53 protein-coding genes (2 of these 53 running past the window's edge) are annotated in these 55660 nt (G+C 64.6%); 27 read left to right on the forward strand and 26 right to left on the reverse strand.

What is annotated here, in order from left to right; translation table 11 throughout:
- From hflK (CAG11_RS00840) to cfaB, 8 genes are all read left to right on the forward strand, one after another.
- Positions 1-323 carry the end of a protease modulator HflK gene (gene hflK / locus CAG11_RS00840; RefSeq protein WP_085594028.1) on the forward strand. The gene continues 1618 nt to the left of window position 1, outside the view, so only the last 323 of its 1941 coding nucleotides appear in the window; its start codon lies off the left edge, out of view; the stop codon is at positions 321-323.
- Positions 320-1390, forward strand: coding sequence for a protease modulator HflC (hflC, locus tag CAG11_RS00845; protein ID WP_085594030.1), 1071 nt, complete (start codon positions 320-322; stop codon positions 1388-1390). Before hflK (CAG11_RS00840) ends, hflC begins: the two co-directional genes overlap by 4 nt.
- Positions 1387-2445 carry a protease modulator HflK gene (hflK, locus tag CAG11_RS00850; RefSeq protein WP_085594032.1) on the forward strand — a complete coding sequence of 353 codons (1059 nt, stop codon included), beginning with the start codon at positions 1387-1389 and terminating at the stop codon, positions 2443-2445. The genes hflC and hflK (CAG11_RS00850) overlap by 4 nt, the downstream gene beginning before the upstream one ends.
- Positions 2442-4343: a heavy metal translocating P-type ATPase gene (locus CAG11_RS00855; protein ID WP_085594034.1), complete on the forward strand. Its 1902-nt coding sequence runs from the start codon at positions 2442-2444 to the stop codon at positions 4341-4343. Before hflK (CAG11_RS00850) ends, CAG11_RS00855 begins: the two co-directional genes overlap by 4 nt.
- A 124-nt stretch (positions 4344-4467) precedes the next feature.
- Entirely contained in the window at positions 4468-4719 is a 252-nt protein-coding gene (locus tag CAG11_RS00860) for a hypothetical protein (protein WP_085594036.1), read from the forward strand.
- 62 nt (positions 4720-4781) lie between these two features.
- Complete coding sequence (locus tag CAG11_RS00865) at positions 4782-5627, forward strand: DUF692 domain-containing protein (RefSeq protein WP_085594039.1); 846 nt, start codon at positions 4782-4784, stop codon at positions 5625-5627.
- Positions 5618-6400: a putative DNA-binding domain-containing protein gene (locus tag CAG11_RS00870; protein ID WP_085594041.1), complete on the forward strand. Its 783-nt coding sequence runs from the start codon at positions 5618-5620 to the stop codon at positions 6398-6400. Before CAG11_RS00865 ends, CAG11_RS00870 begins: the two co-directional genes overlap by 10 nt.
- A 90-nt stretch (positions 6401-6490) precedes the next feature.
- On the forward strand, positions 6491-7678 hold the full coding sequence (gene cfaB, locus CAG11_RS00875) for a C17 cyclopropane fatty acid synthase CfaB (RefSeq protein WP_085594043.1): 1188 nt from the start codon (positions 6491-6493) through the stop codon (positions 7676-7678).
- Between the two features lie 9 nt (positions 7679-7687).
- Here cfaB and cls read toward each other — a convergent pair whose 3' ends face one another.
- The gene (gene cls, locus CAG11_RS00880) at positions 7688-9127 is read right to left on the reverse strand and encodes a cardiolipin synthase (RefSeq protein WP_085594045.1); all 1440 of its coding nucleotides are present in this window, start codon (positions 9125-9127) and stop codon (positions 7688-7690) included.
- A 142-nt stretch (positions 9128-9269) separates the two neighbouring features.
- On the opposite strand from cls, the gene CAG11_RS00885 reads away from it, so the two are divergent.
- Positions 9270-9794: a DUF3617 domain-containing protein gene (locus CAG11_RS00885; RefSeq protein ID WP_022641960.1), complete on the forward strand. Its 525-nt coding sequence runs from the start codon at positions 9270-9272 to the stop codon at positions 9792-9794.
- Positions 9795-9810: 16 nt separating this feature from the next.
- Here CAG11_RS00885 and CAG11_RS00890 read toward each other — a convergent pair whose 3' ends face one another.
- From CAG11_RS00890 to folE2, 7 genes are read right to left on the reverse strand one after another with little or no spacing between them, the layout of a single operon-like run.
- Positions 9811-11145, reverse strand: a complete 1335-nt coding sequence (locus CAG11_RS00890) for a dihydroorotase (RefSeq protein WP_085594047.1) — start codon at positions 11143-11145, stop codon at positions 9811-9813.
- A gap of 2 nt (positions 11146-11147) precedes the next feature.
- On the reverse strand, positions 11148-11708 hold the full coding sequence (locus CAG11_RS00895; protein WP_022641958.1) for a carbonate dehydratase: 561 nt from the start codon (positions 11706-11708) through the stop codon (positions 11148-11150).
- The gene (hisI, locus tag CAG11_RS00900; RefSeq protein ID WP_085594049.1) at positions 11698-12141 is read right to left on the reverse strand and encodes a phosphoribosyl-AMP cyclohydrolase; all 444 of its coding nucleotides are present in this window, start codon (positions 12139-12141) and stop codon (positions 11698-11700) included. Before hisI ends, CAG11_RS00895 begins: the two co-directional genes overlap by 11 nt.
- Entirely contained in the window at positions 12138-13022 is an 885-nt protein-coding gene (locus tag CAG11_RS00905; protein ID WP_085594051.1) for a metal ABC transporter substrate-binding protein, read from the reverse strand. Before CAG11_RS00905 ends, hisI begins: the two co-directional genes overlap by 4 nt.
- Before the next feature lie 11 nt (positions 13023-13033).
- On the reverse strand, positions 13034-13900 hold the full coding sequence (locus CAG11_RS00910) for a metal ABC transporter permease (protein WP_085594053.1): 867 nt from the start codon (positions 13898-13900) through the stop codon (positions 13034-13036).
- The gene (locus CAG11_RS00915; RefSeq protein ID WP_085594055.1) at positions 13900-14568 is read right to left on the reverse strand and encodes a metal ABC transporter ATP-binding protein; all 669 of its coding nucleotides are present in this window, start codon (positions 14566-14568) and stop codon (positions 13900-13902) included. The genes CAG11_RS00910 and CAG11_RS00915 overlap by 1 nt, the downstream gene beginning before the upstream one ends.
- Positions 14568-15461, reverse strand: coding sequence for a GTP cyclohydrolase FolE2 (gene folE2, locus CAG11_RS00920; protein WP_085594057.1), 894 nt, complete (start codon positions 15459-15461; stop codon positions 14568-14570). Before folE2 ends, CAG11_RS00915 begins: the two co-directional genes overlap by 1 nt.
- Positions 15462-15590: 129 nt before the next feature.
- Here folE2 and CAG11_RS00925 point away from each other — a divergent pair, with 129 nt between their 5' ends.
- Positions 15591-16811 carry an N-acetylmuramoyl-L-alanine amidase gene (locus tag CAG11_RS00925; RefSeq protein ID WP_085594059.1) on the forward strand — a complete coding sequence of 407 codons (1221 nt, stop codon included), beginning with the start codon at positions 15591-15593 and terminating at the stop codon, positions 16809-16811.
- 7 nt (positions 16812-16818) lie between these two features.
- Here CAG11_RS00925 and CAG11_RS00930 read toward each other — a convergent pair whose 3' ends face one another.
- On the reverse strand, positions 16819-17193 hold the full coding sequence (locus CAG11_RS00930; protein WP_053133470.1) for a hypothetical protein: 375 nt from the start codon (positions 17191-17193) through the stop codon (positions 16819-16821).
- Positions 17194-17313: 120 nt separating this feature from the next.
- Here CAG11_RS00930 and dksA point away from each other — a divergent pair, with 120 nt between their 5' ends.
- The 4 genes from dksA (at position 17314) to CAG11_RS00950 (ending at position 20773) form a co-directional block, all read left to right on the forward strand.
- Entirely contained in the window at positions 17314-17718 is a 405-nt protein-coding gene (gene dksA / locus CAG11_RS00935; RefSeq protein ID WP_085594061.1) for an RNA polymerase-binding protein DksA, read from the forward strand.
- Positions 17719-17748: 30 nt separating this feature from the next.
- On the forward strand, positions 17749-18957 hold the full coding sequence (gene zigA / locus CAG11_RS00940) for a zinc metallochaperone GTPase ZigA (protein WP_085594063.1): 1209 nt from the start codon (positions 17749-17751) through the stop codon (positions 18955-18957).
- Entirely contained in the window at positions 18957-19658 is a 702-nt protein-coding gene (locus CAG11_RS00945) for a DUF1826 domain-containing protein (protein WP_085594065.1), read from the forward strand. Before zigA ends, CAG11_RS00945 begins: the two co-directional genes overlap by 1 nt.
- A 152-nt stretch (positions 19659-19810) precedes the next feature.
- Positions 19811-20773: a GTP-binding protein gene (locus CAG11_RS00950; RefSeq protein WP_085594067.1), complete on the forward strand. Its 963-nt coding sequence runs from the start codon at positions 19811-19813 to the stop codon at positions 20771-20773.
- Positions 20774-20803: 30 nt separating this feature from the next.
- Here CAG11_RS00950 and CAG11_RS00955 read toward each other — a convergent pair whose 3' ends face one another.
- Complete coding sequence (locus tag CAG11_RS00955) at positions 20804-21193, reverse strand: DUF3301 domain-containing protein (RefSeq protein ID WP_022641948.1); 390 nt, start codon at positions 21191-21193, stop codon at positions 20804-20806.
- A 117-nt stretch (positions 21194-21310) separates the two neighbouring features.
- Between CAG11_RS00955 and pdxY the strand changes: the two genes are divergently transcribed.
- Complete coding sequence (gene pdxY, locus CAG11_RS00960) at positions 21311-22183, forward strand: pyridoxal kinase PdxY (RefSeq protein WP_022641947.1); 873 nt, start codon at positions 21311-21313, stop codon at positions 22181-22183.
- 12 nt (positions 22184-22195) lie between these two features.
- On the opposite strand, the gene CAG11_RS00965 is transcribed toward pdxY, so the two are convergent.
- Both CAG11_RS00965 and CAG11_RS00970 read right to left on the reverse strand, forming a co-directional pair.
- Positions 22196-23602 carry an APC family permease gene (locus CAG11_RS00965; protein ID WP_085594069.1) on the reverse strand — a complete coding sequence of 469 codons (1407 nt, stop codon included), beginning with the start codon at positions 23600-23602 and terminating at the stop codon, positions 22196-22198.
- Positions 23603-23855: 253 nt separating this feature from the next.
- Positions 23856-24341: an acyl-CoA thioesterase gene (locus CAG11_RS00970; RefSeq protein WP_031320745.1), complete on the reverse strand. Its 486-nt coding sequence runs from the start codon at positions 24339-24341 to the stop codon at positions 23856-23858.
- A gap of 351 nt (positions 24342-24692) precedes the next feature.
- On the opposite strand from CAG11_RS00970, the gene CAG11_RS00975 reads away from it, so the two are divergent.
- Entirely contained in the window at positions 24693-26456 is a 1764-nt protein-coding gene (locus CAG11_RS00975; protein ID WP_085594071.1) for a cation:proton antiporter, read from the forward strand.
- Between the two features lie 72 nt (positions 26457-26528).
- On the opposite strand, the gene CAG11_RS00980 is transcribed toward CAG11_RS00975, so the two are convergent.
- From CAG11_RS00980 to uvrD, 4 genes are all read right to left on the reverse strand, one after another.
- Entirely contained in the window at positions 26529-26936 is a 408-nt protein-coding gene (locus CAG11_RS00980) for an SMI1/KNR4 family protein (RefSeq protein ID WP_053133490.1), read from the reverse strand.
- A 136-nt stretch (positions 26937-27072) separates the two neighbouring features.
- Positions 27073-27948 carry a Tim44 domain-containing protein gene (locus CAG11_RS00985; RefSeq protein WP_053133493.1) on the reverse strand — a complete coding sequence of 292 codons (876 nt, stop codon included), beginning with the start codon at positions 27946-27948 and terminating at the stop codon, positions 27073-27075.
- A gap of 179 nt (positions 27949-28127) precedes the next feature.
- Positions 28128-28568 (reverse strand): EamA family transporter, encoded by a 441-nt coding sequence (locus CAG11_RS00990; protein ID WP_053133496.1) that lies wholly within the window; start codon positions 28566-28568, stop codon positions 28128-28130.
- A 90-nt stretch (positions 28569-28658) separates the two neighbouring features.
- Positions 28659-30842: a DNA helicase II gene (gene uvrD / locus CAG11_RS00995; RefSeq protein WP_085594073.1), complete on the reverse strand. Its 2184-nt coding sequence runs from the start codon at positions 30840-30842 to the stop codon at positions 28659-28661.
- 246 nt (positions 30843-31088) lie between these two features.
- Between uvrD and CAG11_RS01000 the strand changes: the two genes are divergently transcribed.
- Positions 31089-33953 carry a bifunctional diguanylate cyclase/phosphodiesterase gene (locus tag CAG11_RS01000; protein WP_085594075.1) on the forward strand — a complete coding sequence of 955 codons (2865 nt, stop codon included), beginning with the start codon at positions 31089-31091 and terminating at the stop codon, positions 33951-33953.
- Positions 33954-34121: 168 nt separating this feature from the next.
- Positions 34122-34988: a transcriptional regulator HexR gene (hexR, locus tag CAG11_RS01005; RefSeq protein WP_022641942.1), complete on the forward strand. Its 867-nt coding sequence runs from the start codon at positions 34122-34124 to the stop codon at positions 34986-34988.
- Between the two features lie 16 nt (positions 34989-35004).
- On the opposite strand, the gene CAG11_RS01010 is transcribed toward hexR, so the two are convergent.
- Positions 35005-35466, reverse strand: a complete 462-nt coding sequence (locus CAG11_RS01010) for a hypothetical protein (protein ID WP_085594077.1) — start codon at positions 35464-35466, stop codon at positions 35005-35007.
- Positions 35467-35600: 134 nt separating this feature from the next.
- On the opposite strand from CAG11_RS01010, the gene CAG11_RS01015 reads away from it, so the two are divergent.
- Together CAG11_RS01015 and CAG11_RS01020 are read left to right on the forward strand one after the other, a co-directional pair.
- Positions 35601-37337 carry a hypothetical protein gene (locus tag CAG11_RS01015; protein WP_085594079.1) on the forward strand — a complete coding sequence of 579 codons (1737 nt, stop codon included), beginning with the start codon at positions 35601-35603 and terminating at the stop codon, positions 37335-37337.
- Between the two features lie 120 nt (positions 37338-37457).
- Positions 37458-37670 (forward strand): PA3496 family putative envelope integrity protein, encoded by a 213-nt coding sequence (locus CAG11_RS01020; RefSeq protein WP_085594081.1) that lies wholly within the window; start codon positions 37458-37460, stop codon positions 37668-37670.
- Here CAG11_RS01020 and CAG11_RS01025 read toward each other — a convergent pair.
- The gene (locus CAG11_RS01025) at positions 37612-38574 is read right to left on the reverse strand and encodes a LysR family transcriptional regulator (protein ID WP_053133507.1); all 963 of its coding nucleotides are present in this window, start codon (positions 38572-38574) and stop codon (positions 37612-37614) included. The genes CAG11_RS01020 and CAG11_RS01025 overlap by 59 nt on opposite strands.
- A 189-nt stretch (positions 38575-38763) precedes the next feature.
- On the opposite strand from CAG11_RS01025, the gene CAG11_RS01030 reads away from it, so the two are divergent.
- The 4 genes from CAG11_RS01030 to CAG11_RS01045 all read left to right on the forward strand — a co-directional run bounded on the left by CAG11_RS01030 (position 38764) and on the right by CAG11_RS01045 (position 43935).
- Entirely contained in the window at positions 38764-40179 is a 1416-nt protein-coding gene (locus CAG11_RS01030; RefSeq protein WP_022641940.1) for an acetyl-CoA carboxylase biotin carboxylase subunit, read from the forward strand.
- Positions 40180-40278: 99 nt separating this feature from the next.
- Positions 40279-42087 (forward strand): sodium-extruding oxaloacetate decarboxylase subunit alpha, encoded by a 1809-nt coding sequence (gene oadA, locus CAG11_RS01035; RefSeq protein ID WP_085594083.1) that lies wholly within the window; start codon positions 40279-40281, stop codon positions 42085-42087.
- Positions 42088-42376: 289 nt separating this feature from the next.
- Positions 42377-43639, forward strand: coding sequence for a HipA domain-containing protein (locus CAG11_RS01040; RefSeq protein WP_085594610.1), 1263 nt, complete (start codon positions 42377-42379; stop codon positions 43637-43639).
- Positions 43636-43935: a helix-turn-helix domain-containing protein gene (locus tag CAG11_RS01045; RefSeq protein ID WP_022641937.1), complete on the forward strand. Its 300-nt coding sequence runs from the start codon at positions 43636-43638 to the stop codon at positions 43933-43935. Before CAG11_RS01040 ends, CAG11_RS01045 begins: the two co-directional genes overlap by 4 nt.
- Positions 43936-43971: 36 nt before the next feature.
- Here the strand turns inward: CAG11_RS01045 and CAG11_RS01050 are convergent, their stop codons facing one another.
- From CAG11_RS01050 to CAG11_RS01060, 3 genes are read right to left on the reverse strand one after another with little or no spacing between them, the layout of a single operon-like run.
- Entirely contained in the window at positions 43972-44658 is a 687-nt protein-coding gene (locus tag CAG11_RS01050; RefSeq protein ID WP_085594085.1) for a GNAT family N-acetyltransferase, read from the reverse strand.
- 20 nt (positions 44659-44678) lie between these two features.
- Positions 44679-45125, reverse strand: coding sequence for a GNAT family N-acetyltransferase (locus CAG11_RS01055; protein ID WP_022641935.1), 447 nt, complete (start codon positions 45123-45125; stop codon positions 44679-44681).
- Between the two features lie 24 nt (positions 45126-45149).
- The gene (locus CAG11_RS01060) at positions 45150-45773 is read right to left on the reverse strand and encodes an FMN-binding negative transcriptional regulator (protein ID WP_085594087.1); all 624 of its coding nucleotides are present in this window, start codon (positions 45771-45773) and stop codon (positions 45150-45152) included.
- Positions 45774-45877: 104 nt separating this feature from the next.
- Here CAG11_RS01060 and CAG11_RS01065 point away from each other — a divergent pair, with 104 nt between their 5' ends.
- Together CAG11_RS01065 and CAG11_RS01070 are read left to right on the forward strand one after the other, a co-directional pair.
- Entirely contained in the window at positions 45878-47428 is a 1551-nt protein-coding gene (locus CAG11_RS01065; protein WP_085594089.1) for a PLP-dependent aminotransferase family protein, read from the forward strand.
- Positions 47429-47466: 38 nt separating this feature from the next.
- Complete coding sequence (locus tag CAG11_RS01070; protein WP_085594091.1) at positions 47467-48678, forward strand: YeeE/YedE family protein; 1212 nt, start codon at positions 47467-47469, stop codon at positions 48676-48678.
- 142 nt (positions 48679-48820) lie between these two features.
- Here the strand turns inward: CAG11_RS01070 and CAG11_RS01075 are convergent, their stop codons facing one another.
- The 4 genes from CAG11_RS01075 to CAG11_RS01090 all read right to left on the reverse strand — a co-directional run bounded on the left by CAG11_RS01075 (position 48821) and on the right by CAG11_RS01090 (position 54106).
- Positions 48821-49921, reverse strand: coding sequence for a polyamine ABC transporter substrate-binding protein (locus CAG11_RS01075; protein WP_085594093.1), 1101 nt, complete (start codon positions 49919-49921; stop codon positions 48821-48823).
- 12 nt (positions 49922-49933) lie between these two features.
- Positions 49934-50965: a histone deacetylase family protein gene (locus CAG11_RS01080; protein ID WP_085594095.1), complete on the reverse strand. Its 1032-nt coding sequence runs from the start codon at positions 50963-50965 to the stop codon at positions 49934-49936.
- Between the two features lie 163 nt (positions 50966-51128).
- On the reverse strand, positions 51129-53042 hold the full coding sequence (locus CAG11_RS01085; protein ID WP_085594097.1) for an ankyrin repeat domain-containing protein: 1914 nt from the start codon (positions 53040-53042) through the stop codon (positions 51129-51131).
- 71 nt (positions 53043-53113) lie between these two features.
- Positions 53114-54106 carry an AraC family transcriptional regulator gene (locus tag CAG11_RS01090; RefSeq protein ID WP_085594100.1) on the reverse strand — a complete coding sequence of 331 codons (993 nt, stop codon included), beginning with the start codon at positions 54104-54106 and terminating at the stop codon, positions 53114-53116.
- Between the two features lie 198 nt (positions 54107-54304).
- Between CAG11_RS01090 and CAG11_RS01095 the strand changes: the two genes are divergently transcribed.
- On the forward strand, positions 54305-54850 hold the full coding sequence (locus tag CAG11_RS01095) for a hypothetical protein (RefSeq protein WP_246195893.1): 546 nt from the start codon (positions 54305-54307) through the stop codon (positions 54848-54850).
- A 72-nt stretch (positions 54851-54922) separates the two neighbouring features.
- Here the strand turns inward: CAG11_RS01095 and CAG11_RS01100 are convergent, their stop codons facing one another.
- A protein-coding gene (locus CAG11_RS01100; protein WP_085594105.1) for an asparaginase crosses the window boundary here: on the reverse strand, positions 54923-55660 show its 3' portion. It continues 267 nt past the right edge of the window; 738 of the gene's 1005 nt are visible here — the last part of the coding sequence; its start codon lies beyond the right edge, outside the window; it ends in the stop codon at positions 54923-54925.

A 55660-nucleotide genomic window follows, 5' to 3' on the forward strand; every position in this document is an offset into this window, starting at 1 on the left:
CTGAACAAACCAACCAGGCGCAATTGCAGGCCAGCGAAGTGAACGATAAGGCGCGGGCCACGGCGCGTGAGATCCAGGCCGAGGCCCAGACGGCCGACCTGCGGTTCGCCGCCGAGCAGAAAGCCTACGCCGGTGCGGGCCAGGCATTCGTCCTGGAACAGTACTTCGGCCAACTGATCCAGGGCCTGGGCAAGGCCCAGTTGTTGATCCTCGATCACCGTCTGGGCGGCGACAGTGCGCCAACCCTCGACTTGCGTACCTTCACCTTGCCCGCCGACCCGCTGGCGCCGCGTAAAGCCGCCCAGCCAGGAGCCGCCCATTGAGCCAGTCTTCCCATACCCATTCCCATGATGCGCATGCCGGTCACGATCACGATCACGATCACGGGCACGGGCACGGTCATCATCATCACCATCATGGTCATCACCACCATCACCATGGTGCACCAGCAGAGGCGGGACCGTTTCCCTGGCGGCGCATGGGCTGGGCGGCGTTGCTGGTGGCATTCGCCCTGGCGGCGGCGAGCCTGGTGCAGGTGCGTTCCGGCGAAGCCACGGTGATCACCCGATTCGGCAACCCGGCCCGGGTCCTGCTGGAGCCGGGGCTGAACTGGCGCTGGCCGGCGCCCTTCGAAGCGGCGATCCCGGTGGACCTGCGCCTGCGTACCACGTCCAGTGGCTTGCAGGATGTAGGGACCCGCGATGGCCTGCGGATCATCGTCCAGGCCTATGTGGCCTGGCGGGTGCAGGGCGACCCGGACAATGTGCAGCGCTTCATGCGGGCGGTGCAGAACCAGCCGGACGAAGCGGCGCGGCAGATTCGCACCTTCGTTGGTTCGGCCCTGGAAACCACCGCCAGCAGCTTCGATCTGGCCGACCTGGTGAACACCGATGCCGGCAAGGTCCGCCTTGGCGATTTCGAAAGTCGGCTGCGCCAGCAGATCGACCAGCAATTGCTGTCCACCTACGGTGTGCGAGTGGTGCAGGTGGGTATCGAGCGCTTGACCCTGCCGTCGGTGACCCTCGCCGCCACGGTGGATCGCATGCGCGCCGAGCGCGAAACCATCGCCACCGAACGCACTGCCGTGGGCAAGCGTGAAGCGGCGCAGATCCGTTCCGCTGCCGAGCGCGATGCACGCATAGTGCAAGCCGACGCCACGGTGAAGGCGGCTGATATAGAAGCGCAATCCAGGGTCGAAGCGGCGCAGATCTACGGCCGTGCCTACGCCAGTTCGCCACAGCTGTATAACCTGCTGCGCTCCCTGGATACCTTGGGCACGGTGGTCAATCCGAGCACTCGCCTGATCCTGCGTACCGATGCCGCGCCGTTCCGGGTGTTGGTGGATGGGCCGCCGAGTTTGCCGAACAAAGCGTCTGGAACGCAGCCATGAACAGCGTTCCACGTGGAACAAATCAATTGGATAGCCCATGGATCCAGGCAGGGCGCCTGGCATTCATCGGCCTGTATGTGGTGACCATCCTCGCTGCATTGGCTTGGGCCTTGTCCAACGTTCGTCAGATCGATCCGCAAGACCGCGCCCTGGTCATGCATTTCGGTGCCCTGGCCCGGGTGCAGAATGCCGGGCTGCTGCTGGCCTGGCCCCGGCCTTTCGAGCAGGTGGTGTTGTTGCCGGCCGCCGACCGGGTACTGGAGCGGCGCATCGAGGGACTGTTGCGCTCCCAAGCCGCAGTGCAAGGAGACCGGGTAGCGACCCTGGCCACGCCGTTGAACGATACCCTGGCCGGCTCGGGCTACCTGCTAACCGGCGACGCCGGCGTGGTGCAGTTGGACGTCCGGGTGTTCTACAAGGTCAGCGATCCTTATGCCTATGTCTTGCAAGGCGAGCATGTGCTGCCGGCCCTGGACCGCCTGGCGACCCGCAGCGCCGTTAGCCTGGCTGCGGCCCGCGACCTGGACACCATCCTGGTGGCACGTCCGGAGTTGCTCGGCAGCGATCACCAGGCCGCCGAACGCCGTGAGCGGCTACGTGGCGATCTGCTCCAGGGGATCAACCAGCGCTTGGCCGAGCTGGCCGCCACTGGCCAGGGCATAGGTATCGAAGCGACCCGGGTCGACGTGCAGTCGAGCCTGCCCGAGCCTGCGGTCAACGCTTTCAATGCCGTGCTGACGGCCAGCCAGCAGGCCGACAAGGCCGTGGCCAACGCGCGTACCGAAGCGGAAAAACTCACCCAGGGCGCTAACCAGCAAGCCGACCGCAGCCTGCAAGTGGCCCACGCCCAGGCCAGCGAGCGCCTGGCCCTGGCCCGGGCGCAGACCTCCACGGTCCAAAGCCTGGCCCAGGAGCAACGCAATGGCAGCGACCCGCAGATGCTGCTGCGCATCTATCGTGAGCGCCTGCCGCAGATTCTGCGCCAGTCGGGCTCGGTGACGACGGTCGATCCCAAAGACGATTCCCGCTTGATCATCCAGGGAGCTGAACGATGACCGCTTCTACCCATGCGGCGCCTGCCAGCATGTTGACCAGCGCTGAACAGCGCAGCGCCGCCCGCCAACTAACCCTGGCCATGCTCGCCCTCGGCTTGCTGGGCCTGGGCCTGGCATGGCGCTGGCTGGCGCCCGAGCAAGTCGGTGTCAGCCAGTTGTTGCTGGGCGTTGCTTCCTTGCTGGTGGCCGTACCTGTGTTGCGTTCGGCCTGGTTCAGCCTGCGCTATCCGAGCCTGCACGGCATCACCGACCAACTGATCGCCCTGGCCATGCTCGGCGCCTGGGCCACGGGAGACCTGCTGACCGCAGCCTTGCTGCCGATCATCATGATCTTCGGCCATGTGCTGGAAGAGCGCAGCGTGATCGGTTCCCAGGAAGCCATCGATGCCCTGGGCCGCCTGACCCGCAGCCAGGCGCGGCAGGTACAGGCCGATGGCAGCGTGCAGGAAGTGGATAACGCCAGCCTCAGGACCGGCGACCTGGTGGAAGTGCGCGCCGGGGACCGGGTGCCTGCCGACGGCGTGGTGGTATCGGGCCAGGCGAGCCTGGACACCGCGCCGATCACCGGCGAATCGGTGCCACTGGAAGCGAGCGTGGGCATGCAGGTATTCGGGGGCGCGATCAATCTCGATGGCCTGCTGCGCCTGGAAGTGACTCGCACCGGCGAGGAGTCGACCCTGGGCAAGGTGATCGCCCTGATGCAGAACGCCGAACGCGCTAAGCCGCCGATTACCCGCCTGCTGGAACGCTATGCCGGCAGCTACCTGGTGCTGGTGCTGCTGCTGGCGGCGGTGACCTGGTTCATTACCAACGATGCCCAGGCCATGCTCGCCGTACTGGTGGCGGCTTGCCCTTGTGCGTTGGTGCTTTCGGCACCGGCCACCGCCATTGCCGGGATCGCCGTGGCGGCGCGGCACGGCATCCTGATTCGCAGCTCGGCGTTTCTCGAAGAGCTGGCGGACCTGACGTCCCTGGTGGTGGACAAGACCGGCACCCTGACCTTCGGCACCCTGCGCTTGCAAGCGCTGGACACCCCCCTGGAGGACCGTCGGACACTGCTCAGCCTTGCCGCCAGCCTCGGCGCGGCCAGCAGTCACCCGGTCAGCCGGGCGCTGGCAGCACTGGTGCCGCCAGAGCAGCAGTGGACCCTTGGGGATATTCATGAGCGCCAGGGCCTGGGGGTGGTCGCGCGCACCGACGAAGGCCAGGCGGCCCTGGGCCGGCCCGAACTGTTCATCCAGTTGGGGATCGACACCAGTCCGGTGCCGACCCATGACGGGCCGATCGCCGGGTTGGCGCTCAATGGTGAGTTCCTCGGTTGGCTGTTGTTGGCCGACAGCGTCAAGCCCGAAGCGGCCCAGGCCCTGCAAGAACTGCGGGAGTTGGGGTTGGGCCGCCAGTTGTTGCTCACCGGCGACCGGCAAAGCGTGGCGGACAGCCTGGCGCGGGAGGTGGGCATCAGCGATGTCGAGGCCCAGGCTCTGCCCCAGGGCAAGCTCGAGCGTGTGCTGGGAGAGATCGACAAGGGCTTCCGACCCATGGTGGTCGGCGACGGTATCAACGATTCCCTGGCTCTCAAGGCTGGGGTCGTGGGGGTGGCCATGGGAGCAGGCGGTGCCGATATCGCCCTGGCCTCGGCCGACGTGGTGCTGATCGGCAGTGACTTGCGACGCCTGGGCACCTGCGTGCGCTTGAGCCGTGAATGCCGGCGTACCTTGCAGGCCAATGTGGTCATCGGCCTGGGCTGGACCCTGGCCATCGTCGCCTTCGCCGCATTCGGCTGGCTGGGAGCCGCGGGGGCGATGATCGCCGCCGTGCTGCACAACCTCAGCACCTTGCTGGTGCTGGGCAATGCCGGGCGCTTGCTGCGTTTCCAGGAGCCCCTGGCCAAGTCCTGACCAGGCGGCATTTGTTTTTATCCCGGCTGTAACGCCGGGAGCCTTCCTTTCTCTAGTGACATGACGGGGCTGCCCAGGCCGCCCCGGCACCACCCTTGCGATCGACTACTAGAGGAAACCCAAGATGAACATGAAGAAAACCGCTGCCGGCGCCGCCCTGGCTTTCGCTGCTGCTGGCTTGTTCGCCGGCGTCGCCACCCAGGCGATGGCTGCCGATGCCCAGGTGCACTGCTACGGCGTCAACGGTTGCAAAGGCCAGAACGACTGCAAGACCAAGGACCATGCCTGCAAGGGCATGGGCGCCTGCAAGGGCCAGGGCTTCAAGGTCATGACCCAGGCGGCCTGTGACAAGGCTGGCGGCAAGGTCGGCGAGTAAACGGCGATCGAGTGCTGCCGCGGTGGGGACGCCCGCTGCGGCCACTCGGCGAGGAGTTGGCGATGTCCGATGTTCCTTCTTGCCTGGGTTATGGCCTGGGCCTGCGCAGTGCCTATTACCAGCAGATCCTCGATGAGCACCCAGCGGTGGACTGGTTCGAGGTGGTGTCCGAGAACTTCATGGTCCAGGGCGGCAAGGCCCTGTATTACCTGGATGCCATCGCCGAGCGCTACCCCATCGTGATGCACGGGGTGTCGTTGTCCATCGGCGGCCCCCACTCCCTGGACCACGATTACCTGGCGCAGCTCAAGACGCTGGCCGGGCGAGTACGTCCTGCCTGGATTTCCGACCATCTGTGCTGGAGCCGGGGCAATGCCCATCACCTGCACGACCTGTTGCCGTTGCCCTATACCGAGGAAAGCCTGCACTACGTGGCCGGCCGGGTGCGTGAGGTGCAGGAGGTGCTGGAGCGGCCGTTGGTGCTGGAGAACGTCTCCAGTTATGTGCGGGCCGCGAACGACGAATTCAGCGAGTGGCAATTCCTCTCGGCCTTGAGCCAGCTCAGTGGCTGCGAGCTGCTGCTGGACGTGAACAATGTCTATGTCAGCTCGCGCAACCATGGTTTCGATCCCTGGCAGTTCATCAGGGGGCTGCCGCCCAAGCGAATACGCCAACTGCACCTGGCCGGCCACCAGGACCATGGCGACTACGTGATCGATACCCACGACCAACCAGTGTGCGATCCGGTCTGGGCGCTGTACCAGCGCACCCTCGAACACCTGGGGCCGGTGGCGACATTGCTGGAGCGTGACGATCAGTTGCCGCCGCTTGAGCAGTTGCTCGCCGAACTGGGTAAGGCCCGGGAGTTGGGGCAGCAGGCCCTGGCCGGGAGGCAGCGATGCGCCTGAACGATTGGCAGCGGGCTTTCGAGCGCTATCTGCTGGGCGGGCAGCCAGTGGCCGAACAAGGGTTGCAGCGCAGCCTGGTGGGTGGGCCGAGCCTGGATGTCGCCAGCGGCCTGGCGATCTACCACCACGCCTATCGGGCCCGACTGCAGGAGGTAATGGATAGCGACTTCCCCAGCATCCGCCACGGGCTCGGCGACCAGCAATTCAGCGTTCTGGTCGCTGCCTACCTGGAGCGTTCGCCGTCCCGGCATTTCAGCCTGCGCTGGCTGGGGCAGGGGTTCGCCGACTTTCTCCAGGAGCATCTGCCGGCCGAGCAGGGCCTGCCCCTGGCCGAGCTGGCGCGCCTGGAATGGGCCTTCACCCTGGCGTTCGATGCCCCTGAAGCGGCGGTGCTGGATGTAGCGGCCATGGCGGCCCTGGTGCCGGAACAATGGCCCGGTTTGCAATTGCGCCTGGCGCCATGCGTGCAGTGGCTGGCGCTGCGCTACAACAGCCTGGCGCAGTGGCGGGCGGTCAAGGACCGGGCGGATTTCCCCCTGCCTGCTTTACTTGAACAAGAGCAGGTTTGCCTGGTGTGGCGTGCGCAGCGGATCTGCCGGTATCGCAGCCTGGCAACTGACGAGGCCTGGGCATTGCGGGGCATGAGCGCAGGGCAGTGGAGTTTCGCGGAACTCTGTGCCGAGCTGGCCGTCACTTATGAAGAGGGAGCCCCATTGCAGGCGGTGTGCTGGCTGAAACAGTGGGTCGAGGATGGCTTGGTGCAGCACAGCTGATCATAGAAAACCGCTATCAGATCGATAGCCTGCTAATTTTCAGGGATGGTCTACCCTCATTCCAGACGTCTGAACAAGGGGGGATTTTCCATGCTCGCGCAACTTCCACCGGCCTTACAGAATCTGCAATTGCCCTTGCGGCTGCGACTTTGGGACGGCCATGAGTTCAATCTCGGGCCCGAGCCCAACGTCACCATCGTGGTCAAGGACCCACAGCTGGTCGCACAGCTCACCCACCCAAGCCTGGACGCGCTGGGGGGCGCGTTCGTCGAGGGCAAGCTGGAGCTCGAAGGCTCCATCAGCGAGGTCATCCGGGTCTGCGACGAACTGAGCCAGGCCCTGCTGGATGACGACGAAGGCGACCAGCCCGTGCGTTCGCTGCACGACAAGGCCACCGATGCCGCCGCCATTTCCTACCATTACGACCTGTCCAATGCCTTCTACCAGCTCTGGCTGGATAGCGACATGGCGTATTCCTGTGCCTACTTCGAGACCGGCAGCGAGACCCTGGAGCAAGCCCAGCAGGCCAAGTTCCGCCACCTGTGCCGCAAGCTGCGGCTGCAACCGGGCGACTACCTGCTGGACGTCGGCTGTGGCTGGGGCGGGCTGGCCCGCTATGCTGCCCGCGAGTTCGGCGCCAAGGTCTTCGGCATCACCCTGAGCAAGGAACAACTGGCCCTGGGCCGTGAGCGGGTCAAGGCCGAGGGCCTGGAAGAGCTGGTGGAACTGCAATTGCTGGACTACCGCGACCTGCCCCAGGATGGCCGCTTCGACAAGGTGGTCAGTGTCGGCATGTTCGAACACGTAGGCCACGCCAACCTGCCGGAGTACTGCCGGACCCTGTTCGGCGCCGTGCGTGAAGGCGGCCTGGTGATGAACCACGGGATCACCGCCAAGCACACCGACGGCCGCCCCGTTGGCCGGGGAGCAGGGGACTTCATCGAGCGTTATGTCTTCCCCAACGGCGAGCTGCCGCACCTGTCGATGATCTCCGCACAGATCAGCGAGGCCGGGTTGGAAATCGTCGATGTGGAAAGCCTGCGCATGCATTACGCGCGCACCCTGGATCACTGGAGCGAGCGCCTGGAGGACAACCTGGAGGCCGCGGCCAAGCAAGTGCCGGAGCAGGCGCTGCGGATCTGGCGGGTGTACCTGGCAGGTTGCGCCTACGCCTTCGCCAAGGGCTGGATCAACCTGCACCAGATCCTTGCGGTCAAAGCCCACGCCGATGGCAGCCATGAACTGCCATGGACCCGCGACGACCTCTACAACCCATAAGGGCCGTCTTCACAGGATCGGGGAAATCAGCCGCGCGACCCGCATGCCCAGTTGTTGCAGGCGGTGGGTCTGGCGGCTTTCTTCCTTGGCCACTTCCCGCGCCCTGGCGAAGTCGGCTTCCAGCATGTCCTGCACCTGAGTGGCGAAGCCTTCGTCCACGGTCAGCAGCATCACTTCAAAATTCAGCCGGAACGAACGGTTATCCAGGTTGGCGCTGCCGATGGCGCTGATCTCGTTGTCGATCAACACCACTTTCTGGTGCAGGAAGCCGGGCTGGTAGCGGAACACCCGCACTCCGGCGCGCACCGCCTCGAAGGCGTACAGGCTGGAAGCGGCATAGACGATGCGATGATCCGGGCGTGCCGGCAGCAGGATGCGCACATCCACATCGCGCAATACCGCCAGGCGCAGGGCGGCGAACACCGCTTCATCGGGTATGAAATACGGACTGGTGATCCACACCCGCTCGGTGGCGGCGTGGATCGCCTCGACGAAGAACAGCGAGCAGGCTTCGTAGGCGTCGGCCGGGCCGCTGGCCAGCACCTGGCAGAGCACGCCGCCGTCGGGATAGGTGTCCGGCAGGATCAGCGGTGGCAGCTCGCGGGTGGCCCAGAACCAGTCTTCGGCGAATGACTCCTGCAGGCAGGCCACCACCGGGCCGCCGACCTGCACATGGGTATCGCGCCAGGGCGCCAGGGGCGGCTTCAGGCCCAGGTACTCGTCGCCCACGTTATGCCCGCCGACGAAACCCAGCATGCCGTCCACCACCACGATCTTGCGATGGTTGCGGAAGTTGACCTGGAAGCGGTTGAGCCAGCCGCTGCGGGTGGCGAAGGCGTGTACCTGGACTCCAGCGTCGCGCAGGGCCTGCACATAGCTGGCCGGTAGCGAGTGACTGCCGATGCGGTCGAACAGCAGGTGGATCGTCACGCCTTCCCGGGCCTTCTCCAGCAACAGGCGCTGCAGGCGCCGGCCCAGTTCGTCGTCATGGATGATGAAGAACTGGATCAGCACCGCCTTGTGGGCGCGGCGGATGGCATTGAAGATCGCCTCGAAGGTGGCATCGCCGTTGACCAGCAGCCGCACCTGGTTATTGGCCAGGCAGGGCATGCGCCCCAGCTTGGGCATGGCCCGCAGTGCGGCGTAGGCCTTGGACGCGCGGGCAGTGAGGGCTTCTTCGACCCAGGGCCGCCAGTTCAGGTCGTTGATGGCCTTGTGCATTTCCACGTTGGCCTGGCGCCGCGCCTGGATGTAGGCATCGAAAGTACTGCGGCCGAATACCAGGTAGGGAATCAGCGTCAGGTAGGGCATGAACAGTAGCGACAGGGCCCAGGCGATGGCGCCTTGGGCGGTGCGGACCGTGAGCACTGCATGGATTGCGGCGATCAGCCCGAGAAAATGCAGCAGTGCGATGAGATAACCGAAAGGGTGTGGGCCAAAATAATCCATGGGGCAGCCATGCTCCTGAAGATTCGATGCCGGGGTATCCGTTAACAGACCACGATCCTGGGCGAATGTCGCTATTTTCTTGCCCATGCAACGCCGGGCCCTGGCCGAAGTCTAACGGCCACTATTGTCTAGGAGTCATTCGATGAAACTTCGTTTACTGGGTTGGGCCTTGGCTGCGGGGTTGGCGCTGCCGGTGGTGGCGCAGGCGCAGGTGCTGCAGCCGGGCTTGTGGGAGCTGACCAGCAGCAACATGAAGATCGATGACCAGAACCTGCCGGACCTGTCGCTGATCCTCGGCCAGTTGCAGCAACAGATGACCCCGCAGCAGCGGGCCATGCTGGAAAAGCAGGGCGTGACCATGGGCGGCAAGGGTATTCGCGTTTGCCTGACCCCGGAGCAGGTGAAGTCCGACACCATCCCGCTGCAGGACCCGCAATCGGGTTGCCAGCAGCAAGTCACCGAGCGCAACGGCAACCAATGGAAGTTTCGCTTCAGCTGTCCCAAGGCCCAGGGCAGTGGCGTGGCGAAGTTCATCAGCGACCGTGAATTCACCACCAACGTGATCGGCACCTTCAACGCTACCGGCATGCAGCAGAAAGGCAGCATGGATACCCGTGCAGTGTGGCTCGGCCAGGATTGCGGCACGGTCAAGCCGCGCGCTTCCTGAGCCCAGGGCAGGGCGGCTAGCGGGTGAAGCGCAGGGGCAAGCCCTGGCAATCCTCGTTCAAGCGGCCCTGGTGCCAGGCCAGCTGCCCGGAGACCAGGGTGGTACTCACGCTATGCCGCCAGCGCTGGCCACTGAAGGGCGTCCAGCCGCAGCGGGCCAGGATCGGTTGCTCGTCCACCGCCTGGCCTGACGGTTCCGGGCGAACCAGCACCAGGTCGGCCCAGTAGCCTTCTCGCAAGTAGCCACGGTCGGGAATGGCGAACAGGTCGGCTACCCGGTGGCTGGTCTTTTCCACCAGGGTGGTCAGCGGCAGCACGCCGTCGGCCACCAGCTCCAGCAGCGCTGGCAGCGCGTGTTGCACCAGTGGCAGCCCGGCTGGGGCGCGGGTGTAGGGCAGTTGCTTCTGCGCCCAGGTGTGGGGCGCATGGTCGGTGCCGATGACATCCAGGCGCTGGCTGTTCAGGGCCTGGCGCAGGGCGTCGCGGTCAGCCTGGGACTTGATTGCCGGGTTGCATTTGATCAGGTGCCCCAGGCGTGAGTAGTCCCGGTCATCGAACAACAAGTGATGCACGCAGACTTCGGCGGTGATGCGTTTTTGTGCCAGGGGCCGGTCCTCGAACAGCGCCAGCTCCCGGGCGCTGGTCAGGTGCAGCACATGCAGGCGGGTGCCGTGGCGCCTGGCCAGGGCCACGGCCATGGATGAGGAGCGATAACAGGCATCGGCGTCGCGGATGCGTGGATGGGCGGCGGCGGGAATCTGTTCGCCATACAACTGCTGCCAGCGTTGCTGGCGGACCTGGATGCTCGGCGTGTGTTCGCAGTGGGCCAGGAGAATGGTCGGCACCTGGCTAAACAACCGATCCAGCACCTGGGGGTCGTCCACCAGCATGTTGCCGGTGGAAGCGCCCATGAACACCTTGACCCCAGCTACGGTAGTGGGATCGAGGGCGGCGATGATGTCGAGGTTGTCGTTGCTGACCCCGAAGTGAAAACCGTAGTTGGCCACCGAGTGTTTGGCCGCGCGGCGTTGCTTGTCTTCCAGCGCCTCGAGGGTCAGGGTTGCGGGCGAGGTGTTGGGCATGTCCATGAAGCTGGTGATGCCGCCGGCCACCGCCGCCCGTGACTCGCTGTGCAAGCTGCCCTTGTCCGGCGCGCCGGGTTCGCGAAAGTGCACCTGGTCATCGATCATGCCCGGCAGCAGCCACTGGCCCTGGGCGTCGATCTCCAGCTCGGCGCTCAGGTGGTCGAGGCTGCCGATGGTTTCGATGCGACCGTTGTGCACCAGCAGGTCGGCCTCGAACTGTCGGCCCTCGTTCACCAGGCGGGCGTTGCGGATGAGGATTCGGCCCATGTTCAAAACTCGTTCTGCAGGGCCTTGTAGCCACGCACCAGGTCGACGTTGGTACGCGCCACGTCCTCGGAAAACTCCGAGGCGCTGACGCTCACCGGGGGAAACTGCCCGAGGTCGGTCTTGGGCCCGATACGGGTGGTGGAGGGTACGTAGAAACCCTGGGGCAGGTCGCGTCCGTCCACCACCGAGTTGTGGCGCACTACGCTGCCGTCGCCGACCACGCAGTTGAACAGCACGCTGTTGAAACCGATGAACACCCGATCACCGACCACGCATGGACCGTGGACGATGGAGCGGTGGGCGATGGAGCTGTACTGGCCGATGGTCACCGCCGCGCCGGATTTGGAATGGATCACCACGCCGTCCTGGATGTTCGAATTGGCGCCGATGGTGATGGCTTCCATCTGGCCGTCGGCGTCCACCTCGTCGGCGCGGATCACGGCATAGGGGCCGACGAAGACGTTCTCGCCGATCACCACCTTGCCGCAGATGATGGCGGTCTTGTCCACGTAGGCGGATTCGGCGATCACCGGCAGGTCGCCGGACGGGTTCTTACGGATCATGGCGCGGGTCCTTCAAGGGAGAACTGATGACTTCCACCGCGCCATCGCGAATGGCGTTGTAGAAACAGTTGGGGCGCCCGGTATGGCAGGCCGGCCCGCTCTGTTGCACCCGCAACAGCACGGCATCGCCGTCGCAATCCAGGCGAGCCTCCACCAGGCGCTGGCGATGCCCGGAACTCTCGCCCTTGCGCCACAGGCAGCGGCGCGAACGCGACCAGTAGCAGACCTGGCCGCTGGCCAGGGTCTGGGCCAGGGCTTGGCGATTCATCCAGGCCAGCATCAGCACGGCGCCGCTGTCGTGGCATTGGGCGATGGCGGCGATCAGGCCGTCGGCGTTCCAGGGCAGGGCATCGAGCACATCGGCCAATGGCCAGCGGCTGCCCCGGGGTGCAGCTTCCAGGTCCAGCAGCGATAGCGGTGGCGTCGGGTTCATGGCTGGCTCAGGGCCTGGTACAGGGTGTCGAGATTGGCCTGGAACAGGCCGGTGAAGGTGCTCGCCGGGCCACTGGCGGCCAGCGCATCGGAATACAAGGTGCCGCCGATGCGCGCGCCGCTTTCTGCGGCGATCTGCTTGAGCAGGCGCGCGTCCTTGATGTTCTCCATGAATACCGCCTTGACCTTGGCTGCGCGGATCTGGGTGATCAGTGCGGCGACTTCCGCCGCCGAGGGCTCGCGCTCGGTGGACAGGCCCTGGGGTGCGAGGAACTCGATACCGTAGGCCTGGCCCAGGTAACCGAAGGCATCGTGGGAGGTGACGATCCGCCGATTGCCCGGCGGCAGGGCGCCGAGCTTGGCCTTGGCTTCGACCAGCAGCTGGTAGATGCGCTTGAGGTAGGCCTGGCTGTTGCGTTCGTAGTCGCTGCGATGGGCCGGGTCGGCGGCGATCAGCGCCTTGGTGATGTTGTTCATATAAAGTTCGCTGTTGGCCAAGTTGTGCCAGGCGTGAGGGTCGGGGATTTTCTCGCCGTCTTCTTCCAGGCTGCGCGGGATCACGCCACGGCTGGCGGTAATCACGGTGGCCGGGGTAGCGGTACTGGCGACCAGGCGATCGAGCCAGGGTTCGAAGCCCAGGCCGTTCTTGATGATGAGCCGGGCACCGAGCAGGGCCTTGGCATCGTCCGGCGTGGGTTCATAGGTGTGGGCGTCTTCGTCGGCACCCACCAGGTTGCTGATCCGTACATGCTCGCCACCGACCTCGCGGGTCATGTCGGCGAGAATGCTGAAACTGGTGACCACGGCAATTTTGTCCGCCGCCTGGGCACTGGATAAGCACAGGGAGAGCAGCAGGCTGGACAGCACGAGTAGGGCGCGCATCGGCAAGAACCTCACAGGGATGAAGGCAGGGGCGGGCGGTGCAGCAGGCCGTGGACCGGACCGAACACCACCGACAACAAGTACCAGCCGCCGGCTATCAGCACGATGGCCGGGCCGCTGGGCAGGGAGTAGTGGAACGACAGCAAGAGGCCGAGCCACACCGACAGGCAGCCCAGGGCTGCGCTGATACCGATCAGTGCTGGCAGGCGTCGGCTCCAGAAACGCGCAGCGGCGGCTGGCAGCATCATCAGGCCCACCACCATCAAGGCCCCGATGGCCTGGAATCCGATCACCAGGTTGAGCACCACCAGGGTCAGGAACAGTCCATGGGCCAGGGGGCCGAGTCGGCTGACGCTGTGCAGGAACAGCGGATCGAGGGTATCCAGCAGCAATGGCCTGTAGATCAGGGCCATGGCCAGCAGGCTGACGACCGAGACGATCAACATGCCGTCCAGGGTCGGCCCATCCACTGCCAGGGCTGAGCCGAACAACAGGTGCAGCAGATCCAGGCGCTTTCCGGCCAGCCCGAGAATCAACACGCCGGCGGCCAGGGAGATCGGGTAGATGGCCGCAATGCTGGCGTCTTCCCGTAGCCCGGTGCGCCGGGTGATCCAGGCCGCCAACCCGGCCATGCCCAGTCCCGCGCCAAGCCCTCCGAGGGTCATTGCCGGCAGGCTCAGGCCAGCGAACCAGAAGCCCAGGGCCGCCCCGGGGAGAATGCCGTGGGCCACCGCGTCGCCGATCAGGCTCATGCGCCGCAGGATCAGGAACACACCCAGGGGAGCGGTGCTACAGGCCAGGAGCAGGCCGCCGAGCAAAGCTCGGCGCATGAACATGAACTCGTTGAAGGGCTGCCAGAGGTGGCTGATGAGGTGCATCAAGCCACCTGCCCGGGCGGGCTGTGGGTGATCAGCTCATGGCTGGGGGCGAACACACAGCCGCTGTGCTTGAGCAGCAGGGCCTGGGGAATATGCTGGCGCACCGCGGGCAGGTCATGGCAGACCACCACCAGGGTGCGGCCCTGGGCGTGCCAACGATGCAGGTGCTGCCAAAGCAGGGCCTGCCCGGACTCGTCGAGGGCGGCATGGGGTTCGTCCAGCAACAGTAAGGGCGCTTCGGTGAGGGTCAACCGGGCCAGCAGCGCGCGTTGCAGCTCTCCGCCGGACAGGGCCATCAACGGACGTTTCTCCAGGCCTTGCAGCTGCCAGTCGATGAGCACCTCTTCAAGTTTGTACGCCCGGCGGGCAGCGCTCTCACGTTTGCCCCACAGGCCGGCGAGTACCAATTCCGCCAGGCTGATGGGGAACTGCCGGTCCAGGTGCTGTTGCTGGGGCAGGAAAGCCAGGCCGCCACGGTCGGGCTCGCTGCGCTCCACCTGTCCCGAGAGCGGCTTTTGCAGGCCGGCGAAGACTTTCAGCAAGCTGCTTTTACCCGAGCCGTTGGCGCCAATGATCGCGCTCAGGCTGCCGCTCGCCAGATGCAGATCCAGCGGTGGAGTCAGGGGCTGGCCTGGCGGCCCCCAGCGCAAGGCGTGGCAGCGCAGCATCAGGCCTCCCAGTTCCAGCGGCTTTCCGCCACGGCGTCATGGGCGTGCAGGCTTTCTGCATGTACCACTCGCAGGGCGAAGGCGTTGATTCCGGGCGAGCGACGCAGGGCCAGGTTGAGGCGGCGAGCGGCGTCTTCGCAGAACATCAGGTTCTGTCCGTTGGCCAGGGCAAAGGCCTGCTCGTCGGCCCGTTTGACGGCGGTTTGCAGGGCGGTGCCCAGGGCGTTCTCGGCGTCGTCGATCACCGCGATCAGCGGTAATTCGTCGACGAAATTGTCCAGTTGCAGGCGCAGTTCAGCGTGGCTGCGCTGGCTGTGGGGCGTGGCGACGATGCCTTGGGACGACCCCAGCCAGGCCAGGACTTCGGCATGTTGCAAGGTCTTGTTGGCGAAGTCGTCGACGAATTGCTGCTGGATAAGCTGCCGCGCAAGCGCTGCAGAGCAGGGGCACGTTGAGGAATAGGGCACGTCGATTTTTAGTTCCACGTGGAACATCGCATTTTTTAAACGCGCTTCGATGCTCAGCGGATAGCGTTTCCAGCCAGCCAATGGGCTGACCAAGGCTGGGCGCTTGAGCAGCAGGTCCAGGTGAAGGCGCAGGTAGGCGTGTTGCGCCAGGCCTTCGTGGCTGTCAAGGAAGCGTTGCAGCACCCGGCGCAGCAAGGCCGGATTCAGGTTCTGCTGCTCCAGCATCTCCAGGGCCAGGTACAGGCGAGACATGTGGATGCCCCGGGCCTCGCCATCGTCGAGGCTGACCCCGGCGTCGGCCAGGGCGGCGGTTCGCTGGCCATCGATCACTACAGGTAAGGCGATGCCACACATGCCGACCCAGTCCAGTGGCAAGGCTTGGCGTGAGGCCTGCGCGGCGATATCCGGCAGAGTCAGCGCGTTCATGAGCAGGTCCGTCGTTGGAAAAGATTCGACATGTTATATTATAACAATACAGTCGATGGAAAGTTTTTCCTCAACGGTCACCCATCCTGCCTTGTGAGTACGGACGCTCCTTTATCTGCGGTAGTCGCCATGCATAGACGTCAATTGCTCAACCTGTTGTTGGCCGGTACGGCCCTGGTGTTCCCCTGGAGTGTCGGGGCTACGCAGATCCTGAGTGCGCGGCTGTGGAACTCCGCCGACAAGCTGCGCCTGGTGCTGGATCTGAGTGGCCCGGTGCACTACAAGACCTTCACCCTGAGCGCTCCCGAGCGGCTGATCGTCGACCTGAGCGGCGCGCGCCTGAATGGTGACTTCAGCCAGTTGGCCCTGGCCAACACGGTGATCCGCTCGATCCGGTCCGGGCACTTCGGCCAGGGCGACACGCGGATCGTCCTCGACTTGAACCAGCCGGTGCAGCTCAACAGCTTCCTGTTGCCACCCCAGGATGGCCAGGGTCATCGCCTGGTGCTGGATTTGGCCAGCAGTACCCGGGTCGCTCCCGGCATCGCCGCAGCTGCGGTCCCTGCTGCCAAACCCCAGGTCCCGGCGGACCGGGCCCATCCCAAGCGCGACATCATCGTGGTGGTGGACCCCGGGCATGGTGGCAAGGACCCGGGGGCCGTGGGCGCCAGGGGCGAGCGCGAGAAGGACGTAGTGCTGTCCATCGCCCAACTGCTGGCCAAGCGGCTCAAGCGCGAGAAGGGTTTCGACGTGAAGCTGGTGCGCAATGACGACTTCTTCGTGCCCCTGCGCAAGCGGGTGGAGATCGCCCGCAAGCACAAGGCCGACATGTTCATTTCGGTACATGCCGATGCCGCGCCGCGCCTGACCGCTTCCGGGGCCTCGGTGTTCGCCCTGTCCGAAGGCGGGGCGACATCGGCCACTGCGCGTTTCATGGCCCAGCGGGAAAACGGTGTCGACCTGCTAGGGGCCAGCAGCTTGCTCAATCTCAAGGACAAGGACCCGATGCTGGCGGGGGTGATCCTGGATATGTCGATGAACGCCACCATCGCCGCCAGCCTGCAGTTGGGTGGCACGGTGCTCGATAGCTTGTCGGGGATCACCAGCCTGCACCAGAAGCGCGTGGAGCAGGCCGGGTTCGCGGTGCTCAAGTCTCCGGACGTGCCATCGATCCTGGTGGAGACCGGCTTCATTTCCAACAGTCGTGACAGTCAGCGCCTGGTTACCGCGCGGCACCAGCAGGCGATCGCCGATGGCTTGTTCCAGGGCTTGCAGCGTTATTTCGAGAAGAACCCACCGGTCAACAGCTACATGGCCTGGCTCCAGGAAACCAGGAGCCATCAGGCCTAGGCCGCCCTCAGCAACCAGTGATGCGGCTGCAGGTGAACTGCCCACGGCTGCCGCCGGAACTGGAGAACCGGTTGCGGGTGGTCCAGCCCACCCGTTGGCTGTAGCCGACCCAGGCCTCGCCGTCGGAGGCCAGGCCGGTGAAGAAGGTCAGCTGGCCGTAGCGGCTGCTGGTCTGGGCCCAGTAGCGCTTGCCGATCACTTCGAAGCCCCGCAGGTAGAGGGTGTTGCCGGCGGTGGCGACGCTATAGGCGTTGCCCAGCGGATCGACGCAGGCCAGCAGGTTGGCACTGCGGGTGCAGTTGGCCAGGCTGTCGGGGGCGGCGGCTGCGGCGTGGCCGGTGAGCAGCAAGCCGCAAAGCAGGGCAGGCAGGAATGGACGCATGGCGATTCTCAAGGCGGCAGGAGCGCAGCATCGCGCCCTTCGTCATGTCGGGCAAGAGAAGGTTGGCGAAATTGCATTGTTATAATATAACATAAAAACAAACCCGATCCGTGACTCGCCATGACTGAACAAGAGCTGCTCGCCCAGCCCGACACGCACTACATGAACGAAGCCCAGCAAGGCTTCTTCCGCGAACTGCTGCTGGCACAGCGCAATGAATTGCAGGAACGCATCTGCGGCGAATTCGACCTGCTGCGCGAGCAGGAGGTCCACAGCGACCCGGCGGATATCGGCAGCGCCGAGGAACAGCATCAATGGCAACTGCGCCTGCTGGAGCGGGAAAAGAAGCTGCTGGACAAGATCGATGAAGCCCTGGAGCGCCTGGCCCGTGGCGAATACGGCTGGTGCCGCGATACCGGCGAGCCCATCGGCCTGCGGCGCTTGCTGCTACGGCCCACCGCCACCTTGTGTATCGAAGCCAAAGAACGCCAAGAGCTGCGCGAACGCCATCAACGGGCGCTTTGAGCCAGCCGCGAACCTGATGAGGAACCACCGATGAACGAACGTCTTCCCGTTACCGTGCTGTCCGGCTTTCTCGGCGCCGGCAAAAGTACCTTGCTCAATCATGTGCTGCGCAACCGCGACAACCTGCGGGTGGCGGTGATCGTCAACGACATGAGTGAAATCAACATCGACGGCAGCGAAGTGCAGCGTGATGTCAGCCTCAATCGCGCCGAAGAAAAACTGGTGGAGATGAGCAACGGCTGCATCTGCTGCACCCTGCGCGAAGACCTGCTGGAGGAGGTGGGCAAGCTGGCCCGGGACGGCCGCTTCGACTACCTGCTGATCGAATCCACCGGTATTTCCGAACCGTTGCCGGTGGCGGAAACCTTCACCTTCCGCGATGAGTCCGGCCAGAGCCTGGCGGACATCGCGCGGCTCGACACCATGGTCACCGTGGTCGACGGCATGAACTTCCTGGTGGATTACCAGGCCGCGCACAGCCTGGCCTCGCGGGGGGAAACCCTGGGCGAGGAAGACGAGCGCTCGATCACCGACCTGCTGATCGAGCAGGTGGAGTTCGCCGATGTGATCCTGGTGAGCAAGATCGACCTGATCAGCAGCCAAGAGCGCCAGGAACTGCTGGCGATCCTGGCGCGGCTCAATGCCCAGGCAGAGATCATCCCCATGGTCATGGGCCAGGTACCGCTGGCGAAGATCCTCAATACCGGCCGCTTCGACTTCGAGCGAGCGGCCCAGGCGCCGGGCTGGTTGCAGGAGCTGCGGGGCGAACACGTGCCGGAAACCGAGGAATACGGTATCGCCTCCAGTGCCTATCGGGCCCGGCGACCGTTTCATCCACAGCGCTTCTTCGATTTCATCAACCGGCCCTGGAGCAACGGCAAGTTGCTGCGTTCCAAGGGCTTCTTCTGGCTCGCCAGCAAGTACCAGGAGGCGGGCAGCTGGTCCCAGGCCGGTGGCCTGATGCGCCATGGCTTCGCCGGCCGCTGGTGGCGCTTCGTGCCCAAGCAGCACTGGCCCCAGGACGAGGAAGGCACGGCGGCGATCATGCACAACTGGACTTCCGCCACCGGTGACTGCCGCCAGGAGCTGGTGTTCATCGGCCAGGACATCGACTTTGCCCAACTCACCGCCGAGCTGGACCAATGCCTGCTGGATGACGGGGAAATGGCCCTGGGCGTCGAGGCCTGGAGCTTGCTGGCCGATCCGTTCGGCCCCTGGCATGACGAGGAGGCCGCCTGATGCTGGCCTTGGGCGCGCCATTGACGCCGTTGGCCAGGCGTCCAGCGGCCTGGCCCCTGCTGGCCGGACGAGCGAGGGCGGCCCGGCGACCGGCGATCGGCTCGACCCCGGCGGTGCTGGCCGAAGTGCTCGCCGATGAGGTCAACCTCGGCCTCTGGCAGCGCCGGTTGCCGGCGCATATCGCAGATTTCGGCGAGCTGCTGCTGTCGTTGAACGAGCCGCTGGCGGAGTCCCTGAGCCTGGAATTGGCCGACGAGGACGCGGTGCCGAATTTGCGCGGGTTGGCGTCAGGGTTCAGCGACTTGCAGGGATATGACGGCTTTATCGCCGATGTTTCCTGGTTGGTCAGTGCTTTTTCCTGCCTGCTGGGCGCCCGCCGCGTAGGTTTGCGCTTGCGGGTGCTGGACAAGGCCATGTGTCCGCGTTTCCACGTCGATCATGTACCGATGCGCCTGATCACCACCTATGCCGGTATTGGTAGCCAATGGCTGCGCGAAGGCGCAATGGATCGCCGGCAACTGGGCCAACCCGAGGCTGAGCCCCGGGATCCGGTGCTGATCCAGCAGATCGCCAGCGGTGCGGTCGCGCTGTTCAAGGGGGAGAAGTGGCATGGCAACGAAGGCTTCGGCCTGATTCATCGCTCCCCGCAGCCAGCGCCCGGCGAGCGCCGGTTGATCCTGACCCTGGACTGGCTGGGCTGACAGGCCGCTGCCGCAGGTTGCGCAAGCTTCGGCGCCGGGGCTGTCCCGGCCCCCAGGCAGCTCCTGTGCGCAGAAGGCTACGGGCGAGCGGATTTTCGCCAGGGCCGGGAAGGGCGTAGCATCGCTTCACGGCTTTTTCGGATTTCTCCCCCATGCTGCAGAACATCCCCACCCACGTGATTGCCGGGCCCCTGGGCGCCGGCAAGACCAGCCTGATTCGCCATCTGCTGGAGCAGCGGCCAGCCAACGAGCGCTGGGCGATATTGATCAACGAGTTCGGCCAGATCGGCCTGGATGCAGCCTTGCTCAGCCGTGATGACGACGGTATCGCCTTTGGTGAGGTGGCCGGTGGCTGCCTATGCTGCGTCAGCGGTGCGCCGTTCCAGGTCGGATTGGGGCGTCTGCTGCGCAAGACCCAGCCCGATCGGCTGTTCATCGAACCCTCTGGCCTCGGTCATCCGGTGCAACTGCTCAAGCAGCTGGCGCAGGCGCCCTGGCAAGGCGTGCTGGCTTTGCAGCCATGCGTGCTGGTGCTCGACGCCCAGGCCCTGGCTGCGGGCCAGCCGTTGCCGGCGGCGCAGTCGCAAGCGCTGCCCGAAGCGGGCCTGCTGGTATTGAACAAGGATGAACTGCTCAGCGCCGACGATCGGCTGCGGGTGCTGGAGTTGCTGCCGGGGCGGCCGCTGTTCTGGACACGCCACGCGGCTTTGCCGCTGGCCGAGCTGCCGGGGTTGAGCGTCACTGCCCAGGCTGCCCTGGAGCCGCCCGAGCTGCCCCATGGCCTGGCGCAACTACCGGCGGTGTGGAGTGATCCGACGCAGCCGATCTGCCTCAGCCAGGCCCAGGAGGATGGCTGGAGCATCGGTTGGCGCTGGCATCCGGGCCAGCAGTTCGACCTGGCGCGGATCGATCACTGGCTACAGAACCTCGATTGGCGTCGGGCCAAGCTGGTGATCCATAGCGCCGAGGGTTGGCGCTCGGGCAATGGCCTGGATAACTCGCCATTCAATTGGCTGCCCAGCGAGTGGCGGCGGGATTCGCGCCTGGAGCTGATCTTCGCAGAGCCTCAGGATGTGACCGCGCTGCAAGCCAGCCTGGCGCAGTGCCGCGTGTAGGGGCGCGAACGAGGGCTGTTCAAGAAGTGATCAGTTACGCTTGCGGTGCTCTTCGCGCCACTGGCTCAGTTCGATGATCTCGGCGCTGGGCAGTGGCTCCTTGACCTCAAAGGGATAGGGCGCCAGCTCGATATGCGCGCTATGGGCGCCGAATTGGGTGATAGTCCCCGAATGGCGGGTCTCGCCGGTCACCGTGAACTCGAAATTGTAGATCCGCGCCAGGCGCCGGCGGCCCTTGGCATCCTTGACGAAGCCGATGCGCTTGAGGGCCACGTTGCCGTCCAGCAGTTCGATATCGAGCCGGGCGCAATGCTGCTTGACCCGCTCCAGTGCCCGCTCGCGCAGGCCGTGGTTGTGCCACAACCAGGCAGCGCCGGTTGCCAGCAACATCAAGACAAAGATGTTTTCAAGGGTCAGCATGAAGGTGTGCTCCAACGAAGTGACATCAGCTTAACTGCGTCTCCGGTCTGTCGTACAGGCTGCGTTTAGTCGCATACTGCGCGGCTTGAATTCTCCCGGTTCTATGGAAAATCCTGCATGAAACGTACGCCCCACCTGCTTGCGATCCAGTCCCATGTGGTTTTCGGCCACGCCGGTAACAGCGCTGCGGTATTTCCCATGCAGCGGGTGGGGGTGAATGTCTGGCCCTTGAACACGGTGCAGTTTTCCAACCACACGCAGTATGGCCAATGGGCCGGGGAAGTGCTGGCGCCCAGGCAGATTCCCGAGTTGGTCGAGGGCATCGCCGCCATCGGCGAGCTGGGCAACTGCGACGCGATCCTCTCCGGCTACTTGGGCAGCGCGGCCCAGGGCCGGGCGATCCTCAGCGGCGTGGCGCGGATCAAGGCGGTCAATCCCAAGGCCTTGTACCTGTGCGACCCGGTGATGGGCCACCCGGAGAAGGGCTGCATCGTGCCGGAGGAAGTCAGCGACTTCCTGCTCGACGAGGCGGCGGCCATGGCGGATTTCCTTTGCCCCAACCAGCTGGAACTGGACAGCTTCTGCGGGCGCAAGCCGCAATCGTTGTTCGATTGCCTGGCCATGGCTCGCTCGCTGCTGGAAAGGGGGCCCAAGGCCGTGCTGGTCAAGCACCTGGACTACCCCGGCAAGCTGGCCGACGGCTTCGAGATGCTGCTGGTGACCGCCGACGGCAGCTGGCACCTGCGGCGTCCGCTGCTGGCCTTCCCGCGCCAGCCGGTGGGGGTGGGCGACCTGACTTCGGGCCTGTTCCTGGCCCGGGTGCTGCTGGGCGACAGCCTGGTGGCTGCGTTCGAGTTCACCGCCGCGGCTGTGCACGAGGTGCTGCTGGAAACCCAGGCCTGCGCCAGCTACGAGCTGGAACTGGTGCGCGCCCAGGATCGTATCGCCCATCCCCGGGTACGTTTCGAGGCCGTGCCGATCGGCATTTGACCGGCCCCTGCCTCAGGCTTGCTCGGAGAATTGCACCGTCGGCGCCGGTTGCCGAAAGCCCCGGGTATGTACGGCCAGGTAACCCAGGCCCAGGGCGAACCAGGCCAGGCCGGTGCCCAGGGTCAGGGCCGAGAGGCTGGTCCAGAGCCAGGCGATCAGTCCAAAGCCGATCAACGGCAGCAAGCCGTAGCGCAGCAGGTACTCGGCGCTGCGTGGCTGGCCCTGGCCCAGGTGGCTCTTGATCACCGCCAGGTTGACCACGGAGAACGCCACCAGCGCGCCGAAGCTGATCATCGACGCCAGGGTGGTCAGGTCGATCACCACCGCCAGCAGCGATACCAGCGAAATCAGCACGATCGCCGTCACCGGCGTCTTGTAGCGCTCCGAGAGAGTGCCGAACACCCGTGGGGGCAGGATGCCGTCGCGGCCCATGCTGAACAGGATGCGCGAGACCGAGGCCTGGGACGCCAGCGCCGAGCCCGCTGCGCCAGCCACGTAGGTGGCGGTGAAGAACATTTCCAGGAAGCGTCCGCCGGTGCGCAGCATGACTTCGCTGGCGGCCGAGTCGGCGTTGTCGAAACGGCTGCCGGGGAATGCCAGCTGGCTGGCCATGGCCAGCAGGATGAACAGCAGGCCGGCGCCCAGGGTGGTGATGAGGATGGCCCGGGGGATGTCCCGGCGCGGGTCGCGGGTTTCCTCGGCCAGGGTCGACACCGCGTCGAAGCCCAGGAACGACAGGCACAGCACCGCCGCTCCCGCCATCAATGGCAACAGCCCGGGCTGGCTGCCATCGCCGCTCCACGGAGCGCCGAGGTCCAGCTCCGGGGCACCGGCCAACTGGCGCACCACCAGGGCCAGGAACACCACGACGAATACCAGCTGGGCGCAGACGATCAGGTTGCTCATGCTCGATACCGAGCCGATGCCCCGGATGTTCAACAGGGTCACCAGGGCGATGGTCGCCACCACGAACACACAGGCGGGCACGGCGGGGAAGGCCAGGTTGAGAAACAAACCGATCACCAGGTAATTGATCATCGGCAGGAACAGGTAGTCGAGCAGCAGCGACCAGCCGGCAAGAAAGCCGATTCCCGGGCCGAAGCTCAAGCTGGCATAGGAGTAGGCCGAACCGGCAATTGGATATTTCTTGACCATCACGCTGTAGGAGCGGGCGGTGAAGAGCATCGCCAGGAGAGTGATCACGTAGGCGGCTGCGGTACGCCCGCCGGTCATCTGGGTAACCACGCCGTAGGTGGTGAAGACGGTGAGCGGCACCATGTACACCAGGCCGAAGAACACCAGGGCCGGCAAGCCGAGGATGCGCCGTAGCGCGGTGCCCTGGGCACTGTGGGTGAAGTCGCCGAGATCGTTGGCAGACGACAGAGACGGACTGCTGGGCAGGGGATCGGCGCTGGGCATTGTTATTGTTCTCACGCGTTCGTTGGCTCGAAGGCTCCCGGGGCAGGGAGTGCGTTTGTGCCTTGCATGATGATTCTGGCAGCGCTATCGGGCCGGTATAACCCTCTAAGTGGTCAAAAAGGGATCGATATGGCCATTCGGGATGACCGCATATACGGCCTTGGGGAAATGGAGGCTGGAGCGAGGGGGGAGAGCGCTGGCTGTTCGGGGGCAGGGGGACCGTCCGTGGTCCGGCGGGATCAGCGGTTGGCGATCATGGGCCGTCGGCCTTGATCTCCTGGTAGCGCTTTTCCAGTTCCTGGCGGATCTGCCGGCGCTGCTGGGCCTGGATGTAGCGGCGCTTGCCGTCGGCGGTCTGTGGTTGCAGCGGCGGAACCGGGGCCGGTTTGCGCTGATCGTCCATCGCCACCATGGTGAAGAAACAACTGTTGGTATGGCGCACCGAGCGCTCCTGGATATTCTCGGTCACCACCTTGATGCCCACCTCCATGGAGGTGTTGCCGGTGTAGTTGACCGAGGCCAGGAAGGTCACCAGCTCGCCGACATGCACCGGCTCGCGGAAGATCACCTGGTCCACCGAGAGGGTCACCACGTAGCGGCCGGCATAGCGACTGGCGCAGGCGTAGGCGACTTCGTCGAGGTACTTGAGCAGGGTGCCGCCGTGGACATTGCCAGAGAAGTTGGCCATGTCGGGGGTCATCAATACTGTCATCGACAGTTGGGCGTTTCCGGGTTCCATAGCACGCTCACGGGTCAGGGCAGGGGTTGCTGGAGCACCTCTCTCGGGCGCTTGCTCCAAAGGGATTTCAAGCCATCGATAACGGGACGCCGGTCTGTGCCGCGCCGTCACGCTCCGGTGGATCTGTTTCCATATATTGCACCGCCTTCCGCCTGGAAATCGCAGTGTTACCCTGCAAAACACCCGTTCCAGGGGTTTTTCATCGCTCTTGCAGAGCACTTTCTTTCGACAGATCGGACCTTTCTTTTTCAGGGATCACTGACAAGGCAGCGACTGACGCCAGCGCAGGCGGCTTTTCAAACGCTCTCCCCGAGGATGGCCCCCGTCCAACATTCAAGGAGAACCTAGGTCATGCATGCCATCAGTTTCATTCAGGACCTGGCCGTGATCATGCTGGTCGCGGGTGTGGTGACCGTTCTCTTTCATCGATTCAAGCAGCCGGTGGTGCTGGGCTATATCGCCGCGGGCTTCATCATCGGGCCCCATACCCCGCCTTTCGGGCTGATCCACGACGAGCAGACCATCAAGACCCTGGCCGAGCTCGGGGTGATCTTCCTGATGTTCTGCCTGGGGCTGGAATTCAGCCTGCGCAAGCTGTTCAAGGTGGGCGCCACGGCGTTCATCGCGGCGTTCCTGGAAATCGTCCTGATGATCTGGATCGGCTACGAGATCGGCCGCTGGTTCGACTGGAGCACCATGGATTCGCTGTTCCTCGGGGCGATCCTGGCCATCTCTTCCACCACCATCATCGTCAAGGCGCTCAACGACCTGAAGATGAAGAACGAACGCTTCGCCCAGCTGATCTTCGGCGTGCTGATCGTCGAGGACATCCTGGGGATCGGCATCATCGCCCTGCTGTCGAGTATCGCGGTCAGCGGCACGGTGAGTTCCGGCGAGGTGTTCTCCACAGTGGGCAAGCTGTCGCTGTTCATGGTGGTGGCGCTGGTGATCGGCATCCTGCTGGTACCGCGCCTGCTGGCCTACGTGGCGAAGTTCGACAGCAACGAGATGCTGCTGATCACCGTGCTGGGCCTGTGCTTCGGATTCTGCCTGCTGGTGGTACGCCTGGAATACAGCATGGTGCTGGGGGCGTTCCTGATCGGCGCGATCATGGCCGAGTCCCGTCAGTTGCTGAAGATCGAACGCTTGATCGAACCGGTTCGCGACCTGTTCAGCGCAATTTTCTTCGTGGCCATCGGCCTGATGATCGATCCGCAGATTCTTCTCCAGTACGCCTGGCCAATCGCGGTGATCACCGTGGCGGTGGTATTGGGCAAGATGCTGTCCTGCGGCATGGGCGCCTTCATCGCGGGTAACGATGGACGTACTTCGTTGCGAGTAGGGATGGGGCTGTCACAGATTGGCGAGTTTTCATTCATCATCGCCGCCCTTGGCATGACCCTGCAGGTCACCAGCGACTTCCTCTATCCCGTGGCGGTGGCGGTTTCGGCCATTACCACCCTGCTCACCCCCTACCTGATCAAGGCCGCCGACCCGCTGTCGTTGAAGCTGTCGGCGGTGCTGCCCAAGCGACTGAGCCGGGTGCTGGGAATGTACGGCGAGTGGTTGCGCAGTATTCAGCCCCAGGGCGAGGGCGCGCTGTTGGCATCGATGATCCGCAAGATCCTGCTGCAGGTAGGGGTCAACCTGGCGCTAGTGGTGGCAATCTTCTTTTCGGGCAGTTACTTCTCCAGGCGCATCGGCACTTACCTGCAGGACTGGATCAGTGATCCGGGCTGGCAGAAGGCGCTGATCTGGGGTGGTGCGCTGCTGCTGTCGCTGCCGTTCCTGATCGCCGCCTATCGCAAGCTCAAGGCGCTATCGATGCTGCTGGCGGAGATGGGGGTGAAGGCGGAAATGGCCGGGCGGCATACCCAGCGGGTGCGGCGGGTGATCGCCGAGGTGATCCCGGTCTTGTCGTTGCTGGTGATCTTCCTGCTGCTGTCGGCGTTGTCGGCGAGCATCCTGCCGACCCTGGAGCTGCTGGTACTGGTGACGATCGTGGCGGCGGCGGTGGTGGCGCTGCTGTGGCGCTGGTTCATCCGCGTGCATACACGGATGCAGGTGGCGTTGATCGAGACCTTCGACCAGAGCAAGGATGGTGGCGGGCATTGACCCTGCCTCTCGCCAGCAGGGCGCTGGCGAGGGATCCGGCGCCGCGACCGGGCTGGTCACGGCGTCATGGTTTCAGCTTTCCAGCCAGACGTCCCGCACCCAGTGCCACACCGATTCCCAGGAATCCTCGGTGATCAGCTCTTCCTCGCCGGACCACAGCACCACGGTGCCGTCTTCTTCTACGCAGTAGTAATCATCACCGTCCTGGCAGATCGGGATCAGGTCCCGCGGCACGCCCATGTCCCAGGCGTTCGCCGCCACGTCGGGCAGGTAGGTGTGCGATTGCGGATCGGTGACGGTGACCGGCTCCAGGCTGCCGTAGACCACATCGCTGACCGTCAACAGGAACTCTTTGAAGACGAACGGGATATTGATGAACAGCTGTTCCTCGATTTCCACCAGCAGGTCTTCGTCCGGCAGCTCCAGGGGCACGGGTACCGGTTCGTTGGCTTCTCGGAGTTGTTCGATGACTTCTTCCACGGCCTGGGTCCTCTTAGCTCTATGGCGCGGTTGGTTGACGGCGGTTTATACAGTAGCTCGCTATAAGTGCAATCGGGAAATGCAAAACCCCGACCTGAGTCGGGGTTTTGCATTACAGCTGTGACAGCAGGATGAATCAGCCGTTCTGGCGGATACCTGCCACCAGCCAAGGCTGGTTGTCGCCCTGGGCGCGTTCCATGTTCCAGCTTTCGCTGAACGCTTCGCCCTGGTCGAAGCGCGAAGTCTTCGATACACCGCTGAAGGTCAGGGTGGCGATGGTCTTGTCGGCACGGTCGTCGACGCCTTCGAGCTGCACTTGCAGGTTGTCGATGTAGGTCGACTGGAAGCCGTCGCCCAGGTCGGCGCGTTCCTGCTTGAGGAATTGCAGCATCTGCGGGGTCACGAACTCGGCGATCTTGTCCATTTCATTGGCGTCCCAGTGTTGCTGCAGGGACTGGAAGTGGTTGCGCGCGGCTTCGACGAAGCGCTCTTCGTTGAACCAGGCCGGAGCGTTGATCACCGGGCGTGCGGCCGGAGCCGCCGAGCCGCCGAAGATCGAGCCGCCGGCAGGCGCCTGGGGCTGGAAGGCTTCGCGCTGCATCGGCGCGTGGCCAGCCGGGGCGAACTGCTCCTGCTGCTTGCGACGACGGGCGGCGATGAAGCGGAAGATCACGAACGCGATGACCGCCATGATCAGGATGTCGAAGATCTGCATGCCCTGGAAGCCGCCGCCCATGAACATGGAGGCGAGCAGGCCGCCGGCGGCGATGCCGGCCAGAGGGCCGAGCCAGCGCGAAGCACCGCCAGCCTTGGCTGCGGCGCCCGCGGCACCGGCTGCGCCAGCGGTGGCTGCAGCGGCAGGAGCGCCCGGTGCGCTGGGGGCCGCCTGGCGAGTCTGGTGGGTCGGGGCAGCGCCGGCGCTTTTGCCGCCGCCGAAGCGCTTGGCGTTGGCGTCGAGGCTCATCGTCAGGCCGATGCACAACGCCATGGCGATGCTAAGAAAACGTTTCATAAAGGGGATTCCCATTTGTGGATGTCACGCGCGCCATATTGCACAGGTGACGTGTCAGTAGCGAGCGGCATAATGTTTCGGGCTTTTGCCTGGCCAGCTTGCTCCGGTCCGGCCTGGAATCATGCTCGCCGATATGGATTTGTCCGTACGAGGGCGGTCCGGTTCCATCCCGCAGTCGTTCAGCGACGAACCGCCAGCAGCACCACGCCGGCGGTGATCAGGCCGATGGCACTCCACTGCCGCAGATCGAGCTTCTCTCCCAGCAGGGCCACGCCGATGACCGCGACGATCACCACGCTGAGCTTGTCCACCGGCGCTACCAGCGAGGCGGGGCCCAGTTTCAGCGCGCGGTAATAGCACAGCCAGGAAGCTCCGGTGGCCAGCCCGGACAGCAGCAGGAACAGGTAGCTCTTGGCAGAAATCGATTCCAGGGACTGATATTGGCCCGTTGCGTACAAAATCAAGGCCAGGCTCACCAGCACCACCCCGGTGCGCAGCAGGGTAGCGAAGTCGGAATTGACGTTCTCGATGCCGATTTTGCCGAAGATCGCCGTCAATGCAGCGAAAACAGCCGATAGCAGGGCCCAGAATGTCCACGATGAAAAAAAGCCTGAACCCATGCTCGTGCTTCCTTTATTGCGGTATAGGCCTGGCGTGCCGATGAAGGGGCAGGCTGCGCCTTCACCGGCATGCCGGTTCTTGCCGGGAGATTAGATGGCTTCCAGCTTGGCGTAGCCCAGCATCAGCCACTTGCTGCCTTCGCTGAAGTTCACCTGGACTCGGGCCTGGGCCCCGGAGCCTTCGAAGTTGAGGATCACCCCGTCGCCGAACACCGCGTGGCGTACCGCCTGGCCCAGGCTCAGGCCGGTTTCCGGGATCGCGCTGCCGCTGAACAGGCTGCTGGTGCTCTGGGACTGGCCGCCGCCGAAAGGCCGGCTGACGCTGTTGGACAGGCGCACTTCCTGGATCAGGCCCTTGGGTACTTCGCGTACGAAACGCGAGACCTTGTTGTAGGTCTCGCTGCCGTACAAGCGCCGGGTCTCGGCATAGGTCATGACCAGGTTCTGCATGGCCCGGGTGATGCCGACGTAGGCCAGGCGGCGTTCTTCCTCGAGACGGCCGGGCTCTTCCAGGCTCATCTTGTGGGGGAACAGGCCTTCTTCCATGCCCACCAGGAACACATAGGGGAATTCCAGGCCCTTGGCGCTGTGCAGGGTCATCAGCTGGATGCTGTCTTCGTGCTCGTCCGCCTGGGCGTCGCCGGCTTCCAGGGAGGCATGGCCGAGGAAGGCCGCCAGGGGCGTCAGGTCCTCGTCTTCCTCGGTGTTCTCGAAGTTGCGCGCGGCGCTGACCAGTTCCTCGAGGTTTTCTACCCGGGCCTGGCCTTTCTCGCCCTTTTCCGCTTCGTGGTAGGCAATCAGCCCCGACTGCTCGATCACCGTCTGGGTCATCAGGTGCAGCGGCATGTCCAGGGTCTTGGCCGCCAGGTTCTCGATCAGCTCCATGAAGGCCCCCAGGGCGCTGGCGGCGCGGCCGGTCAGGCCTTTGTTGGCCACCAGTTGGCGCATGGCTTCCCACATCGACACATCGCTGTGGCGGGCATGCTCGCGGATCGCCTCGACGGTCTTCTCGCCGATGCCCCGGGCCGGTACGTTGATCACCCGCTCCAGGGCTGCGTCGTTGCCCCGGCCTTCCAGCAAGCGCAGGTAGGCCATGGCGTTCTTGATCTCGGCGCGCTCGAAGAAGCGCTGGCCGCCATAGATGCGGTACGGGATGCGTTCGCGCAGCAGGGCTTCCTCCAGCACCCGGGACTGGGCGTTGGAGCGGTAGAGAATGGCGATGTCGCTGCGGGCCAGGCCGGTCTTGAGCGCGCTCTCGATGGTTTCCACCACGTAGCGGGCTTCATCGTGTTCGTTGAAGGCGGCGTACAGGTTGATGGCCTCGCCATCGCCGCCATCAGTCCACAATTCCTTGCCCAGGCGCCCGGTGTTGTTGGCGATCAGGGCGTTGGCGGCCTTGAGGATGCCGGCGGTGGAGCGGTAGTTCTGCTCCAGGCGGATCACCTCGGTGTCCGGGAAGTCGTCGGAGTACTGGTGGATGTTCTCGATCTTCGCGCCACGCCAGCCGTAGATCGACTGGTCGTCGTCGCCCACCACCATCAGGCTCTCGCCGCCCTGGGCCAGCAGGCGCAACCAGGCGTACTGCACGGCGTTGGTGTCCTGGAATTCGTCCACCAGCACATGGCGGAAGCGCTTCTGGTAGTGCGCCAGCAGGCCCGGGTGGTCGCGCCACAGGTCCAGGGCGCGCAGCAGCAGTTCGGAGAAGTCGATGACCCCCGCGCGCTGGCAGGCGGCCTCGTAGGCTTCGTAGATGCCGCGCATGGTGGCCAGGAACAGGTCGCCGCTGGCCTGGATATGCTGCGGGCGCAGGCCCTCGTCCTTCTGGCCGTTGATGAACCACTGGGCCTGGCGGGCCGGCCAGCGTTGTTCATCTAGGCCCAGGTCGCGGATCACCCGCTTGACCAGGCGTTGCTGGTCGTCGCTGTCGAGGATCTGGAAGGTCTGGCTCAGCCCGGCTTCCTGCCAGTGGGCACGCAGCAGGCGGTGGGCCAGGCCGTGGAAGGTGCCGACCCACATGCCCGCCGGGTTGATGCCCAGCAATTGCTCGATACGGTGGCGCATCTCGGCCGCCGCCTTGTTGGTGAAGGTCACCGACAGGATCGAGTGGGGCGAGGCGTTCTCGACCTGGATCAGCCAGGCGATACGGTGCACCAGCACACGGGTTTTGCCGGAACCAGCGCCGGCCAGGACCAACTGACGACCCAAGGAGGCCGCTACGGCCTGGCGTTGGGCATCGTTGAGGGAATTCAACAAGAGGGAGAGATCATCGCGCATCGGCGCATTCTAGGGGCGCGCGCCACCCCGGGCAAACCCGGCTTCGCATTAGCCGATAAAACAGCCGTGGGGGACGACCGGCCAGTCACGGGCCACAGCCTCTGGCGCTTCTCGGTGCGAACCCTCGCGGGGCATTTACGGCACCGCCGGTTTTATCGATTTTATGACTTGGGGCAGTTTGGCTCGCGGCTTTGCTTGTGTATGCTCCGGCGACGTTTCAGGCTCACCATTATAAGAACACTGCCTATGACACCTATTCCCGACCTGTCGGGGCCTTTCATGGAGCCCCGGGTCATCCGCCAGCACTATGCCGTGGAGATGGCAGTGGAGCGCACGCGCTTGCTGTACCAGGGCTCGTTGCTGCCAACCCTGTTCATGCTGCTCAACGGCCTGGTCTGCACCTGGTTGCTGTGGAGCCCCGCGCGCTACCTGCTGCTGAGTGTATGGATGGTCTGGCTGCTGGCGCTGGTGGCCTTGCGGGTAATCCAGGTGGCGGCCTTCGATTCGGCGATACCCAGCCGCCAGGCGCAACCGGTGTGGCAACGCATGTTCCTGCTGGGCTCCACGGTCAGCGGCCTGACCCTGGCCTGCGCCGGCATCGCCCTGGTGCCCACCGACAGCTTCTTGCAGCAGGCCTGGGTCTTCGGCCTGATCGGCGCCGCGATCCTTTCCGCCAGCGTGGCCTATGCGGTCAGCCTGCAGGCCTTCCTGTCGTTCACCCTGCCGTGCCTGTTGCCGGCCATCGCCTACCTGTTCTGGGGCGGTGACGAGCAGCAGCGCGGCTGGGGCTGGCTGGGCCTGATCCTGCTGGCGTCCTTGAGCGTGGTGGCCTGGCAGGTCAATCGGCTGATCCAGCGCGGCCTGTTGCGGCGCTTTCAGAACCAGGCGCTGATCGAGCACCTGCAGGATGCGCAGAACCGCAGCGGCCAGCTCAATCGCGAGCTGGCCCGGGAGGTCGAGCAGCGCCGCAACGTGGAGGAGCGGTTGCGCCAGGCCCAGGCCGGGCTGGAGCAGCGGGTGGCCCAGCGCAGCCTGGAGCTGGACGCCGCCAACCAGGCCCTGGGCAAGAGCGAGGCGCGCCTGGCCCTGGCCCTGGAGGCCAGCGAACTGGGGCTGTGGGACTGGAACCTGCAGACCGACGAGGTCCACCACACGCAGCTCAAGGAGTTGTTCGGCCTGGAGCCGGGCGAAGTCACGGCGATGCTCAGCCACCTCAAGCCGCGCCTGCATCCCGAGGACCTGCCGGTGCTCAAGCGGGCCCTGGTGGAACATCTCAAGGGCCGCAGCGAGGATTACCTGGTGGAATACCGGGTGCTGCATGGCGCAGGCCACTGGGTCTGGGTCGAGGACCGTGGCCGGGCGGTGGAACGCAGCCCCGAGGGCCGGGTCCTGCGCATGGTGGGCACGCGCCGCGATATCAGTGCCGACAAGGAGCAGGAAGTCCAGCGCAACCTGGCGGCCACGGTGTTCGAGGCCGCCAGCGAAGGGATCGTCATCCTCGACCCGGACTATGCGCTGATCGCCGCCAACCAGGCCTTCAGCCAGGTCACGGGCTTCCAGATCGAGGACATGCTCGGGCGCAACGTGGTGGAGCTGTCCTGCAGTCGCGATGCCCGGCGTCATTACCCGCTGATCCACCAGGCCCTGGAGCAGCACGGCAGCTGGCAGGGCGAACTGGTGGAGACCCGCAAGAATGGCGAGCTGTACCCGCAATGGCTGCAACTGAACGTAGTGCGCGACAAGCGGGGAAAAGTCCGACATATCGTGGGCTTCTTCGCCGATCTCTCGGCCCGCCGGGAATCCGAGGAGCGCATGCGCTACCTCACCCACTATGACGAGCTCACCGGCTTGGCCAACCGCTCGCTGTTTCGCGAGCGCCTGCGCGAGGCCCACCAGCGGGTGCGCCAGGGCGGACGCAGCCTGGCGCTGCTGCATATCAACCTGGATCGCTTCAAGCTGCTCAACGATAGCCTGGGCCATGAAGTGGCCGACCAGCTGCTGCAGAAAATGGCCCGGCGGCTGGTCAATGCCCTGCCGGAAGCCGACACCATCGCTCGTTTGTCCGGGGACGAATTCGCCGTGCTGTTCGATGCCTACGGCAGCCTGTCGAGCCTGACCCGGGTCGCGACCCGGCTGCTGAGCAAGCTGCGCCTGCCGATCACCATCGAAGGCCATGAGTTGGTGGTCAGCGCATCCATGGGCATCAGCATGCTGCCGGACAGCGCCAGGGAAATCGCCGCGCTGGTGAGCCAGGCGAACATGGCCATGGCCCATGCCAAGCACCTGGGCGGCAATAACTTCCAGTTCTATACCGAAAGCCTGCAAGCCAGCACCCTGGAACGCCTGCAACTGGAAAACCAGCTGCGCAAGGCCATCGAGGATGACCAGTTGATGGTCTTCTACCAACCCAAGCTGTGCCTGGCCACAGGTCGGCTCAACGCCGCCGAGGCCCTGGTGCGCTGGGAACATCCGGTGCTGGGGCGGGTGCCGCCGGGGGACTTCATCGGCCTGGCCGAGGAAACCGGGCTGATCGGCCCGATCGGCGAGTTCGTGCTGCGCCAGGCTTGCCGCCAGGCCTGCCAATGGCGGCAGCAGGGCCTGGAGCCGATCCGGGTCTCGGTGAACCTTTCGGTGTACCAGCTGCGCCAGGGCAAGCTGGTGAGCCTGGTGCGCCAGGTCCTGGAGGAAACCGGGCTGGAGCCGCACCTTCTCGAGCTGGAGCTGACCGAAAGCCAGCTGCTGGACAGTGTCGAGCACATCATCGCGACCTTCCAGCAACTGCGCGACCTGGGGGTCAAGCTGGCCATCGATGACTTCGGCACCGGGTACTCGTCCCTGAGCTACCTCAAGCGCATCCCGGTGGACTACGTGAAGATCGACCAGGCGTTCATCCGTGGCCTGGCCGAAGGTGGCGAGGATGCGGCCATCACGCGGGCGATCATCGCCATGGCCCACGGGCTGTCCCTGAAGGTAGTGGCCGAGGGCGTCGAGGACCAGGCCCAGTTGACCTTCCTGCGTACCGAACAATGCGACGAAGTACAGGGTTACCTGATCAGCCGCCCGGTGGACGCCCAGGGCCTTGCGCTGCTGTTGCAGGCCCAGTCCTGCTAGCGGCCGGGGCTACGCGCAAAAACGGCTACATAAGGCGTAGCCGGCTGAATATGGGGGGTAGGCAGGTAATTTCCTGATGCATTGAGCAGGCAAAAAGGCGTTTCCTGTAGTATAACTACAAGCTCGCTACATCTCCCGGCACCTGCCGATAACCATGAGTCCCAGCCCTTGAACCTGTTGCAGCACATCGCCCAGTCTCGTCATCTGTTACGCAAATCGGAGCTCAAGGTCGCCGATCACGTGCTCCTCGATCCTGCGGCCGTGATGCACAGCTCCATGGCGGACCTGGCGCATAGCGTGGGTATCAGCGAGCCGACCATCGTGCGTTTCTGCCGGGCCATCGGTTGCTCGGGATTCCAGGACCTGAAGCTCAAGCTGGCGCAGAGCCTCGCGGCCGGGGCCAGCTTCGGCCAGTTCGCGATCCACGAGGACGACTCGGTCGCCGACTACAGCCTGAAGATCTTCGACACCACCCTGCATACCCTGATGGAGGTTCGCGAGAAGCTCGATCCGGTGGAGCTGCAACGGGCCGTGAGCCTGATGTCCCAGGCCCAGCGGGTAGAGTTCTACGGCTTCGGCGCTTCCGGCGCGGTGGCGGCGGATGCCCAGCACAAGTTCTTCCGCCTGCTGCTGACCGCGGCAGCCTATTCCGACCCGCACATGCAGGCGATGTCGGCGGTGACCTTGAAGCCCACCGACGTGGCGATCTGCATTTCCCAGTCCGGTCGCTCCAAGGACCTGCTGATCACCGCCAACCTGGTGCGCGAGAGCGGGGCCAACCTGATCACCCTGTGCCCGAGCCAGACGCCGCTGGCCGAGCTGTCGACGGTCAACCTGGCCATCGACGTGCACGAGGACACCGAGATCTACACCCCGTTGACCTCGCGCATCGCCCACCTGGTGGTGATCGACGTCCTGGCCATGGGCGTGGCCATGGCCCGTGGGCCGAGCCTGGTCAACCACCTCAAGAGCGTGAAGCGCAGCTTGCGCAGCCTGCGCCTGTCGCCCAAGGCGGTCAAAGCCCTGGACGACTGAGCCGGCAGCATCCCGCCTAGGGCAACTCGGCATCGTCCTGGTCGTCGAGGTCGTCCGGTTTCACTTCCGCCAGGGTCCCCGCCGCATTTTCGCTGAGGCTGCGGGCCTGGCCCAGGGCCGCATTGTCCGGCTGGAAGTCCAGCAGCCGTTGCGCCGCCAACAATTGCTCGCTGGCCTCCTCCAGCCGTACCAGCTCCTCGCCATAACCTTCGTAGTCAGTGTCGTCGTCCGACAGGTCGTCGATGCGCCGCTGCTTGGCGCTCAGGTTGGTATGGATTCTTTCCAGCAGATCCTGTTGCTCGCCGATTTCGTCGATGACCTCGTCGACGTCATCTGGGTCGGCCGCAGCGTCGGGCGCCGGCTCCTGGCTCCGGCCGGCGGCGAGGGCGGCCAGGGCGTCGTCTTTGTCCAGGCTGAAGATCGTGGATTGCCCGGCAGATGCTGCGTCGGGGGCTTCTTCGTGTTCGGGTGTGGCCATGGTGGTGCTCTCCAAAAGGAAACAGGGAGGGGTGGTCCAGCTCGGTGCTGCGAGGGTGATAATAGAGAGCGGCTATTTTCCGGTTGACCGAAAATCCGGGGAGGCGATGTCCATTTTTCAAGGAGCGGCAGTCGATGGTCAGGATTCCAGCGTATTTTGAAGTCTTCGAGGTGTTGTGCTGGGGAGCAGGACTGGTTACTTGCACTGCCGATGGTTTTTCCGGGCTCAGGTCCTATGAGGCCAAGCAGAAGCTGTACTACCGGGAATCGAATGGCGTTAAGCAGGGATTGCTAGCGGATTTGCTCAGGTATCTGGTGCAGGATGACCAGGCGCTGGCCGCCAGGCTCCAGCACTATCTGAATCAATACGAGCATCTCTTCTCGATACTGAAATCACGCCCGATCATCACTTACCAGGACTACCCAACGGGAATAGCCCGGTTCCTGGATACGTGGGTGCTACCGCAACTGGCGGTACTCTTGCATCGGTTGGGTGACAAGCTCTCTCCTCGAACGACGCTCCATCATTTCCACACACTGCTGGTCAGCCACGGGGCTGGCGACCTGCAGGCTTCCTCCCTGAAGGCCTACGTAAAAAGCCTGGTTCCAGCCACGGTGGAAGCTGCGGATTTTTTCTATGCCCTGGATAAGACCAGCGACAAATCCCATAAGAAACTCTCCACGATCAACGCCGAGATCGAGAGCCTCGGGGCGGAGATTTCATCCAGCAAGCTGACCGCGGCGCAGCAGCAGGAACTGCTGGACACCATTGGCGGCGCGTACCGGGCGGCGACTGCCCTCAACCGTTTTTCCAAGATGTACAGCGCTGCCCAGGTCGATTCGAAGAGCACGTTGGTCGAACGTTTTCGTCATCACTACGAGGGTGTCTGCGAGCGTCGAAAGCCGGATCGCCTACTGGTTGCGCATATCGGACTGTTCAAGGGGTTCATTGCTTCCCGCTTGCTGGATGCCGATGGAAATCCTTACTTTGAGCACATATTCGATAACTTTTTTCAGCAGATCGCCGCCTGGTCGATCGAGGAATTCGAACCTCTCTACCAGCTTATCCTGGCCACTGAGGAAGTCCCCCGGGACCCCGTGGTGATCGAGCAGGCGTTCGCCAGGCTGCAACGGCATCCGGACTACCCGCTGTTCGCGGCCTTTGGGTTGCAGGTACGGGCCATCCTGGCCCTGGAGGCGTGTGAGACTGCGCGAGCCCTGGAGCTTTATCGGAGCGTCTTGCCGTACGCGGAAAAACAGCAGTTGGGGCATCTGGGGTTCTTCGCCGCGTCCTATGTCATTGCGCTTGAGATTTCGCAGGAAAAGCCCTTGCACTACGGATGCTTGAACCCCTGGATCAGCAAAAGAATTGAATCTGAGCGACAAATCCTTGAACTGCGCATGAACTTTTCCACGGTTTTTCTTTCATCCAATGACTCGCCTGAATGGCAGACCTCGCTACAGGCAGTGTTCTCTTCGATCAGGGAATTCAACAGCGATATGTCTGAACTGACCCGAGTTCCTCTCGAGAGTTTTTGCAACCCGTTGAAAAAGCTCGACGGATTCATGGAAGCGTTCTTCCAGTTGCTTGGAGAGGGGGGCGATGAGGCTCGGTTCGGCAAGCTGATCTGCAAGGCGATCAAGAGCAAGGACAGGGTGCGCTCGGTATTGAGCATGCACACCGCCACGCCCTATGAAGTCCTGCGCGATGAACGGCTGTACGCGCAAACGCTGTTCGGTGGTTCCAAGCTGTACTTCCAGCTGAACCCGCACTTGCATGCGTACTACCGGCTACCGGACGCCCACAAGAAACTCATCCTGCAGGCCCTGAATCCGGAACGTTACCAGCAAGACTCGCAACAGGCCGTTTGAGCCTGGGCGGCGCCGCTCGTCGGGCGCCGCAAGCTTCATCGTTCTGTTACTCCAGTGACGTACAACTGTCATCGGCCTGGCGCATCGTGAAGCCTCCGTACTCGCATTGGGAGACTCGAAATGGCCCGGCCTTACGAAGAGAGCAACAGCGCAGTCAAGACCCGTCGTCAGCAGGAAGACCAACGCCGCATGGAATTTCGTCGTGCGATCGAGCACCGCTTCGAACTGCGGCGCCTGCAACAGGAGATCAACGACTATCCCGAGCAGGATGCCGTCAACTACTGGCAGGGCGCTCCGGCAGCTTCCCGTCAAACCGCTCAACCAGCCCGCTGATCTGCACTCGTTCGCTGCGGATGAATCCCAGGAACGCATGCGCTACCGGTGACAGGCGCTTGGCCTTGGCCTGTACCAGGCACCAGCTGCGCAGCAATGGCAGCTCTTCGACCGGCAGCTCGATCAAGCCGCCGGTCGCCAACTCAAGGTTCAGGGCGTGGCGCGTCAGCAACGCCACGCCCAGACCCGCCCGAACGCATTCGCGCTGTGCTTCCGCCGATGACACTTCGAGGATCTGGGTGAAGTGCACGCGCTTCTCCTTGAAGTATTCCTCGCAGGCCAGGCGGGTGCCGGAACCCTGTTCGCGCAGCACCAGGGTGTAGGGCTCCAGGTCTTGCAGGCGCAGGGCTCCCATGTGGCTCAGGGGGTGGTCCGGGGGCGCCACGGCAACGATCGGGTTGTTCAGGAATGGCAGGAATTCCAGTTCCATGTCCTGGGGCACCATGGACATGATCACCAGGTCGTCGCGGTTGTCGGAAAGGCGCCGGATCACCTGGGCGCGGTTGACCACGGTCAGTTGCAAGTGGACTTCCGGGTGCTGGCGCTTGAAGGCGGCGAACAGGTGCGGCACGAAATACTTGGCGCTGGACTCTACCGCCAGCTTGAGCTGGCCTTGCAGCGAGCCCTGCATGTCGGAGAGCTGCATATCGAGGTTCTCCAGGCGCCCGAAAATGTCCCTGCTGGCCCGTTGCAGGGCTTCGGCGGCTTCGGTCATGTAGAGCTTCTTGCCGACATAGTCGAACAGCGGCTGGCCGATCAGTTCCTCGAGTTGGCGGATCTGCAGGCTGACCGCCGGCTGGGTCAGGGACATTTCCTCGGCGGCCCGGCTGTAGGAGCGTAGATCGCAGACTTCGTTGAAGATCTGCAACTGGCGCAATGTCAGGCGCATCAGGGACTTACGCATGCTTCAAGGGCTCGCGCCGGGGCTGGAGGCAAAACTATAAGTCTTTACTTATGGTTATCCCAATAATTATTGATTTTTGTTAATCCCTTCGCGGAGCTAGTGTGTCGCTGCGACTGACTTGAAACATTTGGTCACGCGCCGACTCGGTCTAGCGGGTCGTTTGTTTCAACGGCTCAAGGGAAACTCCAAGTGATAAAAAAGATCCTGATTGCCAACCGTGGTGAGATCGCCGTACGAATCGTGCGTGCGTGCGCCGAGATGGGCATCCGTTCGGTGGCGATCTTCTCCGACGCCGACCGCCATGCGCTGCACGTCAAGCGCGCGGATGAAGCCCACAGCATCGGTGCCGAGCCCCTGGCGGGCTACCTCAACCCGCGCAAACTGGTGAACCTGGCGGTGGAAACCGGCTGCGATGCCTTGCATCCCGGCTACGGCTTCCTTTCGGAGAACGCCGAACTGGCGGATATCTGCGCCGAACGTGGAATCAAGTTCATAGGCCCGGCCGCGGATGTGATCCGTCGCATGGGCGACAAGACCGAAGCCCGCCGCAGCATGATCAAGGCCGGCGTACCGGTGACCCCTGGCACCGAGGGCAACGTCGCCGATATCCACGAGGCCCTGCGTGAAGGCGACCGCATCGGTTATCCGGTGATGCTCAAGGCCACCTCCGGTGGTGGCGGGCGTGGTATCCGTCGCTGCAACAGCCGCGAGGAACTGGAACAGAACTTCCCCCGGGTGATCTCCGAGGCCACCAAGGCCTTCGGTTCGGCGGAAGTGTTCCTGGAGAAATGCATCGTCAATCCCAAGCACATCGAGGCGCAGATCCTCGGTGACAGCTTCGGCAACGTGGTCCACCTGTTCGAGCGCGACTGCTCGATCCAGCGCCGCAACCAGAAACTCATCGAGATCGCCCCGAGCCCGCAGCTGACTCCCGAGCAGCGTGCCTACATCGGCGACCTGGCGGTGCGCGCGGCCAAGGCGGTGAACTACGAGAACGCCGGCACCGTGGAGTTCCTGCTCGCCGATGGCGAGGTGTACTTCATGGAGATGAACACCAGGGTGCAGGTGGAACACACCATCACCGAGGAAATCACCGGCATCGACATTGTCCGCGAGCAGATCCGCATCGCCTCGGGCCTGCCGCTTTCGGTCAAGCAGGAAGACATCCACCACCGTGGCTACGCGTTGCAGTTCCGGATCAACGCCGAAGACCCGAAGAACAACTTCCTGCCCAGCTTCGGCAAGATCACTCGCTACTACGCCCCCGGCGGCCCGGGCGTGCGCACCGACACGGCGATCTACACCGGCTACACCATTCCACCGTTCTACGACTCCATGTGCCTGAAGCTGGTGGTCTGGGCGCTGACCTGGGAAGAAGCCATGGACCGCGGCCTGCGGGCCCTTGACGACATGCGCTTGCAGGGGGTCAAGACCACCGCGGCGTACTACCAGGAAATCCTGCGCAATCCGGAATTCCGTAGCGGCCAGTTCAATACCAGCTTCGTCGAAAGCCACCCGGAACTGACCAACTACTCGATCAAGCGCAAACCCGAAGAGCTGGCCCTGGCCATCGCCGCCGCCATCGCCGCCCACGCAGGCCTATGAACAAGCAGCGGCAAGCGTTTAGCGACAAGCGCCAAGCTAGAGCCGATCGGCTTTTACTTGCAGCTGTCGCTCGCAGCTTGCCGCTATGAGGAGATACCAATGACTAAAAAAATCTTCGTTACCGACACCATCCTGCGTGACGCCCACCAGTCCTTGCTGGCTACCCGCATGCGCACCGAAGACATGCTGCCGATCTGCGACAAGCTCGACAAAGTCGGCTACTGGTCGCTGGAAGTCTGGGGCGGCGCGACTTTCGATGCCTGCGTGCGCTTCCTCAAGGAAGATCCGTGGGAGCGCCTGCGCCAGCTGCGTGCCGCACTACCCAACACTCGCCTGCAAATGCTCCTGCGCGGCCAGAACCTGCTGGGCTACCGCCACTACAGCGACGACGTGGTCAAGGCCTTCGTGGCCAAGGCGGCGGTCAACGGCATCGACGTGTTCCGCATCTTCGACGCCATGAACGACGTGCGTAACCTGCGCGTGGCCATCGAAGCGGTGAAGGCCGCCGGCAAGCACGCCCAGGGCACCATCGCCTACACCACCAGCCCGGTGCACACCATCGAGGCCTTCGTGGCCCAGGCCAAGCAAATGGAAGCCATGGGTTGCGACTCGGTGGCGATCAAGGACATGGCTGGCCTGCTGACGCCGTTCGCCACTGGCGAGCTGGTCAAGGCGCTGAAGGCCGAGCAGTCGCTGCCGGTGTTCATCCATTCCCACGACACCGCCGGCCTGGCCGCCATGTGCCAGCTCAAGGCGGTGGAAAACGGCGCCGACCATATCGACACCGCCATCTCCAGCTTCGCCTGGGGCACCAGCCACCCGGGCACCGAGTCCATGGTCGCGGCCCTCAAGGGCAGCGAGTTCGACACCGGCCTGGACCTGGAACTGCTGCAGGAGATCGGCCTGTACTTCTACGCCGTGCGCAAGAAGTACCACCAGTTCGAGAGCGAATTCACCGCAGTGGACACCCGGGTACAGGTCAACCAGGTGCCGGGCGGGATGATTTCCAACCTGGCCAACCAGCTCAAGGAGCAGGGCGCCCTCAACCGCATGAACGAAGTGCTGGCGGAAATCCCGCGGGTGCGCCACGACCTGGGCTACCCGCCGCTGGTGACCCCGACTTCACAGATCGTCGGCACCCAGGCGTTCTTCAACGTGCTGGCCGGCGAGCGCTACAAGACCATCACCAACGAGGTGAAGCTGTACCTGCAGGGTGGCTACGGCAAGGCTCCGGGCGAGGTCGACGAGAAACTGCGGCGCCAGGCCATCGGCAGCGAAGAAGTCATCGACGTGCGCCCGGCCGACCTGCTGAAGCCGGAAATGACCAAGCTGCGCGGCGAGATCGGCGCATTGGCCAAGTCCGAGGAAGACGTGCTGACCTATGCGATGTTTCCGGACATCGGCCGCAAGTTCCTCGAAGAGCGTGAAGCCGGGACCCTGGTGCCGGAAGTCCTGCTGCCGATCCCCGAGGCCGGCGGCGTCAGCAAGCCGGGCGGCGAGGGCGTGCCGACCGAGTTCGTCATCGACGTCCACGGCGAGACCTACCGCGTCGACATCACCGGTGTCGGCGTCAAGGCTGAAGGCAAGCGCCACTTCTACCTGTCCATCGACGGCATGCCGGAAGAAGTGGTGTTCGAGCCCCTCAACGAGTTCGTCGGCGGCGGCAGCAGCAAGCGCAAGCAAGCCAGCGCGCCAGGCCACGTCAGCACCACCATGCCGGGCAATATCGTCGATGTACTGGTCAAGGAAGGCGACGTGGTCAAGGCCGGCCAGGCCGTGCTGATCACCGAAGCCATGAAGATGGAGACCGAAGTCCAGGCGGCCATCGCCGGCAAGGTCGTGGCCATCCACGTGGCCAAGGGCGACCGGGTCAACCCGGGCGAGATCCTGATCGAGATCGAAGGCTGATCCACGGCCTTTATCTGCAACGTTTTACCTCGGGGAGGCTACGGCCTCCCTTTTTTTGCCTGTCATTCGGGGCTGCGACTCTCGGTCTGGTCGTGGGCCGCCATGGGTTCTGATTTCGGCGAATTTGGTAAGTGCATTTAAATGCATATATGTTCTCGATTATTGTTGTATGTCTGCATTAAAATGCATATTTACACCAATCAGCATGATAGAAGTGCATTAAATTGCAGGTAATAAGATGTATCGGCTGACGCTGCAACTCTACCGTTCGGGGGCATGGACCGACGCCATGACCCTCTGCTTCGACAAGCCCGAGGAGGGCTTCAACAGCCCGTGCAGCTTCGGTTATGTGCGGCAGTATCTGGTGGATAACCTGGAGTCGGTCGCCAGTCCGTTGGCCTGCTCGGTCAGTGGGTCGCTGCCCCTGGGCTGGGAGCCGATACGCGAATCCCGGGCTCCGGCATTTCTCTATGACATTGCCCCGGCCGGCGATGCCCGGCGTTTCTTGCTCGGCCAGATCGGTCGCGAGTGCCCTGCGGGCGTCGCTGCCGAGCTGTTCCTGTTGGCTCGGGCGACCGCCGCGCCCATCGGTCATCTGCGCATCAAGGAGTCCCTGGTCGGTTTGGCCGGGCGGCCCTTGCAAGGGTTTTCCCGGGAGGCGGTGGTGGCCGGCGACCAACGTTTCGTCGAGTACATGCATGAGCAGGGCGCAGCCAGGGGCGCCGGTGGCGAGGCTCCCAAGCTGTTGCTGACACAGAACCGGGCCGGCTTGCTGTATCCCGATGCACTGCTGGAGGATGCCGCTGCAGCCCAGCATTGGCTGGTCAAGTTCCCTCGTAACCGGGTTGCCCAGAACGACTGCGACATCCTCAGGAGCGAGTTCCACTACTACCGCGCCTTGCAGCAGCTGGACATCGAGACCGTTCCTGCGGCCGGCCTGGCCCTGGAGGAGGGACACGTGCCCAGCTTGTGGCTGCCGCGTTTCGACCGTCGTGTCGGCCCGGCTGGCGTCGAGCGCCTGGCGCTGGAGTCGATCTATTCGCTGGCAGGGCTGGTGGGCTACGACCAGGGCATGCGCCATACCGAAGTGCTGGGGACCCTTGCCGAGCTGTGGCGAGCGGCGGGGCAGGAGGCCTCGATCCCCGAGCTGGTGGCCGACTACCTGCGCCGGGAGCTGATCAACAAGATCCTCGGCAATCCCCATAACCATGGGCGCAACATCGCGGTGATCCGCGGTGAAGACGGCGTGCGCCTGGCCCCGATCCATGACCTGGCCCCCATGGTGATGGATACCGCGGGAATTGCCCGCGCCACCAAGTGGCCCGGACGCATGGAAGTGGCCGGCGAGGTGGACTGGCGCCTGGTCTGTGCCAGCCTGCGGCCGTTGCTCGATCCTGAGTTGGCCCTGGCGCGCCTGCGCGTGGATGCCGAGCGCCTGCGCGCCCTGCCGGACCTGCTCGATGCCGGAGGCCTGCCGGCGGCCACCATGAACCATCCAGGTGTCCACCTGCGTCACCTGGACCGACGCCTGCAAGAGTGGGGATTACGATGAGTACGGCCCTGGATGAACGCGCTGGATTGATCGACGACATCCAGCAGGAGCTGGCCACTGGCCGCTTGCCGCTTGGCGATGCGGTACGACGCCTGCGCACCGAGGTCACCGGGCTGCACCAGAGCCAGTTCGCCAAGATGTGCCGGATTTCCTTGCGGACCCTGGTGCACATCGAGCATGGCGACGGCAATCCGACCCTCAAGTCGCTGAACGCGGTGTTCAAGCCCTTCGGCATGCAGATGGGAGTGGTGAAGGTGCAGCGCGCCAGCCGCGCCCGAGCCTTGCCAGGCGATTGAGGACACCCGCTGCGCATGGGGCGCGGCGGGTACCGTTCATTGCCCCGGGATCTGCTCCCGGCACTGCGCCAGGCTCCTCAATTGCCCGTGTGGGTCCTGGTTGGCATCGCCCAGCCACTGCTCGAAACCCCTGGCGATGGCCGGCCATTCCGAGTCCAGGATCGAGAACCAGGCGGTGTCGCGATTCTGCCCCTTGGCCACCATGTGCTGGCGGAACACCCCCTCGAAACTGAAGCCCAGGCGCTCGGCCGCATAGCGCGAGCGGGCATTGGCGTTGTTGCACTTCCATTCCAGGCGCCGGTAACCCATGGCGAAGGCCTCCCGGGCCAGCAGGTACACCGCCTCGGTGCTCTTGGGCGAGCGCTGCATCGGTGCGCCGAAGGTCACGTGGCCGATCTCGATGCGACCATGGGCCGGGACGATGGACATCAGGCTGAGCACACCCTGGGCCTGGCCTGTGGCGAGATCGATCACAGTGAAGAAGTATGGGTCGCTGCTGCGTTCATGGCCTGCCAGCCAGGCGTCGAAGGCCGGGCGCTCTGGGTAGGGGCCGTAGGGCAGGAAGTCCCAGAGCACGGGGTCGGCGTCCGGGCCTTGCAAGGCCTGGAACAGCTCATCGCCATGGCGCGCCGGATCGAGTTTCTCCAGGCGGATGAAGCGCCCTTGCAAGAGGGTGGCCGAGGGGGCGGGGACGCCTTGCCAATCGGTGAGGGAAGTCGACATTCAATGGCTCCTGGGCAGGTTCACAGAGGTTTGCGGAACTGGATGAAGCCCGGGCGCTCGGCGATGCGCTCGTAGAGCTGGATGGCCGTGGCGTTGGTTTCGTGGGTCAACCAGTGGACCTTGGCGCAACCGTCCTGCTTGGCCTGGGCGTAGACGAACTCGATCAGCTTGCGACCGACCCCAGTGCCGCGCTGTTGCGGAGTCACCAACAAGTCTTGCAGGTAGCAGGCGTTCTCGATGCTCCAGTTGGAGCGGTGGTAGATGAAATGCACCAGGCCCACGGCGCGTTCGCCATCCCAGGCCAGGGCGGCATGGGTCGGCTCGCTGGCATCCAGCAAGCGCTGCCAGGTGCTCTGGGTCACGGCATCCGCCAGTTCGGTCTCGTAGAACCGCAGGTAGGCCTGCCACAGGGGCAGCCAGGCGGCGTGGTCGGCGGCGGTGACGGTGCGGATCTGGATCTGGCTCATGAAGGCTCCTTGATTGTTGAAGTATTAGCGCATCAGGTGGGATAGCTGCTGGTCGCGCAGGTCGGTGCTGGCCGCCAGGCCCTCGCGGACTCCGGCCATGTCCCGGGCGTCACGGTTCTGGCTGAGCTTGCGCTTGCCCTCCAGGCGCTGGATCGGCAGGGCGAAACCGACGATGGCCTTGAGCATGCTGTCGATGTAGTCGGCGGGGGCGTCCTCGACCTTCCAGGGCTGCTGGCGGCCAGCTTCGTGGCGCTCGGTGAGGGCACCGACCAGCTTGAGCAGGCGCTGCGGCTCGTGGAACACCTCGGCCTGGCCGTAGGCATGCACCGCCACGTAGTTCCAGGTAGGTACCACCTTCCCGTGTTCGGCCTTGCTCGGATAGAACGACGGGCTGACGTAGGCATCGCCGCCTTCGAAGATCACCAGCGCCTCGGCACCGGCAGCCAGCTCCGCGCATTGCGGATTGGCCTTGGCCAGGTGGCCGTAGAGGGTGCCATTGGCCCCTTGGCCGGCCTCCAGCAGCAGCGGCAGGTGGCTGGCCTGCAGGCCCAGGGCGCCACAGGTCACCAGGGTTGCCAGGCGGCAGTCATGGATCACCTGGTGCAGGCGGGAGAGGTCTTGGTCAGCGAAAGCGCGAGGTAGGTACATGTGGAAAATCCTTGGCGATTGGCTGCATCCTAGGCAGGCTAATGGTTCATGGTAAGAGCCATTTCCGTTCTATTTCATAGGTCCAATTCCCTGGGTACGCGCCAATGAACAGTGCCTTGCCTCCGCTGTCCTTCAACCCTGCCGGCATCGTGCTGGACCGCCGCCAGGGCCTCAGCCGCCAGCTCTACCAGGCCCTGAGCCAGCGGGTGCTGGACGGGCGCCTGGCTGGCGGTACGCGCTTGCCGGCCAGCCGTGAACTGGCCAGCGCCCTGGGCCTCTCGCGCAACAGCGTGGTCCGGGCCTACGACCAGCTGTATGCCGAGGGCTTCATCGAAGCACGGGTCGGCGACGGCACCTACGTGGCCCAGTTGCCGCAAACCCGATTGCCGGCCAACAAATTATCCACAAAAGTATCCACAGGCTTTTCAACAGGCTTACCCACAGACTTATCCACAAAATCCGCTGATTTAACTGTGGTTACATCCAGTGGATTGGTCTCAAACAGCACTTTGCAGCGCCTGCAAAAACATCATCTGAGCACCCATCCCAGCGGTCCGCCCCGAGCATTCCGGGTCGGCGTGCCGGCCTTCGACCTGTTCCCGTTCGAGGTCTGGGCCAAGCTGAATGCGGCTTTCTGGCGCAAGCCAGAGTTGCGCCACCTGTGCTATGGCGATTCGGCTGGCGAGGCGCGCCTGCGCAGCATGATCGCCGCCTACCTGCGCAGTACCCGGGGCCTGCAATGTACGGCTGAACAAATTGTGATCACCAGTGGCGCGCAACAGGGCATCAGCCTTTGTGCACAACTGCTGGTGGAGCACGGTGACCCCGTGGCTGTGGAAAACCCGGGCTACCGCGCCGCCGGCCACGCCTTCGCCATGGCCGGTGCACAACTGCACGGTATAGCGGTGGACCAGGAGGGCATCGATTGCCGCCAGCTGGCACAGTTGCACAATTGCCGCGTGGCCTATGTCACGCCGGCCCACCAGTACCCCACCGGGGTGGTCATGAGCCTGGCCCGGCGCCTGGAATTGCTGGCCTGGGCCGAGCAGACCCAGGGTTGGGTGGTCGAGGACGACTACGACGGCGAGTACCGCTACAGCGGTGCACCCCTGGCGCCCCTGGCGGCCCTGGATCGCCAGGGGCGGGTGATCTATGTCGGCACCTTCGGCAAGGTGGCCTTTCCGGCGCTGCGCCTGGGTTACCTGGTGTTGCCGCCGCACCTGGTACAGGCTTGTGTGCGGCTGCGGGCAGTGGAAATGCGCCACTCGGAAGTCAGTACCCAAGCGGTGATGGCCGAGTTCATGGCCGCCGGGCATTTCCAGCGGCATATCCGGCGCATGCGGCGCGCGGCCCTGAGCCGGCGCAATACCCTGCTCGAAGCCTGGCCGGCGGCCATCGAGGGGGTCGGGCCGCTGCCCGGGGTGACGGCGGGGCTGCACCTGACGGTGCGCGTCGACAGCCTGGCCCGGGAGCAGGAACTGCAGGCCCAGGCTGCCAGCGTCGATGTCGAGGTCAGCGCCCTGAGCCGTTACTGGTTGCCGGACAGCGTGACGCCCGAGGACCAGCGGGCCGGCCTGGTGCTGGGGTTCGCGGCGGTACCGGAAGCCGACATTCGTTCGGCCATGGCGCGCCTGCGCCGGGCCTGGCGGGTTTGACGGGTATACTTCCGGGCATTTCCCTTTCGAGACCCCCTATGAGCCAGTCCCTTTCCCTGGCGCCTGAACGCAAGTTCGGCGCGCCGTTGTTCGCCTTGCTGCTCCTGGTGGCCGGCGCCCTGTTCCTGCAAGTGGAGGTGGGCGCGCGCCAGGTATTGCTGTTGCTCCTGGGGGCGGCCCTGGGCCTGACCCTCTACCACGCGGCGTTCGGCTTCACCTCGGCCTGGCGGGTGTTCATCCGCGATCGACGTGGCGCGGGCCTGCGCGCGCAAATGGTCATGCTGGCGCTGGCGGTGCTGCTGTTCTTCCCGGCCCTGGGGGCCGGCACGCTGTTCGGCCAGCCGGTGACCGGCCTGGTGGCGCCGGCCGGGGTATCGGTGATCTTCGGGGCCTTCATCTTCGGCATCGGCATGCAGCTGGGCGGCGGTTGCGCGTCCGGCACCCTGTTCACCGTCGGTGGCGGCAACGCGCGGATGTTGGTGACCCTGGCGTTCTTCATCTGCGGCTCGCTGATCGCCACCCATCATGTGCACTGGTGGTTCGCCCTGCCTTCGCTGCCGCCGATCTCCATCGTCCAGAGCTTCGGCGTGGGCCCGGCCCTGGGTTTGAGCCTGTGCCTGTTCGCCCTGATCGCGATGCTGACCCAGGTCTTGGAAAAACGCCGCCATGGCAGCCTCGAAGCGCCCGTGGGCAGTACGCACCAGGGCTGGCGGCGCTTGCTGCGCGGTCCTTGGCCGCTGGTCTGGGGCGCGGTGGCCCTGGCTCTGCTGAACTTCGTCACCCTGGCCCTGGCCGGGCGGCCGTGGGGCATCACTTCGGCATTCGCCCTGTGGGGAGCCAAGCTCGCTGGCGGGCTGGGCCTGGATGTCAGCCAGTGGGTGTTCTGGCAAGGCGCGGCGAATGCCAAGGCCCTGGCGGCCCCGGTATGGCAAGACATCACCAGCGTCATGGACATCGGCATCGTCCTGGGGGCCTTGCTGGCGGCGGGCCTGGCGGGACGCTTTGCCCCGAGCCTGAAGATTCCCCCCCGGTCCCTGGTGGCGGCGGTGATCGGCGGCTTGCTGCTGGGCTACGGTTCGCGCCTGGCCTATGGCTGCAACATCGGCGCCTATTTCAGTGGCATCGCCTCCGGCAGCCTGCACGGCTGGTTGTGGCTGGTGGCGGCCTTCATCGGCAATGGCGTGGGGGTGCGGTTGCGGCCCTGGTTCTTCGCCGAGGAACGGGCGCCCCAGGGCCTGACCGGCTGCTGATGGCTGGTGACGGCGAGGGAGCTTGCTCCCGCGCGACCGTGTAGCGCTCGTGAAGCGGTTCTTGCGGGATGTCAGGTACAGGCGGCTAGCCGGCCTTGGCTTGCTGCGCAATCCGCTGCGAGCAAGCCGCAGGGGGTAATGATCAGGTGCCCGACTTGATCTTGGTCCAGGCCCGGGTCCGCGCCCGCTCGGCATCACGGGGCAGCGGCCGGAGCGTATACAGGGTGTTCATGGCTGCTGCGGTGGGGTAGAGGTTGGGGTTGTTGCGGATCGCTGGGTCGACCTTGTCGGTGGCGTCCTTGTTCGGGTTCGGATACCCGACAAAGTCGCTGACCGGCGCTATCACCTGGGGTTGCAGCAGGTAGTTGATGAAGGTGTAGGCGTCTTCCGGGTTCTTCGCGCCCTTGGGGATCGCCAGCATGTCGAACCAGATCGGCGCGCCTTCCTTGGGCAGGCGCATGTCCACGGTCACGCCGTTCTTGGCTTCCCGGGCACGGTTGGCGGCCTGTGAGAAGCTCCCCGAGTAGCCCACCGCCACGCAGATGTCGCCGTTGGCGATATCGGCCATGTACTTGGACGAGTGGAAGTAGGTGATGTAGGGGCGGATCTTCAGCAGCAGCGCCTCGGCCTTTTCGTAGTCCGAAGGCTTCTGGCTGTTGGGGTCCAGGCCCAGGTGCTGCAGGGCCAGGGGCAGGATCTCCGACGGCGAATCCAGCAGTGCTACGCCGCACTGCCTGAGCTTGCTGATGTTCTCCTCCTTGAAGATCAGGTCCCAGCTGTCCACTGGCGCCTGCTCGCCCAGGGCCGCCTTGACCTTGTCCGGGTTGAAGCCGATCAGGATGGTGCCGTACATGTAGGGCACGGCGAAGCGGTTACCCGGGTCGTTGGCTTCGATCAGTTGCATCAGCTTGGGGTCCAGGTGGTTCCAGTTGGGCAGCTTGCTGCGGTCCAGGGGCTGGAACACCCCGGCCTCGATCTGCTTGGCCAGGAACACGTTGGACGGCACCACCACGTCATACCCGGAGTTACCGGTGAGCAGCTTGGCCTCCAGGGCTTCGTTGGTATCGAAGATGTCGTACACCAGCTTGACCTGGCTGTTCTGCGCCTTGAAGTCTTCCAGGGCCTTGGGGGTGATGTAGTCGAACCAGTTGTACACCCGCAGGGTGCGTTCCTCGGCGTGGGCAGCGGTGCCCAGCAGGCAGGCGCACAGGGCGGGAGCGATGAGGCGTTGGAGTCTTGGCATGTTGCGGGTTCCTTACTGGGCGCTCTGGAAGCCTTCGAGAACGTTGACGGCGTTGATGCCGATTTCCGCGACTGCATAACCGCCCTCCATGACGAACAGCGTCGGTTTGCCGAGGGCGGCGATGCGCTTGCCCATGGCCAGGTAGTCCGGGCTGTCGAGCTTGAACTGCGAGATCGGGTCTTCCTTGAAGGTGTCGACCCCCAGGGACACCACGATGACGTCGGCGCCGTAGCGCTCGATTTCCCCACAGGCCTGCTCCAGGGCCGCACTCCAGGCGTCCCAGCCGCTGCCGGCGGCCAGCGGGTAGTTGAAGTTGTAGCCTTCACCGGCTCCTTCGCCGCACTCGTCGGCATACCCCAGGAAGAACGGGAATTCGGCTTCAGGGTGGCCGTGGATCGAGGTGAAGAGCACGTCGCTGCGCTCGTAGAAGATCGACTGGGTGCCGTTGCCGTGGTGGTAGTCGACATCGAGGATCGCCACCTTGCCATGGCCCTGGTCGAGGAAGGCCTGGGCGGCGATGGCGGCGTTGTTCAGGTAGCAGTAGCCGCCCATCAGGTCGCTGGCGGCGTGATGTCCCGGTGGCCGGCACAGGGCGAAGGCGCTACGGGCGCCGCGCTGGATCACCGCCTGGGCGGTCAGGGCGACTTGCGCCGCGCTGTAGGCTGCTTGCCAGGTGCCGGCAGTGATCGGCGCGCCGCCGTCGAAGCTGTAGTAGCCGAGCTGGCCGTGCAGGCTGCTGGGGATCACGCTGCGCAGGGTGCGTGCCGGCCAGGTGTAGGGCAGCAGGTCGCCGTCGATGCCCTTGGCTGCCCAACGCTCCCAGGCGCCCTTGAAGAACTCCAGGTACTCGCGGCTGTGGACGCGCTGGATCGGCTCCAGGCCGAAGTCCTTGGGCGCCTCCACCGGCCCCAGGTTGCGGTACTTCACTCGGTCCAGCACGTGGTCGGCCCGGGAGGGCATTTCGAAGCAAGGCATCAGTTGCCCGTCTATCAGTTCGCAACGGCCATGGTGCAGGTGGTGATCGTCCGAGTAGATCGTCAGCATTTTCTTGTTCTCCGCAGGCTGATTCGGTGGCTCACAGTCTTGCGGGGCGCGGGGTTTTGGAGAACGGCGGGAACGGCCAAAAGAGGATCGATATGGCCAGATTGCGTGACCGAAATTCGCCCCTGGAAGGGGCATGGCGCCCCATCGCGAGGCGCCACGTGTTTCAGCCTGCGGGCGCTGTCGGCACGAAGCGTTGCAGGACCTGGAGCATGTCCTCGCGTTTTTTCCGGGCGATGGCCTCCAGCAGCAGGGCGTAGCCCTTTTTCTCGCAGCGCTGGCCGACATTCGGGTCGGCGCCTTTTTCCAGCAACAGGGTGAAGACCTCCAGGGTGTCTTGTTGGCTGACGACGCGTGACGTGTCGTCGGCGGAGATCTTGTCGGCCAGTAAAGTCAGCAGGCTCTGCCCCATGGGCTGGTTGTAGCAGGTGCCCCCGCCATAGCTCAGGTTGAGGTTGGCACCGGCGTTGATCAACAGCTTCATGGCCGGATAGTTGTTGCCCCAGAAGGCCCGGTACAGAGCGGTTTCCTGGTCTTTTGCGGTGCGCAGGTCCAGGTTCTGCGGGTGTTGCAGCAGCCAGGTGAAGCCCTTGAGGTTGCGCTCCTGCTCCGCCAGTTGCATCAGCGGAGTGCGGCCTTGGTAATCCTGTTCGTCAATGGCGACCCCGGCTTGCAGCAGGAACTTCAAGCGTCCGCCCTGCTCGAGGTCGGGGCCATCCTTGAGGTCGCGGCGCATGGCCAGCATGGCCAGGGTGCTCCAGCGATACTGGCCGCTGGTATGGGCGCCGTTGGCCAGCAACAGCCGGGCGATCTCCAGATGCGGGGCATCCAGGGCATGCAGCAGGGCGCTGCGGCCATCCTCGGCCATGACTTCGCCGCTGACGCCACCGGCCAGCAGGCGCTTTACCTCGGCTTCGTCACCGGCGTGCGCCGCGGCCACCAATGGCCAGAAACCCTGGCACGCCTGTGGGTTGGCAGATTGCAGGCCCAGGCGCTGGAGCACCCGGGGCGGGATGCTCATCTGGCGTTGCAGGCGCATGCCGCAATACAGCCGATAACCTTCGATGGCCCGGCCCTGGGGAATGTTGTCCAGGGGCCGCTGTTCGAACAGTGCCCAGTCCAGGTCGGCCAGGTTGAGGTAGGTCGGCATGCGCGACATGTCTCGGCGCAGCACCTCCACCAGCCAGCCGCGGGCGACCTTCAGCTGGCCGGCCTCACTGGCCCAGTAGGCGATGTCGTTGAGCAGGCCGGGGTATTCGCTGTGGTCGGTGGCGATGCTGCGGTAGTCATGAACCGCGAAGAAATCCTCCACCTGGCGGATGCCCGGCCCTTTGTCCTTGGCCTTGCGCAGTTGCGCGTGGAGTTGGCGGAACTGCTTCCAGACAGCGTCCGCGTCCGCTGGCGGGACATAGGCCTTGAGGGTGATCGGGCCGCCGCCGCTGTCGAAAGGCCGGAACCACGGTGGAAACTTCTGCAGGGCTTGCAGCCATTGCTGTCCGGTTTCGGCACTGATGGGCTGCAGCGGCGTGAAGTCCATCTGCGTCAGGTCCTGGCGATGACTGATGGCCAGCAGCGTGCGCTGCGGATCGCGCTGGTCGATCAGCAGGTAGCGTTGGCTGAGGTTCCACTGCGGCGGCACCGAACAGTCGAAGTCCAGGGGCGTCAGGGTGATGCCGGTATCCAGGGTATTGCTGGGTGGCCAGTTGTCCGTGACCTGGATGTCATTGTCCGGCGACACGCAGTTGCGCAGATCTTCCGGGCTGAACAGCGCTATGGGCGGCGACTTGTAGATGCGCTGCCGGTAATCCAGGTCCTGGTAGGCGTTGAGGTAGAACAGCCCGCGATACTGGCTCAGCACGATCCGCGCCGGCAGCTTGGCCAGGCCCGGCAGCGCGAAGGGCTTGATCTGCAGGGTGGCGGTTTCCGGCTCGTCGAGGGCGAAGTGGCTGGACATCTCCCACCACTTGAATTTCGCCAGGTCGAATGCCTGGGCGACGGGTGCTGCGGCGAGCATCAGCAGCGCCAGGCCGACTCGACGAAGGCCGATATGCCTGGCGGCGCTGCCTGTGGATAGATTCAACGTTGCCGTCCCTTGCCGGTATGAAAGGCCGGCAATGTAATGCAATTGGCGCCTTCATGCCGGGGTTTGTGTCAGGGCCGGAACTGGCTCGGCGCCACGCCGCTCCAGCGGATGAAGGCATGGCGAAAGCTCGCGGTCTCGCTGAAGCCCAGGGCCTCGGCGATGCGGTAGATCGGCAACTGGTCTTCGCAGAGCATCTGCTTGGCTCGCTCGAAGCGCAGTTCGTCCAGCAGTTCCTGGTAGCTGCAGCCCAGGTCCTTGAGATGCCGGCGCAGGGTTCGGGCCGAGCAGTTCATCTGCTGGGCCAATCCGTCCAGGCCGGGAGCGGCGTCCAGCTGCGCCGCCAGCAACTGGCGGATGCGCCCGAGCCAGGCCTGGCGCCCGGTGAACTCGGTGTTCTGCTTGCGACAGCGCTCGGCCATGGCCTGGTGGGTGATGGCATCCGCCAGGGGCAGCGGTTGGTCGAGCCAGCGCCGGTCGAAGGCGAAGGCATTGCTGGCGGCATCGAACTCTAGGGGGCAGTCGAAGCGTTCGCGATAACGAGCCTGGTAGTCCGGTGCCGGATAGTCGAAGCGCGCGCCGATCAGCGGCAGCGGATGCCCCAGCAGGTCGTCGCAGATGACCTTCATCGAGACCAGGCAGAACTCGGTGTTGAACGCCGCCAGGGCCGGGCATTCGCGATAGTCGGCGGCCGTCAGCCAGATACGCGGTCCGTCGGCTTCCAGGGTCAGCTCGAAAAGTGTTCCCATCAGCGCCGGATAGCGCAGCGCCAGGCGCAAAGCGTCACCTAAGGTGGCACTGGTGAGCAGCGCGTAGCCGAGCATGCCGTAGGACGACACATGCATGCGCCGGCCCAGTTCCAGGCCGATATCGCGTTGCAAGGCCACGGCATTGGCGCACACCAGCATCTCCTGGCTGGTGGTGATGCGGGTGTCGGCGCGGCTCAGGTCGGTGGGGTTTATACCGCTGCCGGCCAACAACGCGCCGCCGTCCTGCCCCTGGTCCTTGAAGGTGTTGAGGATCAGGGAAACCGCATTGAGGGTGGTGAGGTGCGAGTGCAGCATGCGCAGATTCCGACCTGGGAAAGACCTTTGAGCGGAGCAAGTTGCATGCCGCCTTCGACAGGACCTGCGGTTTGCCAGCCAGCGGCATGGGGCATTTCGGGCGTTGCGTGGTTAGTGACTTGGCGCTTTGATTGGTGCAACCTGCCTGTCATTCACCGCCTGAGGTGGCGGTGCAGCAACCTCGATAAAGGATTATGTATGACCCTCACTCCTGCGCGTTCCCTGCTCCTGGTGTCCGGCTTGCTCCTGAGTTCGCTGTGCCTGGCCGAGACTGGACCAGGCAGCGAAAGCACCCTCAAGGACTCTGCCAAGTCAGCCGTCTCGTCAGCCATTTCGGCAGGCAAGAACCTCTTGGGTGGCGTCAGCGAAGGCGTGCTCGATGGTCGCCAATCGGCGCAAGGCGTCGACGGCGCCTCGATCATTTCCTCCCGCGAGCAAATGAAGGGTCGCGTCGACGTCCAGGTATTGAAGACCGAAGCCGTCGGCGACAGCTTCAACGTCACCCTGGGCTTCAAGAACAGCAGCGACAGCCAGTTGCGGCTGATCAACCTCAAGCAGACCGGTGCCCTGCTGGCGATCGACCAGGACGGTTATGCCAACAACCTGACTGTCAGCCTCGACAACCCGGATGAAGTCACCATCCCGGCCAAGGCGGCAGTGCGGCAGAAGTTCGTGTTCGAAGGGCCGATCGAGAGTTCGAGCTCGGTGCGGGTCTGGGGCCAGGATTACTCGGTCAAGAAGTAACCTGGCCGTCACCCTCTGTTCGTCATCGAGCCGGCAGCTAGCGCAGTAGCTACCGGCTCCCGAGCCTGAGCTTCAGCTCAGCTCGCCACACAGGTCCAGTTCGACCAGGCGCCGTACCTCGGCGGCCGGCAACCCGGCGCCCAGCAAGGCATCGAGCTTGCCGAAGGCGGCTTCGCGGGTCATGCCGCCGCCGGACAGCACGCCCACGCCGCGCAGGCGGCTGCCGGCCTCGTAGATATCCAGCTCGACCCCGCCTTCATGGCACTGGGTTACCGCCACTACGACGATGCCCTGGTCCTGGGCGCGCTTGAGGCTGGCCAGGAACGCCGGGTTGTCGCTGGGGCCGGTGCCGCTGCCGAAGCACTCCAGCACCAGGCCCTGGATGCCGCTGGCGAGCACGCCATCGAGCACGTCGGCGCCGATACCGGGGAACAGCGGCAGCACGCCGACCTTGGCCGGCTGCCGGGCCTGGCGGTAGTCCAGGCTTGGCGGGATGGCCTCGACCTGGGTGCCGCCACCCTTGCGCCGCAAGGCGGCGAACGGGTGCCGGCCGAAGCTGCGGATCTTCGCGCAGCGGGTCGGTGCCAGCAGCTCGCCATGGAAGTACAACTGCACGCCGGGCGCCAGGCCACGGCCGAGGGCCAGCAGGGCGCCGCTGAGGTTTTCCCAGGCATCGCTGTCGGGCACGCCGGCCGGCAGCATCGAACCGGTGAACAGCACCCGTGCCGGCAGGCCCAGCAACTGGAAGCTCATGGCCGCGGCGCTGTAGGCCAGGGTGTCGGTGCCATGCAGGATCAGCACGCTGTCGCA

The organism is Pseudomonas sp. B6(2017) (assembly GCF_002112765.1).
GTDB lineage: Bacteria > Pseudomonadota > Gammaproteobacteria > Pseudomonadales > Pseudomonadaceae > Aquipseudomonas > Aquipseudomonas piscis.

Excerpts from the sequence above, each read along its gene's own strand:
- CAG11_RS01010 (WP_085594077.1), bottom strand. The coding sequence starts at position 35,466 with ATGGCCACACCCGAACACGAAGAAGCCCCCGACGCAGCATCTGCCGGG.
- CAG11_RS00970 (WP_031320745.1), bottom strand. The coding sequence starts at position 24,341 with ATGGAACCCGGAAACGCCCAACTGTCGATGACAGTATTGATGACCCCC.
- CAG11_RS00910 (WP_085594053.1), bottom strand. The coding sequence starts at position 13,900 with ATGCACCTCATCAGCCACCTCTGGCAGCCCTTCAACGAGTTCATGTTC.
- pdxY (WP_022641947.1), top strand. The coding sequence starts at position 21,311 with ATGAAACGTACGCCCCACCTGCTTGCGATCCAGTCCCATGTGGTTTTC.
- cls (WP_085594045.1), bottom strand. The coding sequence starts at position 9,127 with ATGGATTATTTTGGCCCACACCCTTTCGGTTATCTCATCGCACTGCTG.
- CAG11_RS00945 (WP_085594065.1), top strand. The coding sequence starts at position 18,957 with ATGCTGGCCTTGGGCGCGCCATTGACGCCGTTGGCCAGGCGTCCAGCG.
- CAG11_RS01075 (WP_085594093.1), bottom strand. The coding sequence starts at position 49,921 with ATGCCAAGACTCCAACGCCTCATCGCTCCCGCCCTGTGCGCCTGCCTG.
- CAG11_RS00955 (WP_022641948.1), bottom strand. The coding sequence starts at position 21,193 with ATGCTGACCCTTGAAAACATCTTTGTCTTGATGTTGCTGGCAACCGGC.
- CAG11_RS01000 (WP_085594075.1), top strand. The coding sequence starts at position 31,089 with ATGACACCTATTCCCGACCTGTCGGGGCCTTTCATGGAGCCCCGGGTC.
- CAG11_RS01095 (WP_246195893.1), top strand. The coding sequence starts at position 54,305 with ATGACCCTCACTCCTGCGCGTTCCCTGCTCCTGGTGTCCGGCTTGCTC.
- CAG11_RS01015 (WP_085594079.1), top strand. The coding sequence starts at position 35,601 with ATGGTCAGGATTCCAGCGTATTTTGAAGTCTTCGAGGTGTTGTGCTGG.
- CAG11_RS01025 (WP_053133507.1), bottom strand. The coding sequence starts at position 38,574 with ATGCGTAAGTCCCTGATGCGCCTGACATTGCGCCAGTTGCAGATCTTC.
- hisI (WP_085594049.1), bottom strand. The coding sequence starts at position 12,141 with ATGAACCCGACGCCACCGCTATCGCTGCTGGACCTGGAAGCTGCACCC.
- CAG11_RS00860 (WP_085594036.1), top strand. The coding sequence starts at position 4,468 with ATGAACATGAAGAAAACCGCTGCCGGCGCCGCCCTGGCTTTCGCTGCT.
- CAG11_RS00985 (WP_053133493.1), bottom strand. The coding sequence starts at position 27,948 with ATGAAACGTTTTCTTAGCATCGCCATGGCGTTGTGCATCGGCCTGACG.
- folE2 (WP_085594057.1), bottom strand. The coding sequence starts at position 15,461 with ATGAACGCGCTGACTCTGCCGGATATCGCCGCGCAGGCCTCACGCCAA.
- hflK (WP_085594032.1), top strand. The coding sequence starts at position 1,387 with ATGAACAGCGTTCCACGTGGAACAAATCAATTGGATAGCCCATGGATC.
- CAG11_RS01070 (WP_085594091.1), top strand. The coding sequence starts at position 47,467 with ATGAGCCAGTCCCTTTCCCTGGCGCCTGAACGCAAGTTCGGCGCGCCG.
- CAG11_RS00890 (WP_085594047.1), bottom strand. The coding sequence starts at position 11,145 with ATGGGCCGAATCCTCATCCGCAACGCCCGCCTGGTGAACGAGGGCCGA.
- cfaB (WP_085594043.1), top strand. The coding sequence starts at position 6,491 with ATGCTCGCGCAACTTCCACCGGCCTTACAGAATCTGCAATTGCCCTTG.
- CAG11_RS00885 (WP_022641960.1), top strand. The coding sequence starts at position 9,270 with ATGAAACTTCGTTTACTGGGTTGGGCCTTGGCTGCGGGGTTGGCGCTG.
- CAG11_RS01080 (WP_085594095.1), bottom strand. The coding sequence starts at position 50,965 with ATGCTGACGATCTACTCGGACGATCACCACCTGCACCATGGCCGTTGC.
- uvrD (WP_085594073.1), bottom strand. The coding sequence starts at position 30,842 with ATGCGCGATGATCTCTCCCTCTTGTTGAATTCCCTCAACGATGCCCAA.
- CAG11_RS01040 (WP_085594610.1), top strand. The coding sequence starts at position 42,377 with ATGACCCTCTGCTTCGACAAGCCCGAGGAGGGCTTCAACAGCCCGTGC.
- CAG11_RS01045 (WP_022641937.1), top strand. The coding sequence starts at position 43,636 with ATGAGTACGGCCCTGGATGAACGCGCTGGATTGATCGACGACATCCAG.
- CAG11_RS00865 (WP_085594039.1), top strand. The coding sequence starts at position 4,782 with ATGTCCGATGTTCCTTCTTGCCTGGGTTATGGCCTGGGCCTGCGCAGT.
- CAG11_RS00965 (WP_085594069.1), bottom strand. The coding sequence starts at position 23,602 with ATGCCCAGCGCCGATCCCCTGCCCAGCAGTCCGTCTCTGTCGTCTGCC.
- CAG11_RS00870 (WP_085594041.1), top strand. The coding sequence starts at position 5,618 with ATGCGCCTGAACGATTGGCAGCGGGCTTTCGAGCGCTATCTGCTGGGC.
- dksA (WP_085594061.1), top strand. The coding sequence starts at position 17,314 with ATGACTGAACAAGAGCTGCTCGCCCAGCCCGACACGCACTACATGAAC.
- CAG11_RS01065 (WP_085594089.1), top strand. The coding sequence starts at position 45,878 with ATGAACAGTGCCTTGCCTCCGCTGTCCTTCAACCCTGCCGGCATCGTG.
- CAG11_RS00925 (WP_085594059.1), top strand. The coding sequence starts at position 15,591 with ATGCATAGACGTCAATTGCTCAACCTGTTGTTGGCCGGTACGGCCCTG.
- CAG11_RS01020 (WP_085594081.1), top strand. The coding sequence starts at position 37,458 with ATGGCCCGGCCTTACGAAGAGAGCAACAGCGCAGTCAAGACCCGTCGT.
- CAG11_RS00930 (WP_053133470.1), bottom strand. The coding sequence starts at position 17,193 with ATGCGTCCATTCCTGCCTGCCCTGCTTTGCGGCTTGCTGCTCACCGGC.
- CAG11_RS00975 (WP_085594071.1), top strand. The coding sequence starts at position 24,693 with ATGCATGCCATCAGTTTCATTCAGGACCTGGCCGTGATCATGCTGGTC.
- CAG11_RS00905 (WP_085594051.1), bottom strand. The coding sequence starts at position 13,022 with ATGCGCGCCCTACTCGTGCTGTCCAGCCTGCTGCTCTCCCTGTGCTTA.
- CAG11_RS00950 (WP_085594067.1), top strand. The coding sequence starts at position 19,811 with ATGCTGCAGAACATCCCCACCCACGTGATTGCCGGGCCCCTGGGCGCC.
- CAG11_RS01060 (WP_085594087.1), bottom strand. The coding sequence starts at position 45,773 with ATGTACCTACCTCGCGCTTTCGCTGACCAAGACCTCTCCCGCCTGCAC.
- CAG11_RS00915 (WP_085594055.1), bottom strand. The coding sequence starts at position 14,568 with ATGCTGCGCTGCCACGCCTTGCGCTGGGGGCCGCCAGGCCAGCCCCTG.
- zigA (WP_085594063.1), top strand. The coding sequence starts at position 17,749 with ATGAACGAACGTCTTCCCGTTACCGTGCTGTCCGGCTTTCTCGGCGCC.
- oadA (WP_085594083.1), top strand. The coding sequence starts at position 40,279 with ATGACTAAAAAAATCTTCGTTACCGACACCATCCTGCGTGACGCCCAC.
- CAG11_RS00855 (WP_085594034.1), top strand. The coding sequence starts at position 2,442 with ATGACCGCTTCTACCCATGCGGCGCCTGCCAGCATGTTGACCAGCGCT.
- CAG11_RS01055 (WP_022641935.1), bottom strand. The coding sequence starts at position 45,125 with ATGAGCCAGATCCAGATCCGCACCGTCACCGCCGCCGACCACGCCGCC.
- CAG11_RS01090 (WP_085594100.1), bottom strand. The coding sequence starts at position 54,106 with ATGCTGCACTCGCACCTCACCACCCTCAATGCGGTTTCCCTGATCCTC.
- CAG11_RS00895 (WP_022641958.1), bottom strand. The coding sequence starts at position 11,708 with ATGATCCGTAAGAACCCGTCCGGCGACCTGCCGGTGATCGCCGAATCC.
- CAG11_RS01050 (WP_085594085.1), bottom strand. The coding sequence starts at position 44,658 with ATGTCGACTTCCCTCACCGATTGGCAAGGCGTCCCCGCCCCCTCGGCC.
- CAG11_RS00990 (WP_053133496.1), bottom strand. The coding sequence starts at position 28,568 with ATGGGTTCAGGCTTTTTTTCATCGTGGACATTCTGGGCCCTGCTATCG.